Here is a 57,671-nt window from a genome sequence, read left to right as displayed (position 1 = left end):
CTACATTACCAAGAATATTGAAGTTAACTTCGGCTCGCATGTTCGATGTTGGTTTTCCTTCAATTCCAACATAGTAGGATTCCATATGATCGAAACCTAATTGGTTCGGGAAAGAATTAGCATTTGGATCTTCGTTTCTGGGCGTTGTTATCAAAGAACCTCCTGTATTGAAAGTTGTGAATTCTGCTCTAAGTCTACTCAACTTAATTTTTCCTCCATCTTGAGCATCCAGAGCCGCCTTATCGCCGCGAGCTCTTAAAACGGCATCCATAAGCTCTATGCCATTAAAATGGTTTTCAACAAACGTTGCATCTACACCTTCGCCATAAGGGTTTAATTGGTGTGCTTCTTTTAACGCATAGTATGCTGCACGGGGATATAAATCGTAAAGCCCTCTAGAGCTTGTTGGTCCTTTGGCACAGATACCAAACCATTCTTCGTTCATGTTATTCTCTCCCGGAGCTAAATCAATGGAGTACCCTCCGTTTGCCCATGAGGCATTATTGTCATGTTGATCGGCATTTTCTCTTTTATCAAAACCGTATTTCCACCAACCATCACTAAACTGAAAAGTAAATCCTCCTAAGGAGTTATTTGCTTTTCCTAAGCCAGCTGCATTTTGATAAATTTCTCTCCAATTCTCTACCATATAATAGGCTTGGGCTTTCTGGTCTTCTTTATTTTCTATGGCATTGAAGGCATCTGCTCCAAACTCCGTAAATAGGATAGGTTTATTAAGTTTTTCTTTAACGACTTTAAACATATCTGTAAAAGAAGCTCCCCGATAAGAATTTACGCCGTATATGTCTACGTCTTTACATTCTTCTGCTACGATGTCTATAAATAATACATCTCCGTTACATATTGCAACGGGATGTGATGAATCCATCGCTTTCATCCTTTTAGCAGCTTCGTTCATAAGTTTATACATTGGACGACCACGATTTTCTCCAACGGCTTGCTTTTTTTCTTCTTCATCGGGAAAATCTTCGGTTTCCGCTCCTGCCCAAAAGAGACCATAGTTGTTTTCGTTACCTAACAAATAAAGTAGAAGACCCGGTGTATTTTTATATTCCTTAACTAGATTCTCAACTTCAGACATAAGATGTTCTGCTGTTTTAGGGTCATTATAAATGGTAACTGGAGTCCAAACACCGTTTAGAGTTAGTCCGTAACGTCCAAACGAATGGTTCAGCATCGTATAGATACCATAGTTTTCGTAGATATATTTTATCCATCTTGCAGGAACACCTGTATATTGACGAATCACATTAACATTCATGTTCTTTAAAAGTGACATTTCTGTATCAAGTCCTGCTTTGATTATATCATCGGACTTTTTCCAGAAATTAGCATTCACGGTATTGGTTCCAATAGGAATATAATCCCAGTTCATACCATTAATCATGAAGTCTTCTCCATTGACAACTAATTTCATGCCCTCTTCATTACTTACAACAGATACTTTACTGGCTTGAGACCATATAGTAATTGTAAATAAAAAAAGTGCTAATCTTAGAAAAGTGTTTTTCATAGTATTTTTATTTTTACGTTAGTTTTCTATAAAAAATGCTAAGAGATTAAAGAGTAGGCATTATTTTAACCAAGACATTTTAGAGAATTATAAATTTAGCATGTTTGGTTGTTGAATTGATAAAAAAGACCTCAACAAAAAACATACATCGTTAATATTTATATCATTTATTGCGAGAATAGCAATATTCATAGGGTTTAATTGATAAATCTCCAACTGTATGAAGGGCAGTAAAATTTCGTTTTTATACGTAATGTTGTGGTGTTGTATAGGTGAAAAAAACAAATGTTGTAGGTCTAATTTTAGGATTAGAACCATAAAGTACCATAAACATTGAAATGTTTTGATTTTTACCAACCTTTGATGTTAGTCCTGTTCATTTGTTGTAAAGATGCCAGTAGTGGTTTTATTGGTCTCAAATGCAGTTAAAAGGATGTGCTTTAGTGTATTTTGCTTTCGGCTTCTAAAACTTTTGACACGAATTTCACGAATTCTCACTAATCTAGTTTTACCATGTTTATTATTTTACATTTCGGTATGTCACGAAGCAGACTTTCAGTCTGCCAAAGAGTACCTATGAACTTCCTGTCCATGGGTGGTTTGTTTTTAGTATAGATTTAATATGCGGTATGGCAAACTATTTTAAGTCACTTGATAGTTTCAAATATTAAGTAAGCACAAAAAGAAGGTGCAAAGTTATTTGCACCTTCTTTCTTATATTATGTATATGTTATAATCTTTTATTGTACTGGTTTTTCCGTTTGATACTTACAATACCATGCATTACCTGGAATAGCACTGTCTGTCATTCTAACAAATAATGTTGTTGCTGTTACTTTAATAATTTCAAGTTTACTAACACCCACATACCAACTCATAAAGCCATTGTCAGAAATACTCATCGTAGTACCTCTATAACCTCCAGCAACCGTTGCATTAGATGAAGACGGTATCATAGTGACACTTTTAACACCAAATAAAGATGGTGCTACATCTTCGCCATGGCAAGTGTCACCATCAACTCCAATGGAGGCAGCAAAATCTCCTGGTGTATAGGCTGAACCTACCGTCTGCTCATATAACAAATCTCCTTCTGTAGGCTGTGTAAACACAAATTCTGCATCATACATACATAATTTATCTGCATGCCAAGCCGTAGATGTAAACCATTGCGAATAGGTGTGTTCGCCACCAGGCTGAGTTTCATTTGGACCTAAACCTATATTACCAATCTTATCAGCTGCCCAGTACCATGTTTTGTTTAATCCTACACCGCCGCTTAATAGGTCTTTGGCTTCTTGATCCTCAAAGTTACTTACTACGTCTATATTAATAGACTTCGTTGAGGAAATACCACCAATACCAAAGGCAATGGCTGTTACGGTATAGGTATTAAGTCCAAGCTCTGCAAAAACAAAGCTTTGCTTTCCTTCAGGTGCAGCCATTCTTTCTCCGTTGATTAGGTATTGGTACGAGATTGCGTTATCTGCTGTCGCTATGAAATCCACCATACCGCTTCCGTCACCGTTAGGATTACTTGCGTCTGCCCCTATAATTTGGGATGTGATTTGAATATTAGATGGCGCTATAATCTCTCCTACTTGGTAATCATCTTCTTGACATCCAAAAAGAGCTCCAACCAAACAGAACATTATAATTAAAAATTTTATATTTTTCATAATTCTAGTTTTAAAATTTATGTGACTTTAATTTATGTCAATATCGTCTACGTATATGGTGTAATTGCTCGAACCATCGCCTGCGGTGCCATTATCCATTATTAATACAAGATTTGTAAATTCTATATTTGTATCAATACCAGAAAAATCAAAAGTTAATTCTTCCCATTGATTTGCAACAGTACTCGTTGCCACTACTTCCGCTGAGGCAACTGTATTTGGCCATGGCGTATCATCTTCAAATTTCAATGTTAACGTTAGTCCTGTCCTAGGAGACCATACTTTCGCAGTAACTGTTGTTGAATTAACAAAAGAAAACGGTTGTGTTACCCCAATTACCGAACCTCCCCATGTTTCTCCAGCATTTTTAACAAGTTGTGATACCATACTAGAAGTGTTTCCGTTATTAGGGTTTTGATCTGGATTCGTTATAATGGAAATATCGCCACCATCAAAACTTCTTAATGACTGTTGTGGCTCAAAATTTAAAAATGATCTTGTCGAAATATCATCAACATAAATAGTGAAATTATCGGTTCCATCTCCTGCTGTTCCGTTATCCATAATCAACACAATATTTGTAAAATCTATATTCGTGTCTATTCCAGAAAAGTCAAATGTCAACTCTTCCCATTGAGTTGCGACAGTACTCGTTGCCACTACTTCAGCTGATGCAACCGTATTTGGCCATGGCGTATCATCTTCAAATTTCATGGTTAAAGTCATTCCCGCCCTTGGCGACCATACTTTCGCGGTCACTGTTGTTGAGTTTAAAAATGAGAACGGTTGTGTTACCCCAATTACTGAACCTCCCCATGTTTCTCCAGCATTCTTAATTAACTTTGCTGTTGTGCTAGAAGTATTGCCGTTATTTGGGTCCTGATCTGGATTAGCGACTATAGAAATATCACCCCCGTCAAAAGATCGTAGCGCGTATGGTGTTTCGAAAGTTATAGGTGTAGCACTTTCTCCTGAAACAGGTGCTGCCTGTTTAATATTATCGACATAGAATGTCCAATCTGGACCGCCTGCGCCTTCTATTCCGAGGTCAAAGATTAAAACGATATTTTGATACGCTTCTGCGGTGTCAATATCACTTAAATCGAAAGTAACTTTTTCCCAATCACTATTTCCAACCAATGTTACTTCTTTCTCGAAGAAAATATTTTGAGGATCCGCGGGGTCTTCAACTTTAAACAACAGTTTTCCGTCAGGTCTAGGAGACCAAACATCTATTGTTACTAATTTTTTTGCACTAAAATCAATTGGCGCAGACATTTTAATAGCGCTTCCACCCCAAACTTGCCCTGCATTTTTTACAATTTTTGCCACTGTAGCGGAATTGTTATTTGCATCCACTTGAGGGTTGTCTTCAACTGTTATAACGCCACCATCAAAACTTATTAAAGCGCCCGTATCTATAAATTCAAAATCTATAGGAAAATCTGTTGGTGACGCAATGGTTATAACTTGCGTGATTTCGGTTGTTTCTGCTCCACCACTTAAAGCCACGACTCTAATTGTATAATCTCCAACGGCAGGATATTCAAAACTTACCGTTTCATCTAACATAAGAAGTGTAGGTTCTTCATCTATTATAGATGTGTCAAAAAACACTTCAAAAGAAGCTGCATAATCTGCAGTAGCAGATACATTTAATTTAAATGGATTAGAGGAGTCTATTTCTGCCGTAACAATCAAATTTTCTGGAGTTCTAAATGACACTACCAACTCTTGTGTTGTTTCTGTTTTTAAACCAGTAAGCCCAATAGCTTCAATAGTTATAGTATATGTGCCTTCTGCATATGTATGCTCTGTACTTTCTCCTTGGCTCACGTTTGCTAATTCTTCTGTTCCATCTCCATAATTAACATTATAGGATGATGCATTTGTCGCATTTGGTGTGATGGTTACTAAACCAGAATTATCTTGTGATATATTTAATGTTGCCGAAACGTCTGCTGGAGCTATAACTTCATTTAGATAATCTAAACTACGGTCGTCTTCTGTACAGCCAATAAAGACCAGTAAAAATAAACCGATACTAAATAAATATTTTAATGTTTTCATTTTTATAAGTTTTTATTTTTTAGTAATTAGGGTTCTGTTCCCATCTGTTTCCAGCCAATTGAATTTCAATGGACGGTATTGGAAACACTTCATGTTTTCCCGAAACAAACCCATCTATTTCGTTTGCAGCTCTACCTGTTCTTACTAAATCGAAGAAACGGTGACCTTCACCAACTAACTCTACGCGGCGTTCTTTATATATATCGTTCGTTAAGTTTGTACCAGATGTGGTAACATCTGATAATGTCGCTCTATTTCTTACTCTATTAAGGTAAGTTCTTGCTCGATCATCACTTATGCCACCTCTATTTAAGGCCTCTGCAGCCAATAATAGCACATCGGCAAAACGAATAGCTCTATAATTGTTTGGATTGGTTAAATTCGCGTCCCCCGTATTTAAATCACCTTGACGCGCTATATATTTTCTGTTATAATATCCTGTATGCTCAAAGCCTTCTTTAAAACTAGCTCCTGTTTCTGCTGCCCAGGCATTGATATCTAATATGGAATATTCTAAACGAATATCATCCGCTTCAAATGCGTCTACTGCTTCTTGTGTTGGTACATTGAAACTAAATCCAGATTCAAATAACGTACCATCATAATTTCTTATACCATTAAATCCAACAGCTACATTACCTTCGCTGCATTGTAAACAATCAAAACTTCCTCCTTCTTCATCCGTATATTGTACTTCGAAAACAGACTCTATGTTATTTTCATTATCGTTTTCAAACATCGTATTAGCTGTTTCTGTAGGAAGTAAATCCAAAGGGATAGATGGTGCACTATCAATAAGGTTCTCTAAAACAGTTGCGGATTCTGAAAATTTGTCTTGATACAAATAAACCTTACCTAATAATGCTTGTGCCGCAGCCTTAGTCACTCTACCTTTTTGGGCTTGAGTATTGGGTAAATTTGATATTGCAAATGTTAAATCGTTCTCTATTAAAGCGTAAACATCTGCTTTAGGTGATTTGTCAATTCCTAATTCTTCACCAAATTGTACTCTTTTATCTATAATTAAGGGGATGTCGCCAAACCACTTTACTAATTCAAAATAATAATAAGCTCTTAAAAACTTTGTTTGAGCTAGTACGTTATTTTTATTAGGAAAATCTGTTTTGTCTTGAAACTCCAGTATGTAGTTAGTTCTGCTAACGCCTCCATACATCCAAGTCCAAATATCTCTTAATTGAGCATTTACAGGTGTATGTATCATATCATCTATTTCCTGAATCCCAGGAACATCTGTTGCGCTTTCTCCTCCTGCCAGCGTATTATCTGAAGCTATTTCACCAAGCATGACGTTTAAATAGGTGGATTGTAATGCATCGTAAGCTCCAATTAATGCATCTTGGTAATCTTGTTCTGAATTAAAGAATTCATCAGATATTTCGTCTGGAGATGCCACATCTACAAAATCGTCGCTACATGAAGTTGTCAAAACGAGAACGATTAAGATATTTTTTATTATAAATTTTTTCATAATACCAGTTTAAATTTTTAAATTAATTCCTAATAAGAATGTACTTGCGCTAGGGTAAAAGCCCTGATCTATACCCCCACCAATTGGATCGCCTGAAGACGCTGTTGGATCGTAACCTCTATATTCGGTTAGAGTCACCAAATTACTTGCAGAGACATATAGTCGTAGTTTGCTTATTTTAGAATTCTCAAGCGCTTTGTCTGAGAAGCTATAACCAAGTTGTACATTTTGCAATCGAACAAAAGACCCGTCTTCTACAAAATAATCTGAAAACAAAGTGTTTGACGTAGCTGCTGTAGTTACTCTAGGTGTTGTGTTTGTTGTGCCTTCGCCATTCCAACGATCTAAGAAATATGTTGGTTTGTTAACTAAATTTTGATTTCTTTCATAATTACGAACGATGTCATTACCAATAGAGGCAAATGCATAGGCTGCAAAATCGAAGTTTTTATAATCTAAAGATATATTTAGACCCATAGTGGCATCTGGTATAGGGTCTCCAAGATTTACTCTATCATCACTATCTATTATACCATCTCCATTTTGATCAACAAATCTCAAATCACCTATTTGTGGTGGATTTGTTGCTGTTGGTATGGCATTATTAAATTCGTCTTGATTTTGGATGATACCATCTGTTTGTAAACCGTAGAAAAAACCTATTGGGAATCCTGCCTCCATTCTTGAAGGCGGAAATTCTTGCCCAACACCAAAATCACCTCCTTCAACAAAGCCACCATCACTACTTACTGAAATAACTTCATTATCTAAAGTAGTCACATTATACTTGATACTAAATTTAAAATTATCACTAAAATTATCAGAATAACCAATGGCGAACTCTAATCCTGTATTCTCAACAATTCCTGCATTAACAAATGGTGCTGACGACCCTGGTGCTGATGCTCCTAAGATACCTGATACTTGAGGTTGTACTAATAGGTCTTCTGTTCTCTTATTAAAATAATCTACCGTAATATCTACTTTGTTATTTAAAATCCGAGCATCTAATCCAATATCTAATGTTTTTTGCTTTTCCCATTTAATTTCTGGGTTAGCTAGGCCTCCTATAGATGACCCAAAGACTAATATATCATTATATGTATATGTAGCTTCTCCGTCATTTAGTGAAACAAATTTGTAATCTGGAATTCTATCGTTACCTAAAACACCATAAGAGGCTCTAAACTTAAGTAAATCGAAAACTTTACTGTCTGCAAGAAACGCTTCATCTGAAACTACCCAACCAATAGATCCAGAAGGGAAAAATCCAAATCTATTATTTGGTGCAAACTTGGTTGAACCATCACGTCTAACGACTGCTGACACTAAATATTTTCCTTTGTAATCATATTGAACTCTCGCGAAGTAGGACAACAGTCTTGAATCGAACGTTCGATTCCTTCCTAACGCTTGATTAATATTTTCAACATCTGATGCTTGTTCGATGGATGCGTTTATAACATTATTATCTATAATATCAAAGCCTTTAAGTCCCGTATATTCTCCTGTAGTTTGAAATACAGATGTTCCTAATAAAACATTTACATTATGAATGTCGTTAAACTTATTTTCGTACTTAATAAAAGCATCAAAGGTGTAATCTTTGAAATAATCTAGGTTTTCAGAAATTTCACTTCTATCTTTATTAAATACTTTTCCGCTTCCATAATCAACGATAGGGCTAAATATTTTTGATGTAACTTCTGAATAATTAAATTGAATATTAGATTGCACCGTAAAGTGTTCTAAGAAGTTATACGAAAGGCCTGCATTACCACTTAGCTTCATGACTTTACCTCTATTATAGGTATTAGCCATTTGTGCTATGGGGTTTATGACTTCATTACCTAAACCTTCTGCAATTGTAAATGCTCCAGTGGCATCTCTAATGCCTTTGGTTGGATCCATATTTAAGGCATTAAATAAAATAGAACCCAAGTCATTTTCAAGAAGATTTCTTTTATTCGTTCTCATTAAAGTTAGACCTGAAGTGAGTTTAAAGTTCTCAAGAAAATCCAAATTGTATGTAGCGGCATTTGTAAAACGTGTAAAGTTTGATTTATTACCGCCAACAATACCATCTTGTGTTAAGAACGAACCACTATAAGAATATGATGATTTTTCACCACCCCCTTTTAGCAAAATGCTATGGTTTTGTATAGGTGCGTTTTCAAAAACTTCATCTTGCCAATCTGTTCCTTGACCCAAAATGGATAAGTCTCCAAAAGGAGGTTGACTACCACCAGACGCAAAGGCTTCATTTATTACTACAGCGTATTCTGTAGCATTAAGGACTGGTATTTTACGTGTTGTTTGTTGAAAACCTCCATAGGCGTTATATTCTACTGTTAAAGGCATGTTTTGACGTCCCTTTTTGGTGGTTATTAAAATAACCCCATTGGCAGCTCTTACACCATAAATACCTGCGGTGGCATCTTTAAGGATGTTCATACTTTCAATATCGCTGGGGTTTATAACACTTAAGTCCTCAATAACATTGCCATCAACTAAAATTAATGGTCTGCTATCGCCGTTTGTAGAAACACCTCTAATACTAATAGTTGCTGCACCACCGGGCGAACCAGACTGAGAGGTTATATTAACCCCGGCTACTTGCCCTTGTAGCGCTTGTTCAACTCGTGTTGGTTTAAGCGCTTCAATGGTTTCTGCTCCTAAAACAGAAACGGCGCCTGTAATTTCTTTTTTGGTTTGTGTACCATAACCAATTACGACGATTTCGTCTAGTTGGGCAAGGTCTTCTTCCAATTGGATCGTTAAATTAGAATCATCAGTAATAACAAATTCTTTTGTTATATAACCGATGTAACTAAATGATAGCGTAGTACCTATTTCGATATTGGTAATTATAAAGTTACCATCAAAATCTGTTACTGCTCCTTTTGCTGTGTTTTTAACAAGTACATTAACCCCTGGTATAGGAAATCCGGTATTGTCTTGAACATTTCCACTTATGTCTATACTTTGCGCACCAGAATACGTAAAAAAGAATAAGGTTAAAATTTTAAAGAGAGTTTGTCTCATTTTTAGTTTAGTTTTTTAGTTTTAGTAAAGCTAATTATAGTCCTTGTTGTATCCATATTTTAAACCTCAACAAAAAGTATACATGATAAGAAAAAAGGTTCTTTGTTACGGAACCCCTAATTATCATTGACTTTTATTAATGAATTCTTTGTTGGGTGCCGCTCCCTTAAAAGTACGAAAATACATCAATGTCGTGGTCTTGTATAGGCGAAAAAACAAAATGTCGAGTGCTTATATCTCTAAAATGTAGTCTGTTAGGCTAGATTCATGCGGCAAATCCATTTTTTTGCGCAATCTATAACGTTTAACTTCTACACTTCTAGCCGAGATGTTAAGTAGAGGAGCAATTTCTTTTGATGATAAATTGAGCCTGAGGTAGGCGCATAATCTCAAATCATTTGAAGTAAGCGAAGGATGTTCTTGCTTTATCTTTTTAAGGAAATCTTTATCTGCATTATTAAAGGCTTCTTCAAAAACATGCCAATCATCTGTATTATTTATATTTCTGTCAATGATCTTAATAACATGTTTTATTTTATTAAGGTCATCAACATTTTGTAATTCCTTTTTTAAGCTATTCAAAAACTCATTCTTTTTAATTAAACTCATTGTTGAAATGCCTAATTCCCGGTTTTTATTGTCAATATCTTGTCTTAATTTTTCGTTATTAAAACGCATGAACTGTTGTTTGTTCTCAAGTTCTTTTAACTCTAGTTCCCTTCGGGTTTTTTGCAATAATGCTTCCCGCTGTTTTTTGTAATAACGTTTATAGACATTGTGCATAATGAATGAAAATAGTAGCACAAGAAATACATATGAAGTAATCATAGCGTTTGAAAGATGCCACGGTCTTTCAATATTAAAACTATAGGTTGCTATATTTTTAGTCATGGTATTGCCCACTCTGGCTCTAACATTAAAAACATAATCACCATAAGGCAAATTTTCGAATAGTGTACTGGGTTTTGAAGACCAATTACTCCAATTGGAATACATGCCTTCTAATTGGTATTGATATTCCGTATCGAGATATTTGTCAAATTCTGAAACACCAAATATGAATTCTATATTGTTGTCTTTATTTATAAAGCTTCCATTACTATTTTTATTTACAATTTCTGGGCTTGTAGCTATGCTATGCTTTGTTATCGAATTAATTGAAATATCATAAGATTTATTAGGGATCTTATCTAAATCTAAGACAACAAACCCTGTTGAGGTTCCTATTAAATACCTTTGGTTATCGAGATAAGATATGTTTTCGTAACCTGTTAACCCTCTGGGCAATGACTTGGAAAAAGGAATTTTATTAACTTTTAGCGTATTACTTAATTTACCTGGAGCTACATAATTTAAGTCTCTTTTAGAAAAGCACCACAGGGTATTGGTCTCTTTATTGAACTCAATTCTCCCTGATGTATAGTCTTCTTCCGTGAATAAAGTGCTTAAAACGGTATCTTTTAAAAATTTGTTAACTTCTGTATTGTACTTTAAGATTCCTTTTTTATAAGTGTATAATAGTTCATTATTATATTTAGCAATACTGGAGTTTAATTCTTTACCAAGATCCGGATCTTTTTTAATGTCTAAAACTTTTGTAAAATCGTTATCCACATCAATTTTAAAAACACCTTTGTATTCATGACTAACAAAAACCTGATCATTATAAATCTCAAAAAATTTACTTGAGAGATCAAACCCTTCTAGTTTATTTCTAAACACCCAGGTACCATTAGTTTTTTGAATAATGTACAGACCATCATAATTTCCTTGTAATAATAAATCTGTTTTATCATCTATGGGTTTTATATTCCAGGTGCCTTGTTGTATACCTTTAATTTTTTCTCCTACATCATTATTTATAATAGACGTTCCTGTATCATGACCACAAAACAACGTATTATCTATCATAGTTAAACACCAAACAGCTTCTTGTATACCTTCAACAAGTTTAAAACCTTGTTTCCCTCCCAGAGGTTTATAAAACAATCCATGATTAGTACCTATGTACAAATTATTATTAAAAACGGAAGACGTGTATATAGTTCCTATTTTGCCTTCTTTATCTGTATAAATACTAAAAGGCGATTTAATATTCACACAATTAATGCCATTCTCTAAAGCTAACCATATATTATTTTCAGCATCTTCAAAAACACCATGAACCGTATTATTACTTAATCCATGAAAGGTATCTATGCTATAATCTATAATGCCATCTGAAGTTAAATGTAATATACCGTTTGATCTGGTTCCCAGTATAAAACTTTTGTCTTTTAGTTGAATACTACGAAATACACTTAATTCTAATAGTTTTTTGTTGGCAGGAATGTTCCATTTAGAAAGGTTTTCATCATTTAAAATATAAAAGCCATTATTTTCAGTTGCTATTAAAAGGTGACCGTTTTTATTAAAAATATTAACGAGTCTATTTTCTTTAAGAATTATATGATTAGAAATAAGTTTTGATTTGCCGTTCTCAATCTTGTAAATGCCGTCTTTCGTTTTTTGATAGTATATGGTTTCATCAACTTTGAATATTTTGTAAATAATAGTTTCAGAATCGATGATGCTATAAGAAGCATCTGTTTTATTGTAAATATAAATTCTCTTTAAAGATTGAAATAATATATAATCATCTACACTTATAATATTCCAGAATTCTTCGTCTTCTAAAAAATCTACTTTTAATTTTTTAGATAATGATGTATAGTATAGTAACCCAAATTCATTTCGTTGCCAATATCCAAACTCTCTATTACTACCAGTATATATTAGGGTGTCTATAACTTTAACAGATCGAATAATAGTTTCATTAGGTGAGGTGTATAGTTTCCAATTAGCACCATTAAATTCAAGTAAACCCTTATTATTTGCTACATAAATATAATTTTCTTTAGATTGAGAAATGGACCAATTTTGAGTTTCGGCACCATAATCTTTTGGTGAAAAAATTTCAATAGGGGGGTGTTCTTGAGCATGTAAAAAACCACAGGCCCAAAAAAATATATTAAAAAACAAAAAACTGAGTTGTCTCAAAAATACTAGTTGTTGTACTACTAAGATAGTAAAAATAAGACTTGTAAGAGATGTTGTATGGTTTTTGTATGGGTAATGTGAGCTTTTATTTAACAAAAAAACCCGCTACAGGAGCGGGTTTTTTGTTTTCAAAAAGAAAAATGTTTATTTCATTCGCTTTATTCTGCCTCCCAGCACTTTACTTTCGTCTACGCGTTCTGGGTTACCATAAATAAACACATCGCCTCCGGCTCTTATTTTAGCATTCACTAAGGTTTTTGCACGAACATGTGCTTCTCCAGCAATTCGCACCGAAACATCTGTAAATTCAGTTTTAAGATCTTCTCCTTGGTAAACACCACCTGTGTAAATGGATATATCTTGATGTTTAGCGATTCCCGAAGTTTGAATGTTAGAACCTGTAACCGATCTGATATTAGCATATTTTACATCTAGGTTCACTTCTATTTTCCCACCTTCTTGGGCATTTAAATCTATTTCAAATTGCTTGATTGTATCTTTTGAAAATACTTTGGCTCCTTCGTTAACATCAATAACATCTACTGCCGTGTAGTATAACTGTATTTTTGTTTTATTACCATCAAAAGCCTCTTCAAGCTTCATTTTGATCTTTAGTGTTCCATTTTTATTGTTCACAAGAACATCCTTATTATTTTTTCCCGAAATAACGATTCTATCATTATCAGATTTAATGAGCTCAACTTCCATTAAATCGTATACTTTTAAGTTCGTAAATTCTCCAATCGATTTTTCTATTGGTTTTTGTGCTACAGCTATTGTAGAAACTAAGATTGTTAATACTACTACTAGACGTTTCATGTGTTTATAATTATTTGTTTTTATCGGTCACATGTAGCTTCCATTATAATCATTCCCTTAGGTATTGACTTTTCGTTATGGAAGCTTCATATGTGAATTTTTTATGTTCTTTTGATTTAAACGTAAAGTTATCAATAATTATTCCTTTTTTTTGAATAAAAAATTTATTTAAACTAACAACAACCCTCAACGCAAGCATATAAGGTATTCAGCTAGTTTCATACCCAATCAAGTTGAGCACAAAGTTTTAATCTTTTGGGTCAAAAATCAAAATTCCTTATTTAGATTCCAGCTTTTGCGGGAATGACAATCCTGCCTGTCGGCAGGCAGGTTCAACGGAAACCTCGAGGCAAGCCTCGGAGAATTCTTTTCGATTAAATAATTTTTACTGCTGTTCCTGTAATAGATACTATAATTATACCTGAAGTTGGATTTGTTTCCACATCAATACTAATCCCAACAACAGCGTTAGCTTTTAGGTTAATAGCATTTTTCTTGAGTTTTTGAAAGGCTTCTTCTTTAGACTCATCAACTTTTTTTTCATAAGATTGATAGTACTTATTCATATTAAAAGAAAAAGTTGCTTTGGGCATGCTAGCATTTACACCGGTAACAATACCTAAATAATCTTGTATTGTATGTCCTTCTATTGAATTTGTTGTTGTTAAAACCATGAGTTATTTTTATTAGTTATTAGTCCGCGCTTATTGCTTGACTGGAAAACTTAATTTTGAAAAGTTGCTAAGCAATATCTTCAAAATTGGTAATTGAACTAATCGCGCTTCATGTGCTAAACTTGCTCGTCTTGAACTTGTTTCAGTATCTCAATATCCAGTGGGATTTTGATTTAATACCCCGAAGTTTACTTATAAATTTAAAAAAATATTTTCTGTTGAATATCTGGTGAACTAGTCCCGAGATACTCTATTATTAGTTTAATAGTTTTAATAATTGTTACAAAGAAATTAACATTACTGTTCGATTTCTTTTTTACCAACTAAATTAAAGTCCAGATGTTTTTTTACTAAATCTGTGTTTTTAACTTTAACAACAACCTCATCTCCAAGTTGATACATTGCTTTGGTGTTTCGGCCTACCATAGCATATTGGTCTTGATCGAATGCGTAATGATCATCTTTCATATCTCGAACACTCACCATACCTTCGCATTTATTAGAAATAATTTCAACATAAAGACCCCAATCGGTGACACCAGAAATAACACCTACAAATTCGTCATCTTTATGGTCTTGCATAAATTTAATTTGCATGTATTTTATAGAATCGCGTTCTGCTTTAGTGGCAAGATTCTCCATGCTACTTGAATGATTACATTTATCTTCGTAAGCTTCTTCATTTGCCGATTTTCCTCCATCTAAATAATGTTGCAATAAGCGGTGTGCCATGACATCTGGATATCTACGAATAGGCGATGTAAAATGACTATAATAATCAAATGCCAAGCCGTAATGACCAATATTGTGCGTCGTATATTCGGCTTTACTCATACTTCTAATCGCTAAGGTATCCACAAGGTTTTGTTCCTTTTTACCATTAACTTCTTTGAGTAAATTGTTAAGTGATGCCGATGTTGTTTTTCTGTCTTTAAAATTAAGCTTGTAACCGAATTTTGATACAATACCTTGTAAATTGGCTAATTTACTATCATCCGGCTCATCGTGTACACGATACACAAAGGTTTTTTTAGGATCTTTTTTACCAATAAATTCTGATACTTTTCGGTTTGCTAATAGCATAAACTCTTCAATAAGTTTATTAGCATCTTGACTGGTTTTAAAAAATACGCCTACTGGATTATTTTCTTGATCTAAATTGAATTTCACTTCTACTTTATCAAAAGAAATAGCACCGGACCCCATACGTTTTTGACGCATAATTTTAGCGAGTTCATCCATTTTTAAAATAGCATCTGCTAATTTCTGATCTGTTTTATAGGCCTTTCCTGTAAGTGATACCTCTTTAGGGATTTCATTGGTTTTCGATTCAATGATGGCCTGTGCTTCTTCATAAGCATACCGAGCATCACTATAGGTCACTGTACGGCCAAACCATTCGTTTTTAATCTCGCATTTATCATTCATTTGAAATACAGCAGAAAAAGTGTATTTTTCTTCATGCGGACGTAATGAACATGCTTTATTTGATAATACTTCAGGAAGCATAGGCACAACTCTATCTACTAAGTAAATAGATGTGGCACGCTCGTAAGCTTCATCATCTAAAACGGTACCTTCTTGTAAATAATGAGATACATCAGCAATATGAATGCCTATCTCGTATAATCCATTGTCTAAGACTTCGAAAGATAGCGCATCGTCAAAATCTTTGGCATCTTTAGGGTCTATTGTAAAGGTTAAATCTTTACGCATATCCCTACGTTTAGAAATTTCTTCAGTAGTAATGGAAGTATCTAATGTATTGGCAAAAGCTTCTACTTCGTGTGGAAATTCATGTGGTAAACCGTATTCTGCCAGAATGGAATGAATTTCTGTATTATGATCCCCGGGCTTACCAAGTACCTGAATTACTTTCCCATAAGGAGAGTCGGCATTTTCAGGCCAATCTTCAAGTTTTACCAATACTTTATCACCATCTTCGGCTTTAAAGGTTTTATTAATGGGTACAAAAATATCTTTATACATTTTTGCACTATCTGCAATTACAAAAGCGTAATTGCTATGTATTTGAATAATACCAACATAGTCACTTTTATCACGTTTTATAATGTTCGTTATTTCGCCTTCTAGTTTTCCTCTTTTTCTACGTTTATATACATAAAATTCTACTTCATCGCCATTTAATGCTTTATTAATATTATTGGATGCTATAAAAACATCGTCATCAAATTCGTCACAGATAATATAACCTGATCCTTTGGCAGACAAATCTAAAATACCTGTATGATACTCAGTATTAATAACGGCTTTAAATTTTCCGCGATCTACTTGTATAATTTCTTGTTTAGCAGCAAGTTTTGCTAAGGTTTTTATAATTTGATTTCTGCTACTGGCATCATTGACACCAAGTTTTGCAGCAATTTGTTTGTAGTTGAATGATTGGTTTCTATCTTTTTTTAAAATACTTAGAATGGTATTTGTTAAATTGGAAATTCCTTTTTTCGATTTCCTTTTTTTCTTTCTTGTCATTTATAATTTAATTCATAGTAGTTTCCTAAAGGTATTTAGGAATATAGTTATTTTAAACTTAATAAGTAGCGAAGAACTTCCCGCTTTTGCGAGAATGACATTTTTTAAATGGAGTCCTTTATAAAACATAAAGGGATCTTTTTTCAATTAAGTTTTGTGCAAAGTTACACTTAAAATATTTAATCGTATTTTTTTAATGTTAAGCTATAAAAAAGAAAAGGGTTTCTATGTACGCAGAAACCCTTTTTAAATGTTCTTTTGTGTATTTTATTTAATCACTAGCTTCTTTGTTGCTTTACCTTTATTAGTTACAACTTGAACGTAATAAACTCCTGTGGATAAGCTAGAAGTATCAATAACTTCTTTTTGAGTAGATTGTATAAACTGATCAAAGTTATTATAGATAGAAATTTTCTCTAAGGTCAGTCCTTTATTTAATTTAATAGTTGTTTGACCTTTAGACGGATTTGGAAACAGACGAAATTGGGATAAGACGAAAGTGTCTGATGATAATAGGGTGCTTAAATCGTAAACACGTGTATGGCCGGAATTAGAAAGACTACTATCTCCTCTATTACCAATAGCTCCGATAGCTACCACAGAACCATCGTTAGAAAGTGAGACACTGGAACCTGATTTATCATTATATGCTTCACCATCAATATCATTGCCTTGCAGTTTCCAATTACCCGATATATTCCTATAAATGCGCACATGTCCAGACCTAGACGTAAGACCATTGTCGCCATTATTATAAATAGCTCCAATAGCTACAACAGAGCCATCATTAGAAAGTGAGACACTGGAACCTGATTCATCACTATGTGCTTCACCACCAATATCAAGGCCTATCTGTGTCCAATCATTCGATATATACTTATAAATGCGAACATGACCAGAATTAGAACCATTGATCCCCCTATGATTAGGAGCTCCAATAGCTACAACAGAACCATCAGCAGAAAGCGAGATACTAAAACCTGATTTATCGCCATATGCTTTGCCATCAATAGCATTACCCATCTTTTTCCAACCAGATGGTGTACTTTGATAAACAATTACATGACCAGAATCAGGACCATTGACCCCCCTATGATTAGGAGCCCCAATAGCTACAATAGAACCATTAGCAGAAAGCGAGACACAGGATCCTGATTTATCGCCATATGCTTCACCGTCAATATTATTACCTATTTGTGTCCAAGCGTCTGATGATGATTCATACTTATAAACACGTACATGACCAGAATTAGAACCATTAGCTCCCCTGTGATTAGGGGCTCCAATAGCTACAATAGAACCATCGTCGGAAGAAAGTGATACACTATAACCAGATTGATCGTAAGCCATTTCACCATCGATATTGTTACCCATTAGTACCCAGAGATCAGGAGATGTATATTTATAAATGCTTACATGACCAGAGTCAGAACCATTGGCACCCCTATGGTTAGGAGCTCCAATAGCTACAACAGAACCATCAGCAGAAAGTGATACGCTATAGCCAGATTCATCATTGTTCGTTTCACCTTCAATGTCACGACCTATCTGTGTCCAAGTCCCAGATACATTTTTGTAAATCTGTACAAGACCTGAATTATAATTACCATCGCTATTATTGTTTTTTGGAGAACCAATGGCTATTATAGAACCATCAGAAGAAAGTGATATACTATAGCCTGATTCATCACCACCTGCTTTACCATCAATATCGTTACCGATTTTTGTTTGACTAATACTAAAAAAGGGAATAAGAAAGATTAGGAATAGATTTTTTTTCATAATATTTAAAAGGAGGTTAAAAAGTAGATAAAGGGAATTAAGAGAAGGTTTTGTTTCATGTTATTATTTTATCAGGTTCAATTACTATGTAAACGATTGAGAATCGTAAAGACTTCGATGTTTTTAATTGTTATTGGACAAAACTAGCAAATGAGAAAAGGTAATATCTTGTATAAAAACGACAATATTAACTTGAGCTCGACCTAAGAGAGTGTAATTTATAAAAGAGAAAAAGCAGAATATTTAGTAAATTAAAGAACAGACTTTAGAATTTTAAGAAATAGAGAACAAAAACAGATAACAGATAATTTCTATAAGTTATGTTAATTCGTTGGGCTATTTTGCTAAATAGTTGTTTTGTTGAAATTAACATTTATTTAAAGTAGCCAAAGTCTTTATAGAATTTATAATGTACTATGATCTGATCGATCGTTATTTAGCTACCATTATTTACAAACCTGTATAAACAAGAGAAACTGTCTAAAAAGACAGTTTCAAATGATATTATAAATAACGTTAGTTGCGAATAATAATTTTATTTTATTATCCATTTGTCTTTTACCTAAACAGTTGTCAGGTGATTGACTGTTAGTAATTTATGAGTCGCATTTGTAAAAACATTTCCCACGAAATCAATTCTAAATCCCCATTTGAAAAATTTGTACTATCAGCATCATTTTTTGCTATTTTTTTTTATGGAGTGAGTTGTTTTTACTACAGAGGTTAATTTAAAAAAGACTTCCATCTTTCGTTATTTTTTTAATTATAGAACTCATCTTGACTTTTTCTATTTCCTAAAAAATGGCTCAAATTTGCTCATATTTTGTTACTTTTTTTATTTGTAGCCCTGCTATAACTTGCAAAAAGTGCCTTATCTGAACAAATTTTATCTCATTTTCGGTTAAAAACAAAAAGTCAAGATGAGTTCATAGTTAACTACTAGCTAATAGTAATTTTTACTGTAGCCGTTTTGATTATTTTATTATCTGATTTATCCTTTGCAGAAACAGTTACAACATAAGTGCCTTTTAATAATTTATGACCCGTTTCGGAATGGACTTTTCCTTTAGAATCAATTTTAAATCCTTTTGAAGGATTCGTAAAATTAGCACCATCTTTCGTTATTTTTTTAATGGTGAAAGTTGCTTTTGCCGTAGTAGGGTTTAATTTAATTTCCGAACTTTTAAAAGCAACATTAACTTTCCCTGTCATACTATTTGGTTTATAGCTAACTGAGGTTAATTTTTCTGACTTAATAATTGGGTCATCATCTTTATTACATGCAACCAATATAGAAGCAGATAAGAAGAGCACGGGTACTAATTTCAATAAATTTTTCATGTTTTAAATTTTTTATTTAAATAATTATTTTTATTGTTCTTAAAACAGGAAGCTAGGTTTTTACCCTACTTTTTATTTAAATGAAATCTCTAAAACGCTTATTAATGTACTGATTTATAGTGTGTTTTGACTTTTAAAGTTTGGAGAACACAATTTCTCATGGCATACTTTGTAAATATGTTATCTAAAATAAAGCGGTAAACAATTAATAAACCATTCTTAAATTTCATACCTGTGGTCGTTCTATTTTTAAGCTTTACATTTATTAAGAGTAGAATAATTAAAAAAGTAATTTTCCTTTTTTATCATCAAATTATCTTTAGTTTTGAATTAAAAAAATGTAAATATTGATGAATAAGAAGCCCAGATCTGTTTGTGAAGAAAAAGCATACGAATCGATTTTTAATGAACATTCTGAAACTTTACGAAACTTTATATATTATAAATGTGGAGATATAGAACAGGCAGAAGATATTGTTCAGGAATCGTTTGTAAAACTTTGGCGTAATTGTGCAAAAGTTATTTTTGAGAAAGCAAAATCGTATTTATACACAGTAGCAAAAAATATTTTTTTAAATGAAGTGGCACATAAAAAAGTAGTATTACAACATCAAGTACATTTGGCATCAGATCGTACAAATGAAACCCCCGAGTTTTTGTTTGAAGAACGAGAGTTTATGGTAAAATTAGAAAAAGCAATTGCCGATTTGCCTGAAAAACAACGAGAAGTTTTTTTACTAAGTAGAATAGATAAGAAGAAATATTCTGAAATATCAGATATTGTTGGAATCTCTGTGAAAGCTGTAGAAAAACGAATGAGTCAGGCTTTAGTCACGTTGAGAGCGCGTATAGGAGATATTTAAAGTAGGGTAAAAAAAGATAATTGTTTTAATAGTAGAATAAAAGCTTAAAAGATGGAAAAAAATTTCTTAGACGATACTTTTTTAGCACGTTGGGTTTCGGGTGATCTATCTACCGAAGAGTTAGAAGCGTTTAAAAAATCTAGTGACTACCATAAGTTTAATAAGATTAATGAAGTTGCTCAAAAACTAAAAACACCAGCATATAATAAGCAAACAGCTTTTAGTAAACTACAGCAGCAGTTAGAGTCCGAAAAAGATAATAATAAGATTGAAAGACGTATTCCTATTTGGATGTATAGTGCTGCGGCAGTACTGCTAATTGCATTTGGAATATTCTACTTCTTGAATTTACAATCCCATTACCAAACAGGTTTTAGTGAACAATTAGCGGTCATACTTCCAGATGATTCTAAAGTACAACTTAATGCAAATTCTCAAATAGATTTTAATTCAAAAGGATGGGAAACTAATAGAGAGGTGAAACTTGTAGGCGAAGCTTTTTTTGATGTAGAAAAGGGTACTACCTTTAAAGTGCTTACAAATTTAGGAGTTGTTGAGGTTTTGGGTACAGAATTTAATATTATTGCAAGACAAAATTTCTTTGAAATTCTATGTTATGAAGGTCGTGTAAAAGTTAATAGTCTTGATGTCATGGAAGAGACCATACTTAAAGAAGGAAAGGCATTTAGAATTGTAAACGGTGATTTAGAAAAATGGACTTTTACCGATAGAAAATCATCATGGCTGCAAGGGGAAAGTACTTTTAGAAATACACCATTATTTCAAGTTATAAATACCATTGAAAACCAGTTTAATGTGACTATTAATGCTTCAAAAATAGACACCAATCAAAAGTTTACCGGTGGATTTACTCATAAAAACCTAAGGTTAGCACTAAAAACAGTTTTTGAGACTATGAATATTTCATATACCATTAAAGACGAAAACAAAATAATTCTCGTTAATAAGACTCTGAAAATTAATATTTGAGAAGCATTAAGGACCTATTCTTGATTTTATAATAGTGTTAGTTAGTTGGTTGATAGATGAAATTAATATTAACTGTTTTTATTATTATATGTTCGTTACAAATGATGTCCCAAAAGAGAACCTCATTTGTTTATGATAATACGGCTTTAAATGATGTGATTATTGAACTTGAAAAAGAGTTTAATATTAAATTATCTTTTAATTCAGAATTAATTGAAAATCAATTCGTAACTTTTCAAAGTGATGACGCATTGTTAGAAACAGCGTTAAATATTATAGAAGAGCAAACAAATATTAAGTTTATTAGAATATCAGAGCGTTATTATATTATAAAGCATCAAAATCCAATAGATTTAACAGCTACTCAAAAACTTAAAGAGATTGTTGTTAATGAATATCTTACTTCTGGAATTTGTAAAAAAGGAGATGGTTCTGTAGTATTATCACCAAGAAACCTGGGAATTCTTCCAGGGCTAACCGAGCCAGATATATTACAGAGTTTACAATTATTTCCCGGAATTCAAAGCCCATCAGAAACAGCATCAGGACTTTATGTAAGAGGAGGGACTCCCGATCAAAACTTAATTCTTTGGGATGGCATAAAGATGTATAATTCAGGTCATTTTTTTGATATGATTTCGGCTTTTAATCCATATATAACAGAAGAAGTTAAGTTCTATACAGGAGGCACAAAAGCGAAGTATGGAAGTAGGGTCTCTAGTGTTATAGACATCTCATCATCTAATAAAATACCACAAAAAATTAAAGGTGGTTTAGGTTTTAATATGACCCATGCAGATCTCTATGTTAAAGCACCTATAAGTAAAAAAATAGCAATAATTGCATCTGCAAGAAGATCATTTTCAGATATTTTTAAATCAATTACATTTAAGAATATGTCTAAAAGAGTTTTTCAAAACACAAAATTTACTGACGGAAAGAAAGCTTATAATGTAAATGATATTAATATCCTAAACGAGTTTTTTTATTTTTTAGACTACACAACTAAAGTCATTGTAAAACCAAATGATAATGATGAGATTACTTTTAGTAACCTGTTTACAAGAAATAAATTAAATAATGAATTTTCAGGTATATTCAGTCAATATATAACTGATAATATAGAAATATATAATAAAGGCTTTAGTGTTTTATGGGACCATAATTACAATCATACTTTTTCACATGCCTTTCAAGCTTATTATTCTAATTTTGATTTAGATTATAGCGGGTCGTCTTATGATGAAAATGAAGAAGTGACTATATATGAAACGACAAAAAAGAATATCGTTTATGATTTTGGAATATTTTTTAATACAAATTGGAAGATTAATAAAACAAATGAGTTAGCGATTGGTTACCAATTATCATCAAATAAAATCCGATATCAATTAGATTTTGGGAATCAGATTAAAAACGGTGAGTTTAAAATGGAAACTTTTCAAGATAGAGACTCGAATACTAACCATGCGTTTTATACAGATTATCAATATAAAAACAGTAATAAGTTAATTCTTAATGCGGGGTTGAGAGCTAATTATATGTCTTCTTTCAATAAGTTCTTTTTTGAGCCAAGGCTGCATTTAAAAGCTCAAATAGCACCTCATTTAAAATTTAAAACTTCTGCAGAAATACTACATCAAGAAGTTAGCCAAATAGTGGAGTTTGAAACAAAAGATTTTGGGTTAGAAAATCAAATTTGGGTTTTAGCAGATGGTATAAACATTCCGATATTAAAAAGTTCTCAATTAACTACTGGATTTTCATTTAGTAAGGATGGGTGGGATATAGATATAGATGGTTATGTAAAAAGAGTAAATGGTCTAACATCATTAACTAGAGGATTTGATAATAAAGAAAATGAAGATTTTTTTCGAGGGAAAAGTGATGTTTTAGGTTTAGATATATTAATAAAAAAGAAGATTAACGATTATAGAACCTGGTTAAGCTATTCCTGTATAAATAATAAATTTGCTTTTAACCAAATTAATGAAGGGAACCCATTTCCTGGGAATTTTGATATAAAACATCATTTTAGATGGACTCATTCATATTCGTGGAATAATTTTAATGTTTCTTTAGGCTGGAATGTAAGAACGGGAACCCCCTACACTAAGGCTTTGCATGTTTTACAGGATGAAGGCGGTTTGAATGTTAATTACTCCAAAACGAATAGCAATCGATTGCCCAGTTATAATCGATTGGATTTGTCTGCATCTTATAAATTTAACCTCTCTGTAAAAGAGAAATGGAAAGCTAAAATAGGGGTGTCTATATTAAATATTACTGATAACCATAATCTTTTAAGAAGATCGTATAAAGAATTTAATTTTGTTGAAGAAGGCTTAACAAATACTGTATTTCAAGAAATTAATAGATTCTCATTAGGAATTACTCCAAATCTCTCATTTAGAGTGAAGTTTTAGTTGAGAAAATAATATATATGGTTAACGCTTCTAGAAACGAGGTTTCATTACGAAGGTTTCTTATGAAGCAAACGAGTAAGCTTGATAGACAGATCGGTCAAAATAATTTTAGAATTGCCATTACGTTCAATATGATAAATAGCATCTTGAAGTTCATCACTAATTTCTAAAACATTGTTTCCATGTATAAAAGGTGCAAAGTTTTCTAATTTAAATTTTGGCGCTTTAGGCTCTAAATAAACCAAATCTGTAGCATTATAATTTAGCAACAAGGCTTGTCTAAAAAAATCTAAACAGAAATGTAAAAATTGCTTTTGTGTTTCTCTTCCTGTTTTGGCTATATCTTCACTCCAGGAAATAAGATCGTGTATGGCTGCCTTATTTCCTTTCGCTTTAAAAGCACTTCGAATCCAAAAAATAAACCATTCTTCAAATTGTAAATCTTCAGAATCTTGATAGACCAAGTCACAAGCTTTATTATAATTCCCATTAGATTGATGTGCTATTTTAGTTGCAATAGACATATCTAAGCTATAATTTTTAACTAAAGCATCTTTTATGACATTTTCAGCCAAAGGCGGAAAATGTAAAATTTGACAACGAGATCTAATGGTATTAATTATTTGTTCTTCATCTTCAGCAATAAGAATAAAGATGGTTTTATTTGGAGGCTCTTCAATAAGTTTTAAAAGTTTGTTGGCGCAAGCAATATTCATCTTTTCTGCCATCCATATAAGCATAACTTTATAACCGCCTTCGTAAGATTTTAAAGTTAAAGATTTCACAATATCATGCGCTTCATCTACACCTATTTGCCCTTGTTTATTATCAACGCCAAGCAACTTATACCAATCAAAAAGGTTTCCGTAAGGCTGTTCTTTTAATAATTGACGCCACTCTTCAAGATAATAACTAGAAACAGGGTGGCTTTTTGCTTTGTCACTTGTTGTTACAGGAAAAGCAAAATGCAAATCGGGATGCGATATGTTTTTAAATTTTAGGTTGCAGGCTTCATTTCCAGTTGTGTTTTTCCCACCAGTATTCGAGCATAGAATATATTGAGCATAAGCTAATGCCATGGGTAAAGTGCCACACCCTTCATTTCCAACAAATAATTGTGCATGCGGAATTCTGCCATTGTCAACACTTTGTGTTAAATGATTTTTAATGTGATCCTGACCTAAAACATCTTCAAAAAGCATAAAACAAACCTACACATTTTTTATTAGATGCTAAAGCGTAGAAACGATAAGTAAAGTGAATATTTTTGCTATTTCTACAAATGAATTTTTATTGCAAGAATACTTTTTGGTTTTTAACATAATGTTGTAATAAACACAAAATAAATCGACTTATTTTTATATATTCAAAAAAGTTTAAATCACTTCAATAAACTCAGATTAATTAAAATGACTCAAAACGCTATTCTTTTTATTCCTGACATCTCAGGGTTTACAGAATTTGTGCATCATACAGATATTAGCCATAGCAGACATATAGTTTCCGAGCTATTAGAACTGTTGATTGATACAAATACTATAGGCTTGGAGTTAGCTGAAATTGAAGGGGATGCCTTATTTATGTATAAGCTTGATGATAAGGTTGATGTTTTTGCTCTTGAGAAGCAAATTGAAGCCATGTATTTAGCGTTTCATACGCATATTAAACGCTATGAATATCAACGGATTTGTCATTGTGGAGCCTGTTCTTCTGCTTATAATTTAAAAATTAAGTTTGTTGTCCATTATGGTGAAATTGAATTTATAGAAGTTAAAGACTCTAAAAAACCGTATGGAAGTCATGTCATACAAATTCATCGTCTGCTTAAGAATGACGTGCCCCTAAAAGAATATGCTATTTTCACTGAAAGTGTTCGAGTTGTGGATGAAGGGAATAAACTAATTGCAGAATATGATTTTGGAAATATCACTTTTACATATAATCCGTTATCTCATTTAAAAGAGAAGCTTCCAGAAATTGAACCCATTCCAAATGATGTTCCCAAGCATAAATTATTCGATGAAACTCAATTAGTGAAAATCCCAGCTTTAGAACTTTATGAAGTAATTAGCAATTTTGATTATAGACTACTTTGGACAAAGGGGGTTAATAAATTAGAGTACGATAAAAATAAAGTGAATCGTGCGGGACAAAAACATAAATGTTTAGTAAATAAAAATGAGGAAGTAGAACAAACTACGGTTAAGAAAACGGTAAACAAAAATCAATTAGTATATGGGGAATCTACAACCAATGTACCGTTTACTAAACGTATGAATAACTATTTTATTTTGGAAGAAACAAAAGAAGGTTATACAAAGCTTCGTATTGAAGTTTTTGCAGACTTTAAACCTTTCGGAATTCTTATGAAATGGCTCATAAAAAAGAACATAAAGAAAATTATTTCAGAAAACATTAAAAAACTTGTTCAGCTTATAAACTCTGGATTTTCAACAAAAAAGTAAATAAATAATCGATTTATTAATAATCTTCACAAGCTATATCGTTTTCGTGAAAAAACAGGTTTTATAGCTGTTTTTAATTAGTTACATTTGTGTGTCAAATAGTTAAAAAACACAAAATAAATAGGAATGAAATACTTATGTTTAGTATTTATATAGCCTTGACATAAATATTACATTTGATAATAAAAATAATAAAAACGAACCAATGAGAACGCTTAACGATTTTAATTTTGAAAATAAAAAAGCATTAATTCGTGTAGACTTTAATGTGCCTTTAAATGAAAATTTTGAAGTAACAGATGCCACAAGAATTGTGTCTGCAAAACCAACTATTATTAAAATTTTAGAAGACGGTGGAAGCTGTATTTTAATGTCGCATTTAGGGAGACCAAAAGGATTTCAAGACGCGTTTTCATTAGGCCATATTGCAGAAAAAGTTGAGGATATTTTAGGGGTTGAAGTAAAGTTTATAAAAGATTGTGTAGGTGCAGAGGTTGAAGCAGCGGCAGCAAGTTTAGAACCAGGACAGGTTTTACTATTAGAAAACCTACGTTATTATAAAGAAGAAACTGCTGGTGATAAAGGTTTTGCAGAGCAACTGTCTAAATTAGGAGATGTTTATGTAAATGATGCTTTTGGGACGGCACATAGAGCGCACGCTTCTACAACTATTGTTGCGGAATTTTTTCCAGAAAATAAATGTTTTGGAAGCCTATTAGCGCAAGAAATAGAAAGTATTGAAAAAGTTATGAAAACAGGAGAAAAACCGGTTTTGGCAATACTTGGCGGAGCTAAAGTGTCATCTAAAATCACAATAATAGAGAACATTTTAGATAAAGTAGATCACTTAATTATTGGTGGCGGTATGTCGTTTACCTTCGTTAAGGCGCAAGGCGGGAAAATCGGTAATTCTATTTGCGAAGATGATAAAATGCCATTGGCTTTAGATATCTTAAAACAAGCAAAAGAGAAAAATGTCCAAGTACATATCCCTGTAGATGTTATTGCAGCGGATGATTTTAGTAATGATGCCAATACACAAATCTTAGATATAAACGATATTCCAGATGGTTGGGAAGGTGTTGATGCCGGGCCAAAATCAAGAGCTCAATTTCACGATATCGTGATGCAGTCTAAAACCATACTTTGGAATGGTCCGTTAGGTGTTTTCGAAATGGAAAGTTTTGCCGGTGGGACTATAGAATTAGGAAATTCTATTGCTGAAGCTACTAAAAATGGTGCATTTTCATTAGTTGGAGGCGGTGATTCCGTTGCAGCAGTGAAACAATTTGGATTCGAAAATAAAGTAAGTTACGTAAGTACAGGAGGCGGAGCCATGCTTGAGAGTCTAGAAGGTAAAACATTACCTGGAATAGCCGCCATTTTAGAATAATCCCAAATGGATTATTAGCGTTATTTTAAAGTTTATTTGGTATAAAATACTATTAAGCTTTCAAATTAGCTTAAAAAATACGATTTTAGCCATAGTATCGTTCAATAATCAACTGAATAGATTTTATGGCTTTTCGTTTTCTTACAATTATATTATTCCTAAATATTGGAACTTGTTTTTCACAGGTTAAACATACTGCTTCTTCACAAAAAGAAGCGGTTAAAGATTCTTTAATTGATGGAAAATCTCATATAGTTAAATCTATTAAAGCGCAAGTAGATAGTACTTCAATAAAAAACCTTGAAGATAATGAGCTTGCTGCAAAATTTGATGAAAAATGGTTTGAAGAGATGTATAGTAATATTCTATTCGATACCATATATAAATCTGTTACGGAGTTGACTTTTGAAGCTGTTGATTATCCTGAACTTCCTACCGATACGCTAAAAGCACGCTTAAAAGAATTAGATGCCAGAACACCTTTTAATGTGGAATATAACCCTGCATTAGAAAGCGTTATTAAATCATATTTAAAACATAGAAGAAAATCTATTCAAAAGCTAATTACGTTAAGTGGTTTTTATTTTCCTATGTTCGAACGTGAGCTTGATAATCATGATATTCCTTTAGAAATAAAATATTTGGCTATTGTAGAATCTGCGCTAAAACCCAGAGCTAAATCTAGAGTAGGTGCTACAGGGTTGTGGCAGTTTATGTTTAGCACTGGCAAAATGTATGGATTGGATGTCAGTAGTTATGTCGATGAACGTAGCGATCCTATTAAATCTACAGAAGCAGCAGCAAAATATTTATCGAAACTTTATGAGATTTTTGGAGACTGGGATTTAGCTTTAGCAGCATATAATTCAGGGCCAGGAAATGTTACAAAGGCCATTAGACGTTCGGGTGGTTACCAAAATTATTGGAATATAAGACATAACTTACCGCGTGAAACAGCTGGATACTTGCCAGCATTTTTGGCTAATATGTATATTTTTGAATATGCAAAAGAACATGGTTTTAAACAATATAAACCAAAAGTGGCTTATTTCGAAACAGATACAATTAGAGTAAAACATATGATTACCCTGGATCAGGTTTCAGAAGTTACCGGTACACCTATTGAAGAACTTCAGTTTTTAAACCCATCATATAAATTAGATATTATTCCAATTATTAAAGACGAAAATTATGTTTTAAGATTGCCTATAGATGTTATAGGAGATTTTGTTAATAATGAAGAGGAAATTTATGCGTTTGCTAAGTCTGAATTTGATCGGCGTGAAAAACCACTACCTCAATTTTTTAATGCAACCGATAGAGTACGGTATAAAGTAAGATCTGGAGATTTTTTAGGAAAAATTTCCAGAAGATATGGAGTTAGGGTTAGTGATATTAAAAAATGGAATGGTTTAAGAAGTAATAATTTAAGAATAGGACAACGCTTAACTATTTACCCGAGGAAACCATATGTTGCTCCACCAACTTCAGTAAAAAAACCGGCAAAAATTAAGCCTATTACAGGAGATGTAATTACCTATGTTGTTGAAAATGGAGATTCTTTATGGAGTATTTCACAAAAATTTCCAGGGGTTTCTGTTCAAAATATTAAAGATTGGAATGGTATTAGTGGTAATAAATTAAAACCGGGAATGAAACTTAAAATATCGAAAGGTTAAATTCCATAAACTGAAAACTATTATGAGGCATATTCTTTTTTTAGCATTATTATTCTTTTTTTCTTGTGGAGATAAAAAGTCTTCAAATGAGAAATTTCTTTTGGACTCTTCTGGTAGTATAAACAATGTTTCTGTTGTTGTTAAAAATGAATTATGGAACGGTAGTATTGGAGAAACGATAAGGATGGTACTTGCTAAACCGATTTATGGTTTACCACAGGACGAACCTACATTTACAATTAGCCAAATACCTCCAGCTGTTTTTTCTGGCTTTGTAACTAAAAACAGAACCGTTTTAAAGATAGAAATGAACAAGGAGGCAGGCATTGAGGTTTTAAAAGATGTGTATGCTAAACCCCAGAAAGTTATAACAATTTCTGGTAAAACAAAACAAGACGTTATTGATTTGATTACCCAAAATAAGGTGAGGCTAATTGAAACTTTTAAGAATGAAGAGATTGCCGAAAGACAGCGTCAAATGGCTAAATCTCCTCATAAATTTAAATCTATTCAAGAAAAACTGGACCTAAGTATAAAGTTTCAATCTGTATATCGAATTGCAAAAGAAACTGACAATTTTTTTTGGATTCGTAAAGACATCACAACAGGTACTACCAATTTAATGATTTATGAACTGCCCCTTGATGCTATTAAAAGAAATGATAGTGTCGTAAACCAAATAATTAAAATTCGAGATTCTATTGGAAAAGTTCATATTGAAGGTCCCGTGGAAGGTTCTTATATGGTTACCGAAAATGCCTACACCCCTTTTCATGGTGAAATAGTTTTAGATAACAAACCCACTTTAGAAACAAAAGGTATTTGGGATATAAAAAATGCTTTTATGGGAGGACCATTTATTAATTATGCCATTGAAGATAAAATTAATAAAAGATGGGTGGTTGTTGAAGGTTTTGCCTTTGCACCATCTGTGGAGAAACGTAACTATATGCTGGAGTTAGAGGCCATTATTAAATCTGTCAAAATTGATTAAATAAAACAGATGATTTTAACTTTTCAAATAAAAAAGACCTGTATACAGGTCTTTTTTATTTGAAAATGATTACTCTTTTTTATCTTCTTTTGTTTCTTCTTCTTCTTTACTGGCATCTTTAAACTCTTTAATGCCACTACCTAATCCACGCATTAATTCTGGAATTTTTTTCCCACCAAACAATAACAAAACAGCAAGTACTATTAATGCTATTTGCCATGGTCCAATCGCTAACGGTAACATATATAAACTCATAATAATAATTTTATAGTGCAAAGTTAATAATTAATGTTTAATAATATCGTTTTAAGAGTAACTTTAGCATAAGACAAAATAGGTCTTGTAATAATTTTATTTAATTTTGTTTTTAATGAAATGGTTTAAACTTTTTATAATTGGCTGCAAAATGTTCTTTCACCCCGGCATTTTGTCTTTTTATTACTCCGTAGCGATGCTATGCAGTTCAAAAAAGCCTTCATTTGATAATAAAATCACTATTTTTCGCTTCAATCAAAAAAACATGTGCTCAGCTTGACTGAGTAGTTCAAATCACTTCAATGGAAGAAAATAAGAAACCTAAAAAGATAAAACGAAAATTATTAGATAAGTATCGCATGGTCATACTTAATGAGAATACGTTTGAAGAGCGCATATCTTTTAAGTTAACACGACTAAATGTTTTTGTTTTAGGCTCATTGGTAGCTATCTTTTTAATAGCTTTAACATATATATTAATAGCCTTTACGCCGCTTAGGGAATATATTCCTGGGTATTCGTCAACGGCTTTAAAAAAGCAAGCCACAGAATTAAATTACAAAACAGATTCATTGCAACGGATTATTGCTATGAATGAACTATATTATACTTCTATAAAAAAAGTATTAAAAGGAGATGTAAGCGCAAGTGATTTTAATAAAGATTCTATTATAGAAGCCGTTAGGACAGAAGCAAGTGAAGTCGATTTTGCTCCTACGTTAGAAGATTCAATTTTAAGAGAGAAAGTAGATAAAGAAGACAAATATAACTTGTTTGAATCTGCTACATCTTCAACTAATTTTGTGTTATTTCCACCAGCAAATGGTACGATAAGTGAACCATATAATTTAAAAGAAAAACATTACGCCGTCGATATTGTATTAGCGAAAGACACCCCTATAAAAGCGACTGCAGATGGTATTGTGATTTTTGCAGAATGGACAGTTAGTACAGGATATGTTATTATTATAGAACATAGCTATGGGTTAATTTCTGTTTATAAGCACAATGCGGCTCTAACAAAAATACAAGGCGATTTGGTTAAAGCAGGAGAAGTTATTGCGACAGCAGGAAATACAGGAGAGCTATCTACTGGTCCTCATTTACATTTCGAGCTTTGGAACGACGGTTACCCTATTAATCCGACAAATTTTATAGATTTTAAATGAAAAAAGTCTTCAGCATTCAGTTGCAATATTCAGTCCGCAAAAACGACTTTACATATCTGCTAAAGCGTGTTTTATCTCTTGTCTTCTGTCTCCTGTCTAAAATACAAACAAGATCATGTTATCATTAAAATCTGCATTAGCAAAACCATTTGCAAAGCGTGTTTATAAAAGCATTCAAAAATGGGCCTATAGCCCTGTTGAAACCCAAGAAAAAGTGTTTCAGAATTTAATATCAAAAGCAACTAGCACTGAGTTTGGTAAAGATCACGATTTTATAAGTATAAATACTTATGAAGATTTTGTAAAAAGAGTTCCAATTAGAGATTATGAAGCACTTAAGTCGTATGTAGAAAAAGCAGTAGCGGGAGAAGAGAATATTCTTTGGCAAGGAAAGCCTATTTATTTTGCTAAAACATCTGGAACTACTTCAGGATCTAAATACATTCCTATCACTAAAGAAAGCATGCCTGCTCACGTTGAGGCAGCCCGGAATGCTATTTTAATGTATATACATGAAACTGGAAACAGTAAGTTTGTAGATGGAAAGATGATTTTTCTTCAAGGAAGCCCAATTTTAAATAAACAAAATGGGATTCAGTTAGGTAGGCTTTCTGGCATTGTAGCACATTACGTTCCTAAATATCTTCAAAAAAACAGACTTCCCTCCTGGGAAACTAATTGTATTGAAGATTGGGAAACAAAAGTAGATGCTATCGTTGAGGAAACATTGCCTGAGGATATGACTATAATTTCAGGTATTCCTTCTTGGGTGCAAATGTATTTTGAAAAGCTTCAACAAAAAACAGGTAAAAAAGTAGGTGATATTTTTAAAAATTTTAATCTTTTTATTTTTGGAGGTGTTAATTATGAACCCTATAGGGCTAAATTTGAAAACTTAATAGGAAGGTGTGTCGATAGCATAGAATTATATCCAGCCAGTGAAGGCTTTTTTGCATTTCAAGATACCCAAAAGGAAAAAGGGATGTTACTGCAATTGAATTCTGGAATTTTTTATGAATTTGTTAAAGCAGAAGAATTCTTTGATGAAAACCCAAGAAGAATTACCATTGAAGATGTTGAAATTGGTATAAATTATGTGATGATTATTTCCACTAATGCAGGTCTTTGGGCCTATAATATTGGAGATACGGTACAGTTTACTTCAACAGTCCCGTATAGAGTTATTGTTTCCGGGCGCATTAAACATTTTATTTCGGCTTTTGGTGAACACGTAATTGGTAAAGAAGTGGAACAAGCGATGCAAGAAGCGCTTTTAAATTCAAGTATAAGTGTGTCGGAGTTTACGGTGGCACCTCAAATAAATCCAAAAAAAGGGTTGCCATACCATGAATGGTTTATAGAATTTGAAAATGAACCTGAAGATGTTTTAGGTTTAGCTAGAAAAATTGATGAATCACTTCAAAGACAAAATTCATATTATTTCGATTTAATAGACGGGAAAGTGTTGCAATCACTAAAAATAACAAAGGTTAGAAAAGGCGGTTTTCAGGATTATATGAAGTCTATTGGAAAGTTGGGAGGACAGAATAAGTTACCAAGATTATCAAATGACAGAAAAATAGTTGAGAGGTTTTCTTGCGAAGAATAAATAATTTTATTTACTTTTCTTTGCTCGTTCAAAGAAAAGTAACAAAAGAAAAGACGCCTTTTCGAGAGGAATTTCTTCTCATGATATCGCTAGAGAAGAGCCAAGCCCAAAACTTCGCGTCACCCCACTACAATAACTACCGTCAATGCTCCTACGCTTCAAAGCTTTTGTTCTTTATTCTTCCGAAAGGTCAGGGGTTGCCCAATGGTCTTTTCTCAAAAACTGGCAGAGAGACTTGATCTCCCTAAAAAAGAATGACCATTGGGCTGGCACAGTGGCCTATCAAGAATTATGTTGAAAATCAAGGAGTCAGTGTAAAGGCTTAGAGATAAAAAGCTGTTTGAGCTAGGTGTCAGATTATTAATAGTCCATATTTATGGTAAACAAAAAAAGTAAGAAAATAAACAAAGGATATAAGGCGAGTTCTTTTTATCTGTGGCTGGGTCCTCCGTAGTATTTTCAACAGAATTTTTGTAAGCCTAGAGTTTTTTGTTTCTTTTTTGGGCGATGCAAAAAAGATATAGACAAAAAAATAATTCCATAACTAAGAGGATAAAAATGAATATCTTTACAAAAAGATACAGGTAAGCCGTAGCTATTTGTAGATGGGAGTTTAAATCTTTAATTTTTTTGATCAAAAATCGAAACGTTGTATTTAGATTCCATTTTATTCATTGTTTTTTTATTTAAAAAATAAATTCAACGAAGTTAATCTTTAGGTTTCAGAGGAATGAGAATTTCAATGAAAACCTCGAAGCTAAGTCTCAATAAATTCTTTTCGATTAAACCAAATAGTACTATCTTTGGCGGGAATAATAAGACAATGACTAATAGCAAAAAACATCATTCTAGAACGAGAGCTCAAGAAAGCTCGAATGCCATTGAGAGGATGTATATTACTATGCGTCATTTATTCAATAGAGGTTTTTATAAACCCATGGGTATTTCTGGGGAAACCCTACGGCAGTCATTATTGCTTTTACGCCCGGAAATATATGGTTCTGTGGGAGAAGAAAAAGCCGAATTGGAAGGGTTGCTTTATGTGATAGATAGACTTCCAGTAGGTATTGAAGAATGCACATTTATTAATTTAACGAGTGATGAAGGCTACGGGGATTCCCATTTTAAGCCTATAATACCGGAAAAAAGACGTCGTAATTGCTATAGAATAGATGCTGAACAAATGAATATTGAGATTACTCGAGGACGATCAGAAATCTATGATATTTTAACGCACCTCACATTTCTTTTTATTGAATCTCATAAAATAAGTAATCGCGTTTTAATTAATGACCAAGGTGCAACTACAAGAGATTGGATAAAACTTGAAAAGGCTGCTTTATCAAAAAAGAAACTAACAAAGGATGAGCGTGAAGTAGCCATAACTCATGTAGCTAATATTTTGGGCAGAACGTTTAATGAGCTAAGAGTTGTTTATGATGAATTTGCTACGTCTTCACAACCAGAAAGATTACTTCACATTGTATATTGGTTAGGTAAATTAGCGATAGAAGAACACATACATAATAATAAAAGAACCGTAACATTTAGTCCTGTTTTAAGAGAACGTATAGGGCATCATATACATGGAGAAATTTGGGCTGATACGATAAAAGAGACTTTGTTTAAAAATAATTTATTAGAAAGGCCTATACATATAATAAGTGCCAATATGCATAGCGTTATGAATACACTTTTTGTATCAAACGTATTAAAACCAACAACGGCTAAAAAGGATGTTTTTGAAGTGTATGAGTCTTTAAGTAAAAAAGAAAACGAAGGGCTTCGAAATAAAATAAATAAAGAGGCGTTACATCGAGGGATGATTTATATTAAGGATACATCCGGAGCTAATATTGATGTTCAAATTTTTGATACTAGTAAAATTGACGTTTCTAAAATAGATATTGAAGTCAGTGAAACGGTATTAAAAGAAGACAAACCTGTTATATTGGTCATGGACTATGCTTTTGGAGAGCAAGCATACGAGACTATTGATGAGCTGTTGAAACCATATAAAAATAAAGGCAAAAACACGCACTTGAATGTAGAATCGGTATCGATTATGGGTAAAGCAGGAATTTTAGAAGGTGCTAAAGGTGATATTATGATACCTTCGGCACATATTTTTGAAGGTACTGCCGATAATTATCCCTTTACGAACGAGCTTAAGAAAGAAGAGTTAGAAGGACAAGGAGTCGATATTTATGAAGGATCTATGATTACTGTTTTAGGAACCTCATTACAAAATAAGGATATTTTGAAATTCTTTTATAATTCAACCTGGCAAGTGATAGGACTGGAAATGGAAGGCGCACATTATCAAAAAGCGATTCAAGCAGCTTCTAAAGTTAGGGGCAGCATTTGCCCTGATGTAAAAGTAAGGTATGCTTATTATGCCAGTGATAATCCTTTAGAAACAGGGGCAACACTTGCTTCAGGAGGCCTAGGAACTTCTGGGGTAAGACCTACATATTTAATAACAAGAACGATATTAAAACAAATACTTAATTAATACATAATAATTATGAGTAAAGATTTGCCACAACCGCAGCAATCTGAAGAGGTAGATTTAGGACAGCTTTTTAAGCTAATAGGTAATGCTTTTGACAAACTATTTCGTTTTATAGAGAGTATCTTTACCAAGTTTTTTTTAGCATTTGTTTGGTTGGTGTTTTTTGTAAAGAAACATATTTTAAAACTAGTCATCGCTGGTGTTGTAGGTGTTGTTTTAGGGGTCGTATTAGAAAAAACATCAGAGCCTGTTTATAAATCTTATATTACAGTAAAGCAAAACTATGATACAGGAGAAAATTTATATAATGCGATTAGTTATTACAATGATTTAGTCAAACAAGAAGACATTGGTACTTTAAAAGAAGCTTTAGGGATTAAATCAGATGAAGCTGCCTCTATTTCAGATTTTGAAATAGAATCTGTTATTAGCGAGAATCAAAAACTTAAAGAGTTTGATGATTATCTTCAAACACTTGATACCTCATTAGCAAAAACAGTAGTGTATAAAGATTTTTTAAAAAACTTAAAGGACTATAGTCATCAATATCAACAGATAACCATCAAGGCCAAAGAGCGAAAAAACTTCAAAACAGTTTTTAATAAAATTATTAGTAATATTGATTCGAACACCTATTTTAAGCGAGAGCAAACGAAAGACTTAAGTGAATTAAAAGAACAAGCCGCTGCAATTTCCAAATCATTAATTAAATCGGATACTTTATTGGCTGTTTATCAAAAAGCGATAGTAAAATCAGCAGAAAGCAATAATGATTTCCAAGCAAAAATCACAATAGATAATAAAGGAAATGAAAGTTCAACTAAAGAGTTTGAGCTTTATGCCAAAGATTTGGAATTAAGACAAGATTTAGTTGAAATTGAAAGAAAAATAGCAAACAAAGAACATATTATAGAGATTACATCTAGTAAACAAGATAGTGGTACGATAGATGATAAGGAAGAATTTTTTGGTATATGGGTCAGTCCTAAAATATATTATGCGCTTATATTAACTATACTCACATTTATAGTTTTATTAGGGTTAAACTTTGTTAAGTTTTTAGAACGTTATAAAAATAGAATATAATAAATGACGATTTTAATAACTGGAGGCGCAGGGTTTATAGGATCTAACTTTATTGTTTATTTTCTTAAACACCACCCCCTTATTAAAATAATAAATATAGATAAGCTCACATATGCAGGGGAACTCTCTAATTTAAATGAAGTTGAAAACAACAATAAATATAAGTTTGTAAAAGGAGATATTTGTGATAGAAATCTGATAGAGAGCTTATTTAAGCAATATAACTTCAATAGTGTTATTCATTTTGCTGCAGAATCACATGTAGATAATTCTATAAAAACCCCAAATGAATTTATAAATACTAATGTCTTAGGAACATTTAATCTAATTGATGTTGCCAAAAATCATTGGATGGTAGCTCCAAACGAAATAAAAAGTGGATACGAAGCATCTAGATTTCATCATATTTCTACGGATGAGGTTTATGGTTCCTTAGGAGAAACAGGGTTATTTACTGAGCAAACCCCTTATGCTCCCAATAGTCCCTATAGTGCATCAAAAGCATCTTCAGATTTTATTATAAGAAGCTATTTTCATACTTATGGGATGAATGTCGTGACAACAAATTGCTCAAATAATTATGGACCGAAGCAACACGACGAAAAACTGATTCCTACCATTATTAGAAAAGCATTAAAAGGAGAAAGCATTCCTATTTATGGTAAGGGGGATAATATTCGTGATTGGCTATATGTCGAAGATCATTGTAAAGGAATAGACTTGGCTTTTAGTAAAGGGATTTCAGGAGAGACCTATAACATAGGTGGTAGAAACGAGCGAGATAATCTATATATCGCAAATGTCATTTGTGACCTTTTAGATGAAGAACTTCCTAAAAATAAATCATATAAAGACCAAATTACATTTGTTAAAGATAGACCGGGGCATGATTTTAGATATGCTATTGATGCTGCTAAAATCGAAAAAAAATTAGGTTGGGAAGCCAAAGAAAACTTTGAAACGGGAATAAGGAAAACTATTGATTGGTATGTTAAGAAGTATAACGTTTAATTTAGAAGGATTTCCACCTACGTGGAAATGAAAATAGAATTTTCAATGAAAGGAATCATATTGGCAGGAGGATCTGGGACGCGTTTGCATCCACTCACTAAAGTGGTGAGTAAACAGCTTATGCCTGTTTATGACAAACCTATGATTTACTACCCTTTAACAACACTAATGTCGGCTGGAATAAACGAGATTTTAATTATTTCAACATCAAAAGACACGCCTAAGTTTGAAGATTTATTAGGAGACGGTAGTGATTATGGGTGTAGGTTTCATTATGCTGTTCAAGAGACCCCTAATGGGTTAGCAGAGGCATTTTTAATTGGAGAAGATTTTATCGGAAAAGATAGTGTAGCGTTAATCTTAGGAGATAATATTTTTTATGGGTCTGGACTAGAGCAAATTTTAAAAGCTAATACAGTTCCTAATGGAGGAGTTATTTTCGCATATCATGTTTTGGACCCACAACGATATGGGGTTGTAGAATTTGACAAAAATAACAAAGCAATTTCTATTGAAGAGAAACCTCAAAACCCAAAATCCAATTTTGCGGTTCCGGGTATTTACTTTTATGATAATAGGGTGATTGGTTTTGCGAAAGATATTAAACCAAGTAAAAGAGGGGAATTAGAAATAACAGATATTAATAAAGCATATTTGGAAAAAGGAATACTTAATGTAGAAATTCTTGATAAAGGCACTGCGTGGTTAGATACAGGAACTTTTAATTCGCTTATGCAAGCCTCCCAATTTGTTCAAGTAATTGAAGAGAGGCAAGGATTAAAAATAGGTTGTATTGAAGAAATAGCATATAAAATGGGATATATTAACAAATCTCAACTTAATAAACTTGCTCAACCATTACTTAAAAGTGGCTATGGCGAATATTTACAACGTTTAGTATAAGTATGGTCGTGGAAGAAACATATTTAAAAGGATGTTTTGTTTTAACACCACAAGTGTTTGAAGATGAAAGAGGCTTTTTTTTTGAAAGTTTTAATATAAAGACCTTTGAAGCAGAGACGGGAGTTACTGCTAATTTTGTACAAGATAATCAATCAAAATCTTCAAAAGGCGTTTTAAGGGGTATGCATTTTCAAACCGAAGAATATGCTCAAGCCAAGTTAATACAAGTTATAAAAGGAAAAGTACTTGATATTTGTATAGATATTAGAAAAAAATCTCCGACTTTTGGTAAGAGTTTTTCTGTAATTTTGGATGCTATCGAGCATAAGCAAGTTTATATCCCTAAGGGCTTTGCTCATGGCTTTTTAGTTTTAGAAGATGACACGATCTTTTCTTATAAATGTGATAATTTTTATAACAAAGCATTTGAATCTGGGATTATATTTAATGATAAAGATTTAAATATAGAATGGGGTTTTCCAATAGATAAGCTCATCATATCGGAAAAAGACAAACAATTGCCTTCATTTAAAGACTTTGTAAATGAGAACTAAAGTTTTAGTAACAGGTGCCAAAGGGCAATTAGGAAAAACCATTGAAGAGTTATATTCTAATAACCAGAACGGTCTTGATTTTGTTTTTGTATCTAAAGCAGAATTGGACATTACTGAAGAAAAAGAATTGAGGTTGTTTTTTAATAATAACAACTTCGATTATTGTATAAATTGTGCGGCATATACAAATGTTGAACAGGCAGAAAAAACACCAGAAATTGCTTTTAAGGTAAATGCTGAAGGAGCTAAAAATTTAGCCGAAGCCTGTAAAGAATGCAATACTGTTTTAATTCATATTTCAACTGATTATGTGTTTGATGGTGAGAAAGCAGGGCCTTATACAGTAGAAGATGAACCTAACCCAATTAATGAGTATGGTAAATCTAAGCTTTTAGGTGAGCAATATATTCAGGATACATTAGATAAGTATTTTATTATTAGAACATCTTGGTTGTACAGTAAAAAATACGGCAATAATTTTTATAAAACCATTTTAGAAAGGACTAAAACGGAACAAGAGCTGCATATCACTAATGAACAAATTGGATGCCCAACAGATACTGTTAATCTATCACAATATATTTTAGAATTATTAAAAAAAAAGAAATGTAATTTTGGGATTCACCACTTTTGTGATGAAGGTGCTATGACGTGGTACGGTTTCGCAGAACAAATTTTAGTAGAACATCAATTACTGACTGAAATAAATCTTGTGCGAACAGGGAATTATCGTACTTTTGCGAAGCGGCCAAAAAACTCCGTAATATTTAAAAAAAGAGAATAAATAATGTTTGATTTAAAAGGAAAATCAATTTTGATTACAGGTGGTACAGGTTCACTTGGAAAAGCACTTACTAACCATATTTTTTCTAATAATCCAGAAATAAGGCGACTTATAATTTTTTCTCGGGATGAGCAAAAACAATTCCAAATGGCTCAAGAATATCCAATTGAAAAATTTCCTCAGATTCGATTTTTTATTGGTGACGTTAGAGATAAAGATAGATTAACAAGAGCTTTCAAAGGAGTTGACTATGTTATACATGCTGCGGCTATGAAACATGTTCATTTAGCTGAATACAATCCAGAAGAATGTATAAAGACAAATATTGGCGGTGCTCAGAATGTTGTAGATGCTTGTTTTGAAACTAATGTAGAAAGAGTTGTTGCTTTATCAACAGATAAGGCATGTGCACCAATTAACTTGTATGGAGCAACCAAGCTTACTTCAGATAAACTATTTGTAGCAGCAAACAATATAAAAGGAGAAAACCCTATTAGATTTTCAGTAGTTCGCTATGGAAATGTTATGGGTTCTAATGGGTCTGTTATTCCTTTTTTTATAAATAAAAAAAATACGGAAGGAAAACTTCCTATTACTGACCCAGAAATGACTCGTTTTAATATTTCTCTTCAAGGTGGTGTAGATATGGTAATGCATGCGCTTAAAAACGCTTGGGGTGGAGAAATATATATTCCTAAAATACCATCTTATCGAATTATGGATGTTGCAGAAGCAATTGGGCCGAGATGTGAAAAACCACTGGTAGGTATTAGACCTGGTGAAAAAGTACATGAGGAAATGATTACGGCATCAGATTCTTTTTATACTTATGATTTAGGTAAATATTATACCATTATACCAGCAACACATAAATGGAAAATAGAGGATTTTATATCAACGTTTAAAGCCAAAAAAGTATCTCAAGGATTTAGTTATAACTCAGGCGAGAATGATGAATGGGAAACTGTAGAAAGTTTAAGAACATTGATAGTAGAACATGTTGATTCTAATTTTACAGTATAATGAAACCCATACCATACGGAAGGCAAAATATCGAACAAGATGATATTGATGCGGTTGTAAAAACGCTAGCAGCAGATTTTTTAACTCAAGGCCCAAAAGTCAAAGAATTTGAAGATAAGTTTGCAGAATATGTTGGGGCCAAATATGCAGTAGCTGTAAACAACGCAACTTCAGGGTTACATTTAGCAGTCTTAGCTTTAGGCTTAAAAGAAGGAGAACGTGTTATCACAACACCAATTACCTTCGCTGCTTCAGCAAATTGTGTGAAGTATGCGGGAGGCGAAGTTTGGTTTGCTGATATTGACCCAAAAACCTATTTATTGGACATTAACTCTGTTAAAAAACTAATTGAATCAAAGCCTAAAGGTTTTTTTAAAGGCATTATTCCGGTTGATTTTGCAGGACTTCCTGTGAATCTAGAAGAATTTAAATCATTGGCAGACGAGCACAATTTGTGGATAATTGAAGATGCATGTCATGCACCTGGAGGTTATTTTGTAGACCCAAAAGGATTAAAGCAAATGTGTGGGAATGGTAACTATGCAGATATTGGGGTGTTTTCATTTCATCCTGTAAAACATATTGCTTGTGGTGAAGGAGGTATGATTACGACGAATTCTGAGTTATTGTATAAAAAACTATGTTCTTTAAGAACACATGGCATCACAAAAGAAAATATGACTGAAAATCATGGAGGGTGGTATTATGAGATGCAAGAACTTGGGTTTAACTATCGTTTAACAGATATTCAATCTGCACTAGGAATCACTCAATTAGCTAAAAACAAGGAAGGAGTTGTTAGGCGCAATCAAATTTCTGATACCTATAAAAAAGCATTTGTCAGAAAAATCAAGTTTCAAATGCTTCCAGAAAACACCTACAATGCTCATCATTTATTTGTGATTGAAGTTGAAAATAGAAAAGGATTATATGATTATTTGAGGATGCATCAGATTTTTGCTCAAATACATTACATTCCTGTACATACATTACCTTATTATAGAGAAATTGGTTATAATAAAGCCAGTTTAGAGAATGCAGAAAATTATTATTCTAAATGTATAAGCTTGCCAATGTATCCAAGCTTAACAGATGAAGAACAAGAGTTTGTTATTGGTAAAGTATTAGGTTTTGTAGTTAAAGACAAATAAAATTTTGGGATCTAGTAAATTAATTTTGGGAACTGTTCAGTTTGGTTTAGACTATGGAATAAATAACAATAAAGGGAAACCATCAGAAAGTATTATAAAAGAAATCTTGGATATAGCGTATGAAAAAGGAATACAATATCTAGATACAGCTGAAGCATATGGAAATTCTCAGGAAAGAATAGGAACGTATCATAGGAAATCATTAAATAAGTTTAATATTATAACTAAGTTTAGTTCTTCTGTAAAAGAGTTATCTGATGATATTGAAACCAGAGTTTTAGAAAACACAAAAATACTTGGAGTAGAAAACCTATATTGTTATATGTTTCATTCTTTCAAGGATTTTAATTTTTTTTTTGAAAAATATCAAAAAGATTTAATTTCATTAAAAAACAGAAAGATTATTAGGAAAATAGGAGTATCAATATATACTAATGATGAGTTAGAAAAGGTTTTGAATTTTGATAATATTGATTTGATACAACTTCCTTTTAATTTGTTTGACAATAATAAGTTAAGAGGCGAAGTAATTAGAAGAGCAAAAGTTAAAGGAATTGAAATACATACAAGGTCTGTCTTTTTGCAAGGACTTTTTTTTAAAGGGAAAGAAAATTTACAAGGGAATTTGATAGATTTAAAACCATACGTAGAAAATATAGAGAATTTAAGTAAAAATAATCATATTTCAATTAATGATTTGGCTTTAAATTATGCTTGTAATAATGAGAATATTGATAAAGTTTTAATTGGGGTTGATGATGTGAATCAATTAAAAATGAATTTAGATTCAGTAAATAAATTAATAGATCAAAAGGTGTTTACTGAAATAGATAAGATTGAAGTAAAAGAAAAAAAGTTGTTGAACCCATCTAATTGGTAAGAAAACATGTTAAAACTTGGAGTTATAGGGTTAAGCGAAGGGAATGGACATCCATACTCATGGAGTGCCATTTTTAATGGGTATAATCCAGAGATAGATTGTCCTTTTACTGTTATACCAGAATATTTGGATAAGGAGAACTTCCCAAATAATTTTTTGTCACACTTAGGCAAAGTCACTCATATCTGGACTCAAGATAAAGAAAAATCTGAATCAGTTGCAAATTTTGCATTAATAGAAAATATTGTTGATGAACCACAAGATATGTTGGGTGAAGTTGATGCTATATTATTGGCAAGGGATGATGCAGAAACACATTATGAATTAGCAAAAGTTTTTATAGAAAATAATATACCACTTTTTATAGATAAACCCTTGGCATACACTTTAGATGAAGCAATAAAAATATATTCAATAGGAAGTAAGGAGTCTTTAATTTTTACTTGTTCATCTATAAGGTTTGCTAAAGAGTTCTCTATTAAAGTTACGGAGGGCACAAATTTTGTATCAGCAACAGTGATGAAAAGTTGGGAGAAGTATGGAATACACGTTTTAGAACCGGTTGTGTCAATGTTTCCTAATAGAGGTCAACTTTTAAGCGTTAATAAAGTAGATATGGATTTAGGTTTAAAAGTAAGGGTCGTAGAATGGGAAAAATTGAAAGCTGTGTTTATTATTGCGGGTTCAATGAAAGCACCAATTAAGATAGATTTGATGAATAAAAATTATTCTAAATCATTAATATTTCAAGATACATTTTATGCTTTTAGAGAATCACTAAGGTTCTTCATAGGTATTATTGAAAAAAGAGAGAAAAATATACCAAAAGAAGAAACTCTAGAAATTATTGAAATTATAGATAAAGGATTGTAATGAAGACAATAATAATAACAGGAGGAACAGGCTTAATAGGGAAAGAATTGACATTATATCTCCTAAAAGAAGGATATAATGTTGTTATTTCTTCAAGGGGAACAAATAAAGAAGAGTTTATTTCAGCAAATCAGCTTCAAGAGTACGAAGGTAACCTTGAAGTTTTAGAGTTAGATTACTTCAAAAATTCATCAATAAATAGTTTTGTAGAAGGGTTGGTTCGTTTAAATATATGTCCAGATTCAATAATTCATAATGCCAGAAGCCTAGATACATTAAAGATTGAAGAAAATGGACAATCATCCGTTGAAAATTTATTAAGTGAATTCAGAATGGGAATTGTCGGCCCTTATGAATTGAATAATTCGATACTTAATTCGTCAATAGGTAATAAATTAAAAAATATAATTGTTATTTCTTCTATTTATGGGATTGTAGGTCCTACACCAAGCTTATATAAAGACTTTAAGCGTCAATCTCCTATTCAATACGGAATAACTAAAGCAGCACAAATACACCTAACTAAAGAGCTAGCCGTTCGCCTTGCAGATAGAGGTATACGAGTTAATGCAATTTCCTATGGAGGAGTTGAGGGAAGAGCAGATGAAAAATTTAAAGAAAGATATTCTAAGTTTACTCCATTAAAAAGAATGCTAAATACTAAAGAGGTAATAAAACCTGTTGGTTTTTTACTTAGTGATGGAGCTAGTGGAATGACAGGGCATAATTTAATAGTAGATGGAGGATGGACAATATGGTAAAAGAGAAAAAAATTTTAGCAATAATACCAGCAAGAGGAGGGAGCAAGAGAATACCAAAAAAAAACATAATTCCTTTTAAAGGGAAACCAATGATTGCTTGGACAATAGAAGCTGCAATTAAATCGAAATGTTTTGATAAAGTTTTAGTAAGCACAGATGATGAACACATAGCAGAGGTAGGCAAAAAATATGGGGCAGACGTTCCTTTTTTAAGGGATAAAAATTCAGACGATTTTTCTACTGTTAGTGATGTTATAGTGAATGAAAAAAACAGATTAGATGATCATTACGATATTATAGTAATGTTAATGGCAAACTGCCCAATTAGAGATGAATTTGATATCAAGAAATCTATTTATAAGTTTGTTGATAATAATCGTACTTTTCAAATCAGTTGCTTTAAATATGGATGGATGAATCCATGGTGGGCACATAAAATTGATTCTTTAGGAAAAGCATCACCTGTTTTTAACAAAGCAATATTATCTAGGTCTCAAGACTTGAATGACCTATATTGTCCAACTGGTGCTATTTGGATTGCTAAAAATCAAGAGCTAGATAAAGCGAAGACTTTTTATGGACCGGATTTTGTAATGGAACCTATCGATTGGAAAAAAGCAGTTGATATTGACGATTATGAAGACTTTGAATTTGCGGAAGTTGTATTTGACTTTTTAAAAAAAAAATGAAATATAAAAAAAAAATTATTTTCAGAGCTGATGGAAATTCGAAAACGGGTTTAGGACACTTATATCGAATTTTTGCTTTAATTGAAATGTTAAAGGAAAATTACGAATATGTTCTGATAACGAGAGCAGATTCAGAATTAATTATCATTCCTAAATCATATTCTGTAGAGGTTATTCCTTCAAAAATAAGTATAACTGAAGAACCTGATTGGTTGTTGGAAAAATATGAAACGACAAATAGCATAGTTATAGCAGATGGGTATGCTTACGATTCGAATTATCAAAAAAGTATTAAGAAAGTTGGATATAAACTTATTTATATAGATGATTTAACAGCAACCGAAATGTTTGCAGATGTCGTTATTAACCATTCTTTAGTTGTAAAGCCAGAACATTTTAAAGCAAAACCAGAAACAGAATTTGCTTTAGGTTCTCACTACGCAATGTTGAGACCAAAATTTATAGAGATTGCTAAAAAAAGCAAACAGCCCAGTAATGTAAAAGAAGTATTTGTAAGCTTTGGGGGTGCAGATTTTTATGATTTAACAAGCAAAGCTGTTAGGGCTTTAACGAACTTAAATTATGTAAAGAAAATCCATGTTTTAATAGGTGCTGCCAACAAACATAAAAACATTTACAAAATTGAAGAGGAGAATAGTAATGTAGTTATCCATAAAAACTTACCCGAAGCAGAAGTATTAGATGTTATGGAGAAGTGTCAACTAGCAATTGTTCCATCAAGTACAATTAGTTATGAAGTTTGTTCTGTTAAAATGCTTGTAATCTGTGGTTATTTTATTGATAATCAAGAGTTAATATATAATGGTTTAAGAGAGAAAAAGGTTATATTCCCAGCAGGAGATTTTACTCATTACGATGTTATACGTTTTGAACGTGTGATAAATGAGGCAATTGAATTGGATATGACAGAACAAAATGAAATGCTTCGGAATCAGAAAACACTTTTTGATGGAAACCAAAAAGAACGATTTTTAGACATTATTAATAGAATAAATTAATGAAAATACAAGTATTAGTAGATAATCCAGATTCTTGGATTCTACCATATTCAAAACAATTAATTTTAAAGATTCATGATGAATTTGGAATTAAAGCAACACTTTTACATAAGCATAAAGATGTTGAAAGGGGAGATTTATTATTTCTTCTAGCTTGCGAAAACATTTTTAAAAAACTAGATTATAATTTAATTAACTTGGTAATTCATGAAAGCGATTTGCCAAGAGGTAAAGGTTGGTCTCCTCTTACATGGCAGGTTTTAGAAGGTAAGAAAAAAATCCCGATTACTTTATTTGAAGCGGTCAAAGCGGTAGACGCTGGAGAAATTTACCTTCAAGATTTTATTGAATTAAGCGGACATGAATTATTGGCAGAAATAAAACACGAACAAGGATTAAAAACAATTGATTTAATATTAGAATTTATAAGGAACAAAAACAAAATTACCGGAAGAGTACAAGAAGGAGAATCTACTTTTTATGCTAAAAGAGGCCCCAAAGATAGTAGATTAGATATACATAAATCAATTGATGAACAATTTAATCTCCTAAGAATAGTTGATAACGAGCGTTATCCAGCTTTTTTTGAAAAAAATGGACAGAAATACATTATAAAAATTTACAAAGATGATATCTAACTACATTGTCTTATCTAGCAAAGTTTGGAATGTAGATTTAGTAGAGAAACTTAAAGTGTATGCTCCAGAATCTAATTGGCATTATATCTCTAAAAAGGAAGATTTTAATAAAGAAACGCTTGAGAGAATTAAGCCAGATAAAGTCTTTATTCCGCATTGGTCTTATATTATTCCAGAATCTGTTTTTTTAAATTTTGATTGTGTAGTTTTTCATATGACAGATTTGCCATATGGGAGAGGAGGAAGCCCACTGCAAAACCTTATCGCAAATGGGTTAGAACACACAAAAATCTCTGCAATTAAAGTTGTAAAAGAATTAGATGCAGGACCAATCTATTTAAAGAGTGATTTAAGCTTGTATGGAACTGCAGAAGAGATATTGATAAGGGCTAATAATGTTATATTTAACATGATAATTAAGATTAAAGATGAAAACCCCCAGTTAACTGAACAAGAAGGAGAAATCACTAGTTTTAAAAGAAGAACACCTAAAATGAGTTCTATGGAAGATTTAAATGAATTAGAAGACATATTTAGACATATTAGAATGTTAGACGCCGATGGTTATCCTCATGCGTATTTAGAAACCGAGAATTTTAAATTAGAATTTACTAGAGCGTCATTAAAAGCAGATAAATCAATAATAGCAGATGTTAGAATCACTAAAAAATAAAAAAATACTTGTTGTAGTTGCACATCCTGATGACGAACTTTTAGGATTAGGAGCCAGTATGCACAAACTCATAAAAAAATACAATTGTAAAATAAGAGCAGTTATTTTAGGGGAAGGTATAACTAGTAGAGCAGATCAACATGATACCAATAAGTGGAAGGAAGAGTTAAAGCAACATAAACAAAATATTGAGGAGGCGGTTTCTCAAATAGGGTATGAGTCTGTTGGAATTTACGATTTTCCAGATAACAGATTTGACTCTGTAGCATTATTGGATATTATAAAAATTGTAGAGAAAGAAAAAAGAGAATTTCAACCAGAGGTCATTTTTACACACCATGGAGGAGATGTTAATATAGATCATCAAAAGACTTTTGAGGCTGTAATAACAGCAACAAGACCTATGGATCATGAAAAAGTAAAAACTATTATAACTTTTGAAACACCTTCTGGGACAGAATGGAGAGCCTCCTCAGATCCAAGGCATTTTACACCTAATTTTTACATTTCGGTTAGTGAAAAAGATATCGAGGCTAAAATTAGAGGGATGGAATCTTATAAATTTGAAAAACGAGAATTTCCACATCCTAGGTCCCCCAAAGCCCTTACAATTCTAGCTCAACAAAGAGGTGTTTCAGTTGGAAAGAATTATGCAGAAGCCTTCTGTATTATTAGAAGTATCAACTAATTTTAAAAGAAAATAACATTAATCAATACATATATGAAAATAGGGAATAAACAAATTGGAAATAATAACCCTTGTTTTATTATAGCTGAATTATCTGCTAATCATAATGGAAGCTTAGATGTTGCAATAGAAACAATTAGAGCCGCAAAAAGAACAGGGGCGGATGCAATTAAACTTCAGACATACACACCAGATACAATGACTATAGATGTCAACAATGAAGACTTTCAAATAAGTGGGGGTACATTGTGGGATGGTAAAACGCTTTATGAATTATATGGAGAAGCTTATACTCCTTGGGAGTGGCATAAAAGACTTTTTGAAGTAGCCAAAGAAGAGGGTTTAATTTGTTTTTCTTCTCCTTTTGACATTACTGCTGTTGATTTTCTTGAAGAGTTAGATGTACCAGCATATAAAATTGCATCGTTTGAAATTCAAGATATACCTTTAATAGAATATGCTGCATCTAAAGGAAAACCAATAATTATGTCTACAGGTCTTGCTGAAGAAAAAGATATAAAATTAGCAGTTGAAACATGTAGAAAAGTAGGTAACAATGATATTGTCTTATTAAAATGTACATCATCTTATCCAGCCCCTTTAGAACTAGCTAATTTGAATACTATTCCAGATTTGAAATCTAGATTTGGAGTTGAGGTTGGTTTTAGTGATCACACCTATGGGTCATTAGCACCTACAATTGCGACTACTTTAGGTGCTAATATATTAGAGAAACATTTTATTTTACATAAGAATGTTGGAGGTCCGGATGCGGACTTTTCTTTAGACGTTACAGAATTTACTGAAATGGTGAATAAAGTAAGAGATACAGAAAAATTATTAGGAAAAGTCTCTTACGAAGTTTCAAATAAAGTAAAGAAAAATAGAAAATTTGCGAGATCTTTGTATGTTGTTAGTGATGTTAAAGCAGGTGAGGTGATTACTAAAGAAAATGTGCGCTCTATTCGTCCTGGATTTGGATTACACCCAAAATATTATATAGAATTACTGGGAAAGACATTTAATCAAGAAGCCTTTAGAGGAACTCCTTTATCTATAGAAATGATAAATCAAAAATGATGAATTTTAAGCATTTTGAGAAGTAATTGTAATTATAAAAAAATAGTCTCTTCAACCTACAATATCTAATGGTCAATTTTTTAGGTTTTAATTTTACGTCTCTTATAAATTTATTGATAAGAACATTGTCACTAAGCCTAAAATTTATATTTGTAATATTTTTAGGGAAGTACTCTGTAGATGAAACCAATCTTGGTATTTACGGTATTTTTACCTCGTCTATTTCTTATTCGTTGTACTTGGTTGGTTTTGAATATTATATTTATGTATCAAGAAAAATCACACAAAAAAGCTCCAACCCAATAGAATATTATGTTAAACATCAATTAGTATTTTATTTTATTAATTACATAATTCTTTTTCCAATAATTCTGTACTTTCTCTTTGGGTATGATTTTATTAGTCTTTCCTTTTTATTAATATTTATAATAACATTATTATGTGAACATTTGGGGCAAGAAATATTTAGGCTTTTGTCGGTTTTCAAAAGGCCATTAGCTGCTAATATTACGCTATTAATAAGAAGTTTTTGGATTATTTTTTCGTTAGTAAATTTTATTTTTACAGAACAAATTGAAATGCATTTATATTTTCAACTATGGGCAGTGTCTTCTTTTATTGCTCTAATAGTTGGGGGTTTTTTCTTGACAAAAAATATTGAATTTAAAAAGATAATTAAGACTAAAGTGGATTATAGGGAAATTAAAAAGGGAGTAAAAATTTCTTTTCTGTTTTTAATTTCTTCTTTATGTACTCAAACCATACTTTTATCAGGTCGTTTTTTTCTCGATTATTTTGATGGGAAAGCAATTGTTGGGGTCTATACCTTCTTTTCACAATTTATCAATGTAATAGAAGTCATTGTATACAATTTAGTGGTAATGATGATTTTCCCTCATATGCTAGAAACAGCATATAAGGATAAAATTAAGTTTACGGAATATGTTGTGGCATTTAAAAAAAAGACAATTATAATTTTAGTTTTTTGTACTATAGGGCTTGGGTTTGGAATGCCTTATTTAGTTGAATTTATGGATAAGCCGTTGGCAGACAACAACCTTATATCATTTTATATTTTGTTATTAGCAGCAATATTTTATAACATATCTTTGATGGCACACTACATTTTGTTTTCTTATGGAAAAGACAAGATTATTCTGTATGCATCTTTATCTGCTGTAATTCTAAATTTAACTCTTAATTATTTTTTAACAGAAAGTCTGGGTTTATTAGGAATAGCTATTTCCTATTTGTCTGCTATGCTAGTAATATTAATAATAAAAGTATATTATAAAGCCAGATTTAATAAAAACAGTTATGAAAATATTGATATTGGAAAGCAGAAGTAATGTATTGATTATTAATCCGTTTTATTCGTCCAAAATTGAAATTAATCATTGTATAAAGAATGAGAATAATGGTGAAGCTTTTAATATTCCAATAACAATAACAAAGGTTTTTTAACTCATCTAAATTAGATCATTACGCTAATTATAAGCATATGATGGATGATAAAATTAAAGAAATCAACTCAGATTTTATTTTTGAGAACCAGCATCATTTTCAAGACTATCTAGCCATCATTAAATCAAAAAACAATTATATAAATGTTATTTAATTCAACTGACTTTGCGATTTTTTCACCAATAGTTTTTTCCTCTATTGGTTTTTAGGGAATAAGAATTTAAAGTTTCAGAATTTTCTAATTGTAGTTACGAGTTACTTATTTTATGGTTGGTAGGACTGCAGATTTTTATCACTTATTTTATTTAGTACAATTATAGATTAACGTGAGTTCGACGTAACTATAAGTTAAGACAAAGTTGATCGGTTCTAACAAAATTGATGTTTAGGCTAGGCTTTTTCTCTGTGAAGTTATAGGCTATCAGTCCAGAACACACATTTGTAAAGAAGTTCACGGGGCTTCTATATCTTGAGTGCTCAATCTGGAATATATTCTTGAGCTGGTCAATTATAGACTCCACGATAGCCCTTTTCCTAAGCATGACCACATCGTACATAGGAGTTAAAAGTTTAGTTTTCATATTCTTTTTAAGTTTTGTTACCAAGTGTATACCATTAGAGAATAGTTCTGTAAAGAGCTCTTTTCCAATATACCCCTTGTCCCCATAGAGTTTGCCCCATAACTTTGCGATAAAATTCTCCAATCTGAGAGGCGTCCTGTCATCTTTATTCCCCGGTGTAATTAAAAAATCGATGATATGCCCACTATCATTGGTAACAATGTGGAGTTTGAAGCCAAAGAACCAACCAATGGAACATTGCCCTCTTTGGGCAATGACATCGAACACCTTATGGCTGTGTATACGCCTGTTGTGACAAACGCGTAAAGGCGTTGAATCTATAAAACTAATCCCGGAACAAGAGCCCGTACCTTGGGTTTTCAGATATGCTAAAAGAGGCAGCATACTCTCAGAGCAAAGTTCTACCATACGGTTGTAGCTGACCGTATCAGGAAAATAGCCAACAAGGTACTCTTTGACATATCCGGTATAAAATGTTTTAAAATCTCTAATCCTAGATAGATGGAACAAAACCTGAATGGTCATAACCTCGGAAAGGGATAATCTTGAGGCTCTTTTACGTTTTTTACCGACTCCTAAAAGGCGTTTTTCAAATAATGGTACAAATTCCTTGCAAAAATCGTCGATGGAACAAAATATTTCGGTAACTTTATCTTTAGATATCATAGCAGATTATTTAGTTATAAAATTGAAATTCAGTACTTTAATTTACTAAATAGTCTGCTTTTTTCTTAATGAATTTCTAACTTTCTTACGTCGAACTCACGTTAGATTATATAATAGGCCGTAGACTTTCATATGAAGGAAATAAAATAAAAGGTTTTTATGGATCAGTATATTGGTTAACCTTTGGTCTTTAGGCTTTTTTAAATATTATACTGCCAGTTGGTATAAGCTTTTATGCTTTTCAAAAATTGAGTTATACCATTGATGCATACAAAAGAAAATTATACCCAACAAAAGATTTCATTGCGTTTTCAGCGCTTGCAAGCTTTTTCTGTAATTAATTTGTTACAATTGAATGGATGGGGAGGGAAGACTAGTTTGCTATTGAGAAATCACTAAAACGAAGGAAAAGAATTTTGCATTATAGATTCTATTATTTAATTGTTCTTTCAGTATTATTTTTTGGTGGCAGAGAACAAGATTTTATTTATTTTCAATTTATTATGAAATTATTCTTAAAGAAAATTGCCTGACTATACAGAGGTACCTTTACTTCTAGTTTTATGTATTGATGTATGGCTTCGACAACAGAATTCACTATATAAAGAGAGGTTTTATGAAGCAAAGGAGCTAAGAGACTCTATTAACGTTTAAATATTGGGCAATTCGCACTTGACTTATGGTGTAGCACCCTCATGAATTTGACGGCTATGCCTATAATTTAGCTAATGTAGGTCAGCAGATCTATTTTGACAAGTGAATTACGAAATCTTTAATGGGCTCAATGTCAAACTTAAAATATGAATTAATAAGTGTGGATTATCATTCTTTGCATACATCAAATCAGGGTATATTAGATATATGGTCTTACTATGGTAGTAATATAAAATATAAAGATAAGAACTATTTCTATTTGGATATACATCAAGAGTTGGGGGGCATTAATACAAAAGAGAATCAGAAATTTGTATGCTAATAAAGAAGTTAAGATAATAAATTTTGATGTTGAGGAAGGAGTAGATATTAAAGATTCAATAAGTAAAGGCTTTATTGGATATAAAGGAGCAGGTTTAACAAAGTTTGGAGACAATAGGAATAGGTGTTTTGTTAAAGCTAATAATTTTACCTCCTCTATTATTTCTTCTTTCTTGTTCGAAGAAATAATTCATGACTTGGAGAGTTTTATCGGTAAATTACAGAGTTCAGAAGTAACCCCAATTTTTTTTACGACTCCTACTTATAAGAACTATAATATATTTCTATCTGCTAAAGTGATTGAAGAAAATACAAAAGATTTATTACGAATTACTCAAAAATATAATTTGGAGTATTGGAATTATGTGGATAGTGATTTTTTTGAAAAAAGCAATTTTTTTGACAGCAATCATTTAAATAAAAAAGGAGCAATTTTTTTGATATGATTCTAAATAGCAAAATAAAAAATAAGTTAAATTAAGAACTCCGTTAATATACTTTTATAAGTTTGTGTGATAAAGAAATATACAAAGAATGATAGTCTTAAGTACTATGTTATAGCTTTTATGTTAGGTTTTTTAACATATTTTTCGTTTGCTATTAGCTTAGGTTTAAGTCTAATAAAATATGAGATAAAATTTTAAAGATTTTAATGTTTGTTATTTTTATTCTGGTTCCCTTATTTGGGATTATTGGAGTAGCAATTTCTTATATTTGCGGAATGTTTTCAATTTTTATATCAAAATATGTCTTTTACAAAAAACAAAATTATAATTATAGAGAGTAGGGATAATGTTAAAATATGGGATGAAGTTTTTGATGAAAATTTTTGCAATAGAAATAATGTCGAAATACATTTTCTTATTTTTAATAAATTATTTAGTTCAAGATCAGGAAATAACCATTTCATAAATAACGGTGTTTCAGATAAGAAAATTGATGTACCTATAAATTATGATAGACAGAGAAATTATTTTGGTTCAAATAGAACGGATTATTATGTCTATTATAAAAGTATGAAAGATAAAATAACTGAAATTAATCCCAATTTCATATTTGGTGAAGCAGCATCTTTTCAGGACTATTTAGCTATAAAAATATGTAGAGAAGTTAATATTATGTACTTAAACCCTATGACAAGTAGGTATCCTATAGGTCGATTTGCGTTTTATAAAGAAGACACTTTAGTCCCTTTTTTAGGTTCGAATGAAAACTTAAGTGATTCAAAACTAGAAGAATTGTATAATCAGATTACAAATAAGAAAGTTGTTCCAGATTATATGATAAAGAAAAATTATAAATTAAAAACAAAACAAAAATTCAAGGACTTACTTGTTAAAGTTATTGCTTATCGAAATGGAGATAAAAATACACCTTCTCCTTTTCATTATATAAAAAGGACAGTAAAGAATAAGGCAAACCAAAGTAGGGTAAAGAAAATATCAATTAAAACTTTACCAAAAACCAAATCTTTTAAAATATTATACCCTATGCAAATGCAGCCTGAATCTAATATAGATGTTTATGGGCATCCTTTTAATAATCAATTAGAAATAATCAAAGAGCTTTCTAAACAGTTACAAGAAGATGATGAACTAATAATTAAACCAAACCCTAAACCTTTTATGGAAATAACCAGTGGTTTAATAGATTTTATCAGTACTAATGAAAAAGTATCAATATTGAATTTCGATATTTCTATGGGTGAGATTTTTAAAGATATTAACATGGTTGTTACAGTTACTGGGACTATAGCTATAGAGTGCATCTTGATTAATAAGCCGCTTATAGCCCTTAAAAGTACTTATTTCAATACTACCAAGAATAGTATAGTAATGAAGAGCTACAATGAAATAAAAGAGATTATTAGCTCAATAAAAAACGGTAATTATCCTACAATGCCTTATAGGCAAAGATTAGAATATTTAAACTACCTAAATAAAATAAGTTATCAAGGAATTATCGGTAGTTTAAATATGTCAGCAGATAAAACAGCTGTACTTAAAAATAGTTTCGAACTTTTCTTTTTACAGAACAAAGATTAAATAAATGACTAAGAATATTCTGTTATTTTTTCTTCCTATAATTTCAATTATAGCAATTGAACAGACTTATATGACAGAGTCTTATAAGATGTTATTTGAAATTATTTTTTTTTTCATTGTATTTTTAAATAGTTCCAAAATAAATAAAAACTTTTTAAGTTATCTATTAATATTTTCTGTTTATTTAATAGGAAGTTTAATTTATGCAGTATTTTACAAAAGAGAAAACATTTTCGATTTTTTCTTAATTTACAAATTTTTTATTTATGGAATTTCTATTTGTTTTTTAGTAGGGAAAACTCGTATAACTTCTAAAGAATTTTCTAAATTTTATTATTTTATCTCATATTTATTTCTTTTTAAATATTTGTATATTAAATTCTTAACAAATAATAGTAGGCCAATTCTTTTTTATGAAAATAATTTTGAATTGATGTTTTTAGCAATGTTGTTTTATTTAATGTTTACTATACATGGGGAAATAAGAAAAAGAGATCAAATAATTATAATTGGAATATTTTTATTGTCTGGATCTAGGTCGGGTCTATTGATATTGTTTTTTGTATTGTTTTTTGTAAACTATAAGGTGATTAAAAAAAAACTAATTTATGCAATTCCAGTAATGATAGCTTTACTTTTGGTTGCTTATATTATTATGAAAGACAGAACAGGAGGAGGATTAGATATAGAAAAGATGGATAGGTTTCGTTTCTTTTTAGTTTTTTTAGATGAAATAAAGTCTTGGAATTTTATTAATTTCTTATTTGGTAATGAAAGAATTACCTCTTTAAGTTGTGAATCTTGTGAAAAATTAAGCTGGTATAAAAATTCATTTAGTTATAAAAATGATGGGAGTTGTTATTCTGTAATTTTACACTCATACCTTCTTAGAGTAATACTAGATCATGGTATAGTTGGTTTATCTGTTATTTTGTTGTTTTTAACAAGAGTATTAAGGTATTCTGGGATCACACTTAAAGATAGTTTTGTTGTAATAGGTATAGTTGTAATAAATGGACTATCGGTTTCTTCTTTTAATAGTGTGTTTTTTGTAATGGGACTATTGTTTGTAATAGTCACCGATACATACATGGAGAAACCTAATCTATTGATTAGCACAAAAAACTTAAATTAATGACATATAATTTGTTTAAATTAGTATTAAAAAAAATAAATTTAGGAATATTAATCTTAATTCCATTAGGTCTGTTTTTTAGAGAACATTGGAATAGTAAATTGCTCATAGTTTTTTTTTGCATATCTATTTTTTTATATTCAAAAGAACTTCAAAAGAATTTTTTATTTCTAATAAAACAATTTTGGTATAGGCTGTTATTATTATTATTAGCTTTTTGTTTAATTTCTTTATCTTATTCAGAAAATCCTATTTATGGATTAAATAGAATAAGTTTTGTTTTTTTAATAATTGTTTTTCCAGTTTTTTTAATGTCCTTAAAAAGGGAAAAGATTATTAGTAAAAGAACCCTATTTATAATGTCATCTTTAGCTTTAACTCATGCTAGTATTATAGTTTTGAAGCTAGGGTATTATTATTTTAAGGGTTTGTCTCTTCTAGATATTTATAAAGAATATGGGTATTTGAAATTTGAATATATTTTTGGATTTTCGGGAATAAATGGAATGTATTATTCCATGATTCTTATATTTTGCTACTATATAGTTATAAATTCTTTAAAAGAAAGAATTAGAGATTATAATGTCTTTTTTGTTTTAACAATAACTATCATATCCTCACTTACTGTTTTTTTTATTCTGCTACTAACAGATGTAAAGATTGCTTATG

Annotated in this window: 45 protein-coding genes (2 of these 45 cut by a window edge); 31 read left to right on the top strand and 14 right to left on the bottom strand. The window is 31.6% G+C overall.

The features are described from left to right. The 11 genes from Q4Q47_RS08195 to Q4Q47_RS08145 all read right to left on the bottom strand — a co-directional run. On the bottom strand, positions 1–1,534 hold the 5' end (the start) of the coding sequence (locus tag Q4Q47_RS08195; RefSeq protein WP_303306170.1) for a glycoside hydrolase family 2 TIM barrel-domain containing protein. 1,664 nt of this gene lie to the left of the window's left edge; only the first 1,534 of its 3,198 coding nucleotides appear in the window; the start codon lies at positions 1,532–1,534; the stop codon falls past the left edge of the window. Positions 1,535–2,274: 740 nt separating this feature from the next. Then, positions 2,275–3,213 (bottom strand): hypothetical protein, encoded by a 939-nt coding sequence (locus Q4Q47_RS08190; RefSeq protein WP_303306169.1) that lies wholly within the window; start codon positions 3,211–3,213, stop codon positions 2,275–2,277. A 27-nt stretch (positions 3,214–3,240) separates the two neighbouring features. Next, positions 3,241–5,283, bottom strand: a complete 2,043-nt coding sequence (locus tag Q4Q47_RS08185) for a hypothetical protein (RefSeq protein WP_303306168.1) — start codon at positions 5,281–5,283, stop codon at positions 3,241–3,243. Between the two features lie 19 nt (positions 5,284–5,302). After that, positions 5,303–6,772 (bottom strand): RagB/SusD family nutrient uptake outer membrane protein, encoded by a 1,470-nt coding sequence (locus tag Q4Q47_RS08180; RefSeq protein WP_303306167.1) that lies wholly within the window; start codon positions 6,770–6,772, stop codon positions 5,303–5,305. Positions 6,773–6,781: 9 nt separating this feature from the next. Further along, positions 6,782–9,817 carry a SusC/RagA family TonB-linked outer membrane protein gene (locus Q4Q47_RS08175; protein WP_303306166.1) on the bottom strand — a complete coding sequence of 1,012 codons (3,036 nt, stop codon included), beginning with the start codon at positions 9,815–9,817 and terminating at the stop codon, positions 6,782–6,784. 231 nt (positions 9,818–10,048) lie between these two features. Further along, positions 10,049–12,856, bottom strand: a complete 2,808-nt coding sequence (locus tag Q4Q47_RS08170; RefSeq protein ID WP_303306165.1) for a helix-turn-helix and ligand-binding sensor domain-containing protein — start codon at positions 12,854–12,856, stop codon at positions 10,049–10,051. A gap of 144 nt (positions 12,857–13,000) precedes the next feature. Beyond that, positions 13,001–13,675 (bottom strand): head GIN domain-containing protein, encoded by a 675-nt coding sequence (locus tag Q4Q47_RS08165; protein WP_303306164.1) that lies wholly within the window; start codon positions 13,673–13,675, stop codon positions 13,001–13,003. A 374-nt stretch (positions 13,676–14,049) separates the two neighbouring features. Continuing rightward, positions 14,050–14,349, bottom strand: coding sequence for a heavy metal-binding domain-containing protein (locus Q4Q47_RS08160; protein WP_303306163.1), 300 nt, complete (start codon positions 14,347–14,349; stop codon positions 14,050–14,052). Positions 14,350–14,646: 297 nt separating this feature from the next. Beyond that, the gene (gene rnr / locus Q4Q47_RS08155; RefSeq protein ID WP_303306162.1) at positions 14,647–16,842 is read right to left on the bottom strand and encodes a ribonuclease R; all 2,196 of its coding nucleotides are present in this window, start codon (positions 16,840–16,842) and stop codon (positions 14,647–14,649) included. A gap of 267 nt (positions 16,843–17,109) precedes the next feature. Further along, positions 17,110–18,624, bottom strand: coding sequence for a T9SS type A sorting domain-containing protein (locus Q4Q47_RS08150; protein ID WP_303306161.1), 1,515 nt, complete (start codon positions 18,622–18,624; stop codon positions 17,110–17,112). Between the two features lie 939 nt (positions 18,625–19,563). Beyond that, the gene (locus tag Q4Q47_RS08145; RefSeq protein ID WP_303306160.1) at positions 19,564–19,965 is read right to left on the bottom strand and encodes a hypothetical protein; all 402 of its coding nucleotides are present in this window, start codon (positions 19,963–19,965) and stop codon (positions 19,564–19,566) included. Between the two features lie 350 nt (positions 19,966–20,315). Between Q4Q47_RS08145 and Q4Q47_RS08140 the strand changes: the two genes are divergently transcribed. From Q4Q47_RS08140 to Q4Q47_RS08130, 3 genes are read left to right on the top strand one after another with little or no spacing between them, the layout of a single operon-like run. Beyond that, the gene (locus Q4Q47_RS08140) at positions 20,316–20,828 is read left to right on the top strand and encodes an RNA polymerase sigma factor (protein WP_303306159.1); all 513 of its coding nucleotides are present in this window, start codon (positions 20,316–20,318) and stop codon (positions 20,826–20,828) included. Between the two features lie 51 nt (positions 20,829–20,879). Next, positions 20,880–21,818, top strand: coding sequence for a FecR family protein (locus Q4Q47_RS08135; RefSeq protein ID WP_303306158.1), 939 nt, complete (start codon positions 20,880–20,882; stop codon positions 21,816–21,818). Positions 21,819–21,874: 56 nt separating this feature from the next. Next, complete coding sequence (locus tag Q4Q47_RS08130) at positions 21,875–24,244, top strand: TonB-dependent receptor domain-containing protein (RefSeq protein ID WP_303306157.1); 2,370 nt, start codon at positions 21,875–21,877, stop codon at positions 24,242–24,244. Positions 24,245–24,291: 47 nt separating this feature from the next. On the opposite strand, the gene Q4Q47_RS08125 is transcribed toward Q4Q47_RS08130, so the two are convergent. Beyond that, entirely contained in the window at positions 24,292–25,446 is a 1,155-nt protein-coding gene (locus Q4Q47_RS08125) for a DNA polymerase III subunit (protein WP_303306156.1), read from the bottom strand. A 207-nt stretch (positions 25,447–25,653) separates the two neighbouring features. Between Q4Q47_RS08125 and Q4Q47_RS08120 the strand changes: the two genes are divergently transcribed. From Q4Q47_RS08120 to Q4Q47_RS08105, 4 genes are all read left to right on the top strand, one after another. Then, positions 25,654–26,709, top strand: coding sequence for a DUF2652 domain-containing protein (locus tag Q4Q47_RS08120; RefSeq protein ID WP_303306155.1), 1,056 nt, complete (start codon positions 25,654–25,656; stop codon positions 26,707–26,709). A gap of 205 nt (positions 26,710–26,914) precedes the next feature. Beyond that, positions 26,915–28,102, top strand: a complete 1,188-nt coding sequence (locus Q4Q47_RS08115; RefSeq protein ID WP_303306154.1) for a phosphoglycerate kinase — start codon at positions 26,915–26,917, stop codon at positions 28,100–28,102. Positions 28,103–28,227: 125 nt separating this feature from the next. Beyond that, a complete protein-coding gene (locus tag Q4Q47_RS08110; protein ID WP_303306153.1) occupies positions 28,228–29,781 on the top strand; it encodes a lytic transglycosylase domain-containing protein in 1,554 nt (517 codons plus the stop codon). A gap of 22 nt (positions 29,782–29,803) precedes the next feature. After that, positions 29,804–30,775 (top strand): DUF4837 family protein, encoded by a 972-nt coding sequence (locus Q4Q47_RS08105; protein ID WP_303306152.1) that lies wholly within the window; start codon positions 29,804–29,806, stop codon positions 30,773–30,775. Positions 30,776–30,844: 69 nt separating this feature from the next. Here Q4Q47_RS08105 and tatA read toward each other — a convergent pair whose 3' ends face one another. Continuing rightward, positions 30,845–31,030: a twin-arginine translocase TatA/TatE family subunit gene (tatA, locus tag Q4Q47_RS08100; protein WP_303306151.1), complete on the bottom strand. Its 186-nt coding sequence runs from the start codon at positions 31,028–31,030 to the stop codon at positions 30,845–30,847. 302 nt (positions 31,031–31,332) lie between these two features. Between tatA and Q4Q47_RS08095 the strand changes: the two genes are divergently transcribed. The 20 genes from Q4Q47_RS08095 (at position 31,333) to Q4Q47_RS08000 (ending at position 51,485) form a co-directional block, all read left to right on the top strand. After that, positions 31,333–32,199 carry a M23 family metallopeptidase gene (locus Q4Q47_RS08095; protein WP_303306150.1) on the top strand — a complete coding sequence of 289 codons (867 nt, stop codon included), beginning with the start codon at positions 31,333–31,335 and terminating at the stop codon, positions 32,197–32,199. A 115-nt stretch (positions 32,200–32,314) separates the two neighbouring features. Next, the gene (locus tag Q4Q47_RS08090) at positions 32,315–33,808 is read left to right on the top strand and encodes a GH3 auxin-responsive promoter family protein (RefSeq protein WP_303306149.1); all 1,494 of its coding nucleotides are present in this window, start codon (positions 32,315–32,317) and stop codon (positions 33,806–33,808) included. A gap of 823 nt (positions 33,809–34,631) precedes the next feature. Continuing rightward, positions 34,632–36,323: a DUF6909 family protein gene (locus Q4Q47_RS08085; protein WP_303306148.1), complete on the top strand. Its 1,692-nt coding sequence runs from the start codon at positions 34,632–34,634 to the stop codon at positions 36,321–36,323. A gap of 12 nt (positions 36,324–36,335) precedes the next feature. After that, positions 36,336–37,409: a hypothetical protein gene (locus tag Q4Q47_RS08080; RefSeq protein WP_303306147.1), complete on the top strand. Its 1,074-nt coding sequence runs from the start codon at positions 36,336–36,338 to the stop codon at positions 37,407–37,409. A 3-nt stretch (positions 37,410–37,412) separates the two neighbouring features. Then, positions 37,413–38,420, top strand: a complete 1,008-nt coding sequence (rfbB, locus tag Q4Q47_RS08075; protein ID WP_303306146.1) for a dTDP-glucose 4,6-dehydratase — start codon at positions 37,413–37,415, stop codon at positions 38,418–38,420. 45 nt (positions 38,421–38,465) lie between these two features. Continuing rightward, positions 38,466–39,323: a glucose-1-phosphate thymidylyltransferase RfbA gene (gene rfbA, locus Q4Q47_RS08070; protein WP_303306145.1), complete on the top strand. Its 858-nt coding sequence runs from the start codon at positions 38,466–38,468 to the stop codon at positions 39,321–39,323. Positions 39,324–39,325: 2 nt separating this feature from the next. Then, positions 39,326–39,877 carry a dTDP-4-dehydrorhamnose 3,5-epimerase gene (rfbC, locus tag Q4Q47_RS08065; protein ID WP_303306144.1) on the top strand — a complete coding sequence of 184 codons (552 nt, stop codon included), beginning with the start codon at positions 39,326–39,328 and terminating at the stop codon, positions 39,875–39,877. Continuing rightward, positions 39,867–40,661, top strand: a complete 795-nt coding sequence (gene rfbD, locus Q4Q47_RS08060) for a dTDP-4-dehydrorhamnose reductase (protein ID WP_303306143.1) — start codon at positions 39,867–39,869, stop codon at positions 40,659–40,661. The genes rfbC and rfbD overlap by 11 nt, the downstream gene beginning before the upstream one ends. Before the next feature lie 3 nt (positions 40,662–40,664). Continuing rightward, positions 40,665–41,684, top strand: coding sequence for a UDP-N-acetylglucosamine 4,6-dehydratase (inverting) (gene pseB, locus Q4Q47_RS08055; RefSeq protein ID WP_303306142.1), 1,020 nt, complete (start codon positions 40,665–40,667; stop codon positions 41,682–41,684). Further along, positions 41,684–42,835, top strand: a complete 1,152-nt coding sequence (gene pseC / locus Q4Q47_RS08050; protein WP_303306141.1) for a UDP-4-amino-4,6-dideoxy-N-acetyl-beta-L-altrosamine transaminase — start codon at positions 41,684–41,686, stop codon at positions 42,833–42,835. Before pseB ends, pseC begins: the two co-directional genes overlap by 1 nt. Before the next feature lie 4 nt (positions 42,836–42,839). Further along, a complete protein-coding gene (locus Q4Q47_RS08045) occupies positions 42,840–43,715 on the top strand; it encodes an aldo/keto reductase (protein WP_303306140.1) in 876 nt (291 codons plus the stop codon). A gap of 6 nt (positions 43,716–43,721) precedes the next feature. Continuing rightward, the gene (locus Q4Q47_RS08040) at positions 43,722–44,588 is read left to right on the top strand and encodes a Gfo/Idh/MocA family oxidoreductase (protein ID WP_303306139.1); all 867 of its coding nucleotides are present in this window, start codon (positions 43,722–43,724) and stop codon (positions 44,586–44,588) included. Next, entirely contained in the window at positions 44,588–45,349 is a 762-nt protein-coding gene (locus Q4Q47_RS08035; RefSeq protein WP_303306138.1) for an SDR family oxidoreductase, read from the top strand. The genes Q4Q47_RS08040 and Q4Q47_RS08035 overlap by 1 nt, the downstream gene beginning before the upstream one ends. Continuing rightward, positions 45,334–46,038 (top strand): acylneuraminate cytidylyltransferase family protein, encoded by a 705-nt coding sequence (locus tag Q4Q47_RS08030; RefSeq protein ID WP_303306137.1) that lies wholly within the window; start codon positions 45,334–45,336, stop codon positions 46,036–46,038. The genes Q4Q47_RS08035 and Q4Q47_RS08030 overlap by 16 nt, the downstream gene beginning before the upstream one ends. Continuing rightward, positions 46,035–47,057, top strand: coding sequence for a UDP-2,4-diacetamido-2,4,6-trideoxy-beta-L-altropyranose hydrolase (pseG, locus tag Q4Q47_RS08025; RefSeq protein WP_303306136.1), 1,023 nt, complete (start codon positions 46,035–46,037; stop codon positions 47,055–47,057). The genes Q4Q47_RS08030 and pseG overlap by 4 nt, the downstream gene beginning before the upstream one ends. Then, positions 47,057–47,695, top strand: coding sequence for a hypothetical protein (locus Q4Q47_RS08020; RefSeq protein WP_303306135.1), 639 nt, complete (start codon positions 47,057–47,059; stop codon positions 47,693–47,695). The genes pseG and Q4Q47_RS08020 overlap by 1 nt, the downstream gene beginning before the upstream one ends. Beyond that, positions 47,685–48,368 carry a methionyl-tRNA formyltransferase gene (locus Q4Q47_RS08015; protein WP_303306134.1) on the top strand — a complete coding sequence of 228 codons (684 nt, stop codon included), beginning with the start codon at positions 47,685–47,687 and terminating at the stop codon, positions 48,366–48,368. The genes Q4Q47_RS08020 and Q4Q47_RS08015 overlap by 11 nt, the downstream gene beginning before the upstream one ends. After that, on the top strand, positions 48,346–49,056 hold the full coding sequence (locus Q4Q47_RS08010) for a PIG-L deacetylase family protein (protein ID WP_303306133.1): 711 nt from the start codon (positions 48,346–48,348) through the stop codon (positions 49,054–49,056). Before Q4Q47_RS08015 ends, Q4Q47_RS08010 begins: the two co-directional genes overlap by 23 nt. 33 nt (positions 49,057–49,089) lie before the next feature. Beyond that, a complete protein-coding gene (gene pseI / locus Q4Q47_RS08005; protein WP_303306132.1) occupies positions 49,090–50,136 on the top strand; it encodes a pseudaminic acid synthase in 1,047 nt (348 codons plus the stop codon). 449 nt (positions 50,137–50,585) lie between these two features. Beyond that, entirely contained in the window at positions 50,586–51,485 is a 900-nt protein-coding gene (locus Q4Q47_RS08000; protein ID WP_303306131.1) for a lipopolysaccharide biosynthesis protein, read from the top strand. A gap of 456 nt (positions 51,486–51,941) precedes the next feature. On the opposite strand, the gene Q4Q47_RS07995 is transcribed toward Q4Q47_RS08000, so the two are convergent. Continuing rightward, on the bottom strand, positions 51,942–52,847 hold the full coding sequence (locus Q4Q47_RS07995; protein WP_303306130.1) for an IS982 family transposase: 906 nt from the start codon (positions 52,845–52,847) through the stop codon (positions 51,942–51,944). Positions 52,848–53,812: 965 nt separating this feature from the next. Here Q4Q47_RS07995 and Q4Q47_RS07990 point away from each other — a divergent pair. The 4 genes from Q4Q47_RS07990 to Q4Q47_RS07975 form a co-directional block, all read left to right on the top strand. Further along, positions 53,813–54,268, top strand: coding sequence for a hypothetical protein (locus Q4Q47_RS07990; RefSeq protein WP_303306129.1), 456 nt, complete (start codon positions 53,813–53,815; stop codon positions 54,266–54,268). Positions 54,269–54,568: 300 nt separating this feature from the next. Beyond that, positions 54,569–55,867 (top strand): capsular polysaccharide export protein, LipB/KpsS family, encoded by a 1,299-nt coding sequence (locus Q4Q47_RS07985; RefSeq protein ID WP_303306128.1) that lies wholly within the window; start codon positions 54,569–54,571, stop codon positions 55,865–55,867. 622 nt (positions 55,868–56,489) lie between these two features. Beyond that, positions 56,490–57,002: a hypothetical protein gene (locus Q4Q47_RS07980; RefSeq protein WP_303306127.1), complete on the top strand. Its 513-nt coding sequence runs from the start codon at positions 56,490–56,492 to the stop codon at positions 57,000–57,002. Then, a protein-coding gene (locus tag Q4Q47_RS07975) for an O-antigen ligase family protein (RefSeq protein ID WP_303306126.1) crosses the window boundary here: on the top strand, positions 57,002–57,671 show its 5' portion. It continues 554 nt past the right edge of the window; the window shows 670 of its 1,224 coding nt (coding positions 1–670); it begins with the start codon at positions 57,002–57,004; its stop codon lies off the right edge, out of view. The genes Q4Q47_RS07980 and Q4Q47_RS07975 overlap by 1 nt, the downstream gene beginning before the upstream one ends.

The organism is Flavivirga spongiicola, assembly GCF_030540825.1.
GTDB classification, from domain to species: domain Bacteria; phylum Bacteroidota; class Bacteroidia; order Flavobacteriales; family Flavobacteriaceae; genus Flavivirga; species Flavivirga spongiicola.
This window is presented reverse-complemented; position numbering and strand designations above follow the sequence as displayed.

Coding starts and splice junctions, on each gene's coding strand:
- Q4Q47_RS08190 (WP_303306169.1), bottom strand. CDS start 3,213: ATGAAAAATATAAAATTTTTAATTATAATGTTCTGTTTGGTTGGAGCT.
- Q4Q47_RS08185 (WP_303306168.1), bottom strand. CDS start 5,283: ATGAAAACATTAAAATATTTATTTAGTATCGGTTTATTTTTACTGGTC.
- Q4Q47_RS08180 (WP_303306167.1), bottom strand. CDS start 6,772: ATGAAAAAATTTATAATAAAAAATATCTTAATCGTTCTCGTTTTGACA.
- Q4Q47_RS08175 (WP_303306166.1), bottom strand. CDS start 9,817: ATGAGACAAACTCTCTTTAAAATTTTAACCTTATTCTTTTTTACGTAT.
- Q4Q47_RS08165 (WP_303306164.1), bottom strand. CDS start 13,675: ATGAAACGTCTAGTAGTAGTATTAACAATCTTAGTTTCTACAATAGCT.
- Q4Q47_RS08160 (WP_303306163.1), bottom strand. CDS start 14,349: ATGGTTTTAACAACAACAAATTCAATAGAAGGACATACAATACAAGAT.
- rnr (WP_303306162.1), bottom strand. CDS start 16,842: ATGACAAGAAAGAAAAAAAGGAAATCGAAAAAAGGAATTTCCAATTTA.
- Q4Q47_RS08150 (WP_303306161.1), bottom strand. CDS start 18,624: ATGAAAAAAAATCTATTCCTAATCTTTCTTATTCCCTTTTTTAGTATT.
- Q4Q47_RS08145 (WP_303306160.1), bottom strand. CDS start 19,965: ATGAAAAATTTATTGAAATTAGTACCCGTGCTCTTCTTATCTGCTTCT.
- Q4Q47_RS08140 (WP_303306159.1), top strand. CDS start 20,316: ATGAATAAGAAGCCCAGATCTGTTTGTGAAGAAAAAGCATACGAATCG.
- Q4Q47_RS08135 (WP_303306158.1), top strand. CDS start 20,880: ATGGAAAAAAATTTCTTAGACGATACTTTTTTAGCACGTTGGGTTTCG.
- Q4Q47_RS08130 (WP_303306157.1), top strand. CDS start 21,875: ATGAAATTAATATTAACTGTTTTTATTATTATATGTTCGTTACAAATG.
- Q4Q47_RS08125 (WP_303306156.1), bottom strand. CDS start 25,446: ATGCTTTTTGAAGATGTTTTAGGTCAGGATCACATTAAAAATCATTTA.
- Q4Q47_RS08120 (WP_303306155.1), top strand. CDS start 25,654: ATGACTCAAAACGCTATTCTTTTTATTCCTGACATCTCAGGGTTTACA.
- Q4Q47_RS08115 (WP_303306154.1), top strand. CDS start 26,915: ATGAGAACGCTTAACGATTTTAATTTTGAAAATAAAAAAGCATTAATT.
- Q4Q47_RS08110 (WP_303306153.1), top strand. CDS start 28,228: ATGGCTTTTCGTTTTCTTACAATTATATTATTCCTAAATATTGGAACT.
- Q4Q47_RS08105 (WP_303306152.1), top strand. CDS start 29,804: ATGAGGCATATTCTTTTTTTAGCATTATTATTCTTTTTTTCTTGTGGA.
- tatA (WP_303306151.1), bottom strand. CDS start 31,030: ATGAGTTTATATATGTTACCGTTAGCGATTGGACCATGGCAAATAGCA.
- Q4Q47_RS08095 (WP_303306150.1), top strand. CDS start 31,333: ATGGAAGAAAATAAGAAACCTAAAAAGATAAAACGAAAATTATTAGAT.
- Q4Q47_RS08090 (WP_303306149.1), top strand. CDS start 32,315: ATGTTATCATTAAAATCTGCATTAGCAAAACCATTTGCAAAGCGTGTT.
- Q4Q47_RS08085 (WP_303306148.1), top strand. CDS start 34,632: ATGACTAATAGCAAAAAACATCATTCTAGAACGAGAGCTCAAGAAAGC.
- Q4Q47_RS08080 (WP_303306147.1), top strand. CDS start 36,336: ATGAGTAAAGATTTGCCACAACCGCAGCAATCTGAAGAGGTAGATTTA.
- rfbB (WP_303306146.1), top strand. CDS start 37,413: ATGACGATTTTAATAACTGGAGGCGCAGGGTTTATAGGATCTAACTTT.
- rfbA (WP_303306145.1), top strand. CDS start 38,466: ATGAAAGGAATCATATTGGCAGGAGGATCTGGGACGCGTTTGCATCCA.
- rfbC (WP_303306144.1), top strand. CDS start 39,326: ATGGTCGTGGAAGAAACATATTTAAAAGGATGTTTTGTTTTAACACCA.
- rfbD (WP_303306143.1), top strand. CDS start 39,867: ATGAGAACTAAAGTTTTAGTAACAGGTGCCAAAGGGCAATTAGGAAAA.
- pseB (WP_303306142.1), top strand. CDS start 40,665: ATGTTTGATTTAAAAGGAAAATCAATTTTGATTACAGGTGGTACAGGT.
- pseC (WP_303306141.1), top strand. CDS start 41,684: ATGAAACCCATACCATACGGAAGGCAAAATATCGAACAAGATGATATT.
- Q4Q47_RS08040 (WP_303306139.1), top strand. CDS start 43,722: ATGTTAAAACTTGGAGTTATAGGGTTAAGCGAAGGGAATGGACATCCA.
- Q4Q47_RS08035 (WP_303306138.1), top strand. CDS start 44,588: ATGAAGACAATAATAATAACAGGAGGAACAGGCTTAATAGGGAAAGAA.
- Q4Q47_RS08030 (WP_303306137.1), top strand. CDS start 45,334: ATGGACAATATGGTAAAAGAGAAAAAAATTTTAGCAATAATACCAGCA.
- pseG (WP_303306136.1), top strand. CDS start 46,035: ATGAAATATAAAAAAAAAATTATTTTCAGAGCTGATGGAAATTCGAAA.
- Q4Q47_RS08020 (WP_303306135.1), top strand. CDS start 47,057: ATGAAAATACAAGTATTAGTAGATAATCCAGATTCTTGGATTCTACCA.
- Q4Q47_RS08015 (WP_303306134.1), top strand. CDS start 47,685: ATGATATCTAACTACATTGTCTTATCTAGCAAAGTTTGGAATGTAGAT.
- Q4Q47_RS08010 (WP_303306133.1), top strand. CDS start 48,346: ATGTTAGAATCACTAAAAAATAAAAAAATACTTGTTGTAGTTGCACAT.
- pseI (WP_303306132.1), top strand. CDS start 49,090: ATGAAAATAGGGAATAAACAAATTGGAAATAATAACCCTTGTTTTATT.
- Q4Q47_RS07995 (WP_303306130.1), bottom strand. CDS start 52,847: ATGATATCTAAAGATAAAGTTACCGAAATATTTTGTTCCATCGACGAT.
- Q4Q47_RS07985 (WP_303306128.1), top strand. CDS start 54,569: ATGTCTTTTACAAAAAACAAAATTATAATTATAGAGAGTAGGGATAAT.
- Q4Q47_RS07980 (WP_303306127.1), top strand. CDS start 56,490: ATGATAGCTTTACTTTTGGTTGCTTATATTATTATGAAAGACAGAACA.